The following is a 57,671-nucleotide window of genomic DNA, read 5'->3' on the forward strand; positions in this document are numbered from 1 at the left end:
CCCAGGTGACGTTTTCCCCGCATGGCAGCAAGAATGCTGCGCTGGATGACGTAACCAAAGACATCGCCCTGACTGAATCGTCACTACTGTTTTCACTGGCATTCCTGTACCAGACACCTGGGTCGATACAGGACATGATCAAAACAGTGGCAACCGACCCAGCCAAGTTTGTCTATGGTATCTCGGACAAGGAAGTGACAGGTCTGTCGCTGACCACCCCGAATGGCAAATCAACGGAAGTCTATCCATCTGCACTGGGCAAGACTGCACCACCACCTTTCCATGAAGAACCGACCGGTGGCGGTGGTACCCGCATGCACCACAAATTTGTGGTGATCGACTTCGACAAGCCGACTGCACGCGTGTACATGGGTTCCTATAATTTTTCACAATCAGCGGACCACAACAATGGTGAAAACCTGCTGCTGATCCGCGACCGGCGCGTTGCCGTGTCATATACCGTCGAAGCCTTGCGCATGTTTGATCACTACCAGTTCAGGATCAAGGAGAAAAATTCCAAAGATGCCAATAGCCCCCTGGTACTGACCAAACCACCGCAAAAAGCGGGGGAACACGCATGGTGGGAAAGCAGTTACCGCGATCCACTCAAGATACGTGACCGCGTGCTGTTTTCCTGATACGAAGATACGGGGCAGAATACCTCTGCACCACTACAAAGCCTGACGTAGCGACGTTGGCAGCATTTGCCGCATTTGCCACATTTGCTGCCAAAGGCAATAACATTGAGGAGATGAATATGGCATTAAGCACTTACGGCATATTGAAAGGCACCGTTGTCGGCCACCTGCGCGACGCTGACGATGATCACTACCAGATTCTGGTACGTTGCGGCACTACCTTGCACAGGATTGCATCCAACGTCAAATCATCAGCACCGAAATCGCCGTCCACTGTCCTGTTTCTTTCGGCAACATCGCTGCCTGAAGCTTATACCAAAAGTTTGCAGGCACTGGCTCCGGGTTATAAAAAACTGCCATCCAAACCCGCCGGTCTGGCGCTGGATTATGTACGTAGCGGCATCTTCAAAACTGGCAACATGAAACCCCTGCCGCCTGATGCACCTGGTGCCGACAATGACCTCAAAGACTTGCTGGAAACAGCCGTCATCAAAGCCATGCAACAAAGCGGCGCTGTCATCTATGCACTGGGCGCGAAATGGGGGCCGGAACAGGGCAAGGCTGACAAGTATTTCAAATTCAGCCCCGGCAATGGCATCCATGACATACACATGAACCAGGGTAACGATGGCTCCTACAAGAAAGACAATGGTGTCTATCAGGATGGTGCCCTGATCATCGAATATCCGGGCAATAAATGGCGCGCCTTTTTCTTTGCTTTCCAGTCCCAGACTTTTGATACTGACGATGCGGGCAATCCCAGGACATCCACCGCTACACCGGCAGCCAAACCGAAAAAAGCGACCGTAAGCGCGCAAGCGGCTGCATCAAAGAAAAGTGCAAAAAAACCAGTCAAACCAGCGACGAAAAAGACCAGTACAAAACGCAAAACCAAACCCGCGTAGTAGCCGTAGTAGCAAACAGCAGCACTTTTCGGTCTTCAAGGTTTGCTGTTTTCAGTTCCCCCTGAAAGCAGCAAACAGCAGCAAACCCTGTTCCTGTCACATCGCCCGGCAAATTCGGGATCATCACACCCAGGCCTGCCATCCTTGAGCAAGCCAATCAATGCTATATTTGCGGCAACTGCTTATTTAGTGCATGCCAGCATCTTCCAAAAAAATGATCCGTTATGAGTGACACCAAAATCCATATCGTGCTGATCGAAGATGACAGGCAGATCCGGCGTTTCCTGAACACCGTACTGGAAGCGGAAGACATGAGCGTCTTTGAAGCGGAAAATGGCAAACAGGGCCTGATTGCCTGCGCCACCCGCAAGCCGGATTTGCTCATCGTTGATCTGGGCTTGCCAGACATGAGCGGGCTGGATGTCATTCGCGATGTGCGCAGTTGGACTGAAATCCCCATCATCGTCCTGTCAGCACGTACCCAGGAACAGGAAAAAGTCGCAGCCCTGAATGCCGGTGCCGACGATTACCTGAGCAAACCCTTTGGTGCGGCTGAACTGATCGCCCGCATCCATGCCCATTTGCGCCGTCGCCAGCCACAGACAACGCAAGCCGATGCAGTATTTAATTTTGGGGATGTCAGCCTGAATTTAGCTCTGCGCACAGTCAGCCGCGCTGGGCAATCCGTGCATCTGAGCCCGATAGAATACCGGCTGCTGTCGGTACTGGCACGTAACGCCGGTAAGGTCATGACCCATCAGCAATTGCTGAAAGAAGTATGGGGGCCAAATCAGTCAGAGAACAGCCATTACCTGAGAATCTATATGGCAAACCTGCGGCAAAAACTGGAACAGGAACCAGCCCAGCCACGCCATTTTTTAACCGAAACCGGTGTCGGTTATCGCTTGCTCGCTTAGAACTACCGACAAATACACTTTGCTAGCCAGGAAATGCTTTTGTTTCGCAATGACCTGCACAGCCGTCCATTTGGAAAATAAGGGTTTGTCGGACTGTATGGGATTCATTTTTACCTATTCTGTATATCTTCCGGTTTTTCAAGCACAGCCAGCATCGCCCTCAATCCCTCATTCAAACGCTTCAGCTCGCCCGCATTCAGGCCGGACATGATACGTCTTTCATTCTCCACATGGGCGACCACGGCGCGGTCTATGAGTTCTTTGCCGCTTGCACTTAACTGCACCAGCATGCTGCGGGCATCTTCGCTGTTTTGCAGGCGCAGTATCCAGCCATTGGCTTCCAGCTTTTGCAGGCGATGAGTCATGGTGCCGGATGTCACCATGAGCCTGGAAAAAAGATCAGTCGGTGTCATGCAGTAGGTCGCGCTGGAACGCCTGAGGGTTGCCAGCACATCAAATTCCCAGGCTGTCATGCCAAAGGTGCTGAAGGTGGCTTCGAGCTCGCGTTGCAGCAGATCACTGCAACGCCTGAGGCGACCTATGTTTTCCATGGGGCTGCAATCAACATCCGGCCTGGCATTGCGCCATTGCTCCATGATCTGATCGACAGCATCCATTGACTTTTCCACCATCTTGATAACTCCCTGTTGTTCACCGACTGCAAGAGCTTGCCATTATAGGCGCTACCCCTGGCTGGTCGGGCATTTGCCTGCCGTTGAAGCCTGTAAAGACCGTGAAAAACCACATGGAAAATCCGGCATTTATCTTGATTTCAAGATTTATGCTAAGATTATTTATCTTGAACTCAAGACATAATCATGAAAACCATACCTCCATTCTCCCGCTTCAATTTTTGGTTAGACACCCTGCTGACCGCATTGGCCCCTGCAATCTGGGGCTCGACCTATATCGTCACAACGCAGTTTTTACCTCCTGACCGGCCTTTTACTGCCGCATTGCTGCGCTGCCTGCCTAGCGGGGTCTTGCTGGTGCTGTTTTGCAAGCGCCTGCCTTTGTCACGAGAATGGGGGCGTTTGCTGATACTGGCTGCCTTGAACATCGGTTTCTTCCAGGCCTTGCTATTCATTGCCGCTTACCGCCTGCCTGGCGGCATGGCGGCCGTCATTGGTTCTATCCAGCCCTTGCTGATCATGGCAATGGCGTGGTTACTGGATCAACGCAGGCCTGCTGCCATCGCAATCACAGCCAGTGCCTGCGCGGTGCTGGGTATGGCAGCCTTGCTGCTGTCGACCAGTGCGGTCATGGATACGTGGGGCCTGGCTGCCGCTGCTGCGGGAGCCATCTGCATGGCTGGCGGCACCTACCTGTCACGGCGCTGGCAAAGCAGCCTGCCGGTCCTGGCTTTTACGGGCTGGCAGTTATTGTTGGGCGGGTTAATCCTGCTACCTTTCAGCCTCATGGCTGATGCGCCACTACCGGCGCTTAATCTGACGCAGATACTCGGTTATGCCTATTTGTCCATAGTGGGTGCCTTGCTGGCGTACAGCTTGTGGTTCCGTGGCATAGCACGTTTGTCGCCTGTCTCGGTTTCTTCACTTGGCTTGTTAAGTCCGATTACCGCTGTCATTCTGGGCTGGGCCGTACTGGATCAAAGCATGCGGGGAATGTCACTGGTGGGCTTATTGATCGTTCTTGCCAGCGTGATTGTGGTTCAAAAAAGTATGAGAAGCCAGGCCTGACACCGTCATCATTACCATCTTCACTAAGGAATAAAAATGCATGCATACATACGAGAAATTATGGGATACCGCGCCTCTGCCAATAACTAGGAACCTGCCCGCAAGCTCGGCAATGCCAGGATCAGTGAGTTAGTGCATCTCCAGATACAGAGAGTCTTGCCTTGATGTGAGCGCCTATCCGCCATAAGCCAAACATCACCAAGGCAAAGCTTCTCCGGCATAGGTATAAAATTCTCCCGATTGTGCTGGCTGTATGCTATTGATCACAGCCAGCATTTCGCTGGCTGCCTGCGATACCGGACGGCCTATACTCGCACCTCGAAAGGGTTGTGACAATGCGGTATTCACCGTGCCGGGATGCATGGCAAATAAAACCGCATTCGGCTGGTTACGTTTGAGTTCTATAGCTGCAGTCTTGACCAGCATGTTCAATGCTGCTTTGGAAGCGCGATAACTATACCAGCCGCCCAGGCGGTTATCTTCTATGCTGCCGACCTTGGCGGACAACATGGCCATGACCCCACGTTGCCGGTCGAGCAGCGGCGTGAAGTAACGCAAGAGCATGGCTGGGCCAAAGGTATTGACCAGGAAGGTCGCCTGCATTTGCACATACTGCAAATCGGCCAGCTTTTTCTCTGGCATGAAATCGCCAGTGTGCAACAAGCCCGTAGCATTGATGATGAGATGAAAAGGGCCACGCTCTCTCATCACGGTAGCAGCTTCGGCGATGCCGTCTTCGTCGGCAAAATCCAGTGCAGGCTGGCTTTGGCGATGCAGGCATTCAACCATGGCGCAATTATTTTGCTCGCGCAATAATTCGACAAATGCTGCGCCTATACCGCCAGATGCGCCAATAACGAGCGCCTTAAAATCCTGTGGAAAAGAACTCAGTATGGTGTCATGCATTACCATTACACCCACCCTTGCTTCCACAATGTCGTGTCAGTCAGCTCGCGCCAGGCGATCTTGCGTTTGGCCTTGGTGTAGACAGCTTCAAGTTCGACAAATTCAACTTGCGCATTGTTTACCGGCTGGCCTTCTTGCGGCTCTGGCAAATACAATTTACTCACCAGAAAATGCTTTTGTTTGGCGACGACCTGCACTGCGGTCCATTTGGATAACATGAGCTTGTTAGCTTGTATTGGATTCATTGTATAGCTTTCAAATGCACGGACAACCTATATTCGCTTACAAATCATCCAGACTGGCGCGTATCTGGGTTGCCCTGTCACGCAAAGCCAGCACGGCATCTTTATCCATTTTTCTGAGTTGCGGATACACCATGCCTATGCGTGGGTTACTGGATAACTTGTCTTCGTTGCGCGCAAAAAAATCCCAGTACAGGGCATTATAGGGACAGGCATTGTCGCCAGTGCGTTGCTTTTTATCGTAGTGGCAGCCCTTGCAATAATCACTCATCTTGTCGATATAGGCTGCGGCGGATACATAGGGCTTGGTTGCCAGCATGCCGCCATCGGCGAACTGGCTCATGCCCAGGGTGTTGGGTAATTCTACCCATTCGAATGCATCAATATAAATGCCCAGGTACCAGCGATGAACTTGCTGTGGCTGCAAGCCGGCCAGCAAGGAAAAATTACCGATGACCATCAGGCGTTGTATGTGATGGGCATGCGCATGTTCCAGCGACTGACTGATGGCGCTGGAGAGGCAGCGCATTTTTGTTTTGCCGGTCCAGAACCATGCTGGCAATTCTGTTTCATGCGCAAAAAAATTATGCTCGTCATAGCCTGGCATTTGCGCCCAGTAAATACCGCGCACATATTCGCGCCAACCCAGTATCTGGCGTATATAGCCTTCCACCGCAGGCAATGCGGCATGACCAGCCCACAGCGCCGCTTCAACCTTGCTGACCACTTCTTGTGGATGCAGCATTTTCACATTAAGGGCGAAAGAAATCAGTGAATGGAACAGGCGCCATGACTTGCTGCTCATCGCATCCTGGAATTCGCCAAAATGTGGCAGGGCATGTTGGATAAAGGCGTCGAGTTGCACCAGTGCTTCAGCACGGTTCAGCGGCCAGGCAAAGTTTTCTGCGTTTGCCTCACCAAAACTGTTGGCGCCGGCACGCTGTATGGTTTTCCACAAAACGGAATGATCATGCCGTGGCCGGAAATCTGACGGTTCCCAGGGGATGCCGGGCCAGGCTTTGCGGTTGTCGTGATCATAATTCCATTGCCCGCCAACTGGTTTATTGGCCTCTTCCAGCAAGACTTGATGCTTGACACGCATATGGCGATAGAAGTGCTCCATCAGCCATTTCTTGCGCCCTTCAAACAGGATGGCGGCTTCATCGCGACGGGTAAAAAAATGTTCACTGCTGCACATGCGGCAGTTGATCTTGCTGGCATCGCTGTAGGCTGCCAATTGCGCATCCAGCCTGAATTCGTCAGGTTCCTGATATTCAAACTGGCTGGACTGATAGTGTGTTAGCAACCAGTCGAGATTGGCGGGCAAGGATTGCGTATTGTCTGCATCATCTATCGCCATATAGTGCAAGCGATGGCCAGCGGCCTGCAATTGCGCCGCCATATCTCGCATGGCGGCAAAGATGGCGATAATTTTTTGCGCATGATGGAGTACGTAGTCAGTCTCCTGGCGGATTTCCATCATGACATAGACCACATCGTCCGATACCTGGCTGAACCAGCTATGTGCAGGATTGAGCTGATCACCCAGGATCAGTCGCAAAGTGGTGGCGGGTGCAACAGATTGCATGGTGTAATCCGAATTAATCCAAATTGATGGTGGCTGTCACCCCTGGGACTTGCTATTGTTGCGGCAACGCTGGGAACAGTACTTCACCTCATCCCAAACTTTTTCCCATTTTTTGCGCCAGTTAAAAGGCAGACCGCAAGTCTGGCAAAGTTTGCTGGGTAAATCCGCTTTTTTTCGCATTTTCACTTGAACAACTCCAGCAACTCCAGACATGGATTACAGAATCACCAAAATTTCATTTCAAAGAACAGATGACCGCAGCATGCATTCATTTGTTATTGCGACTATTTAGCTGATGTGAATTTAAAATTCATAGGACTTACGCAAAACCGCCCCAGCTGCGTTGCAGCTCCTTGCCGTACTATTCGTACTGTATTCGTCGCTACGCCTTGCTGGAACAATTTTGCGTAAGTCCTAATTCACTTGCCTGGTCGCTTATTTCACGACTTCATCGTAACGCGCCAGGCTGGCTTCCAGATGCGGGGCCAGTTCGTCGGCAGAACTGACGGTCATGCCCAGCTCACTGAGCAAACCATCACGCAAGCCATACACCCAGCCATGCACGGTCACTGGCTGGCCGCGATCCCATGCATCTTGCACGATGGTGGTCTGGCACAGGTTGACCACCTGTTCGATGACATTCAATTCGCACAGGCGTTCACTTCTTTGCTGCAAAGACAGTGCTTCGCCCAGGTATTTTTCATGCTTCTGATGTACATCCTGCACATGACGCAGCCAGTTGTCGGCCAGACCGACACGACGCCTGGTCATGGCGGCATGCACACCTGAACAGCCATAATGGCCGCAGATAATGATGTGTTTGACACCAAGTACATCAATCGCAAATTGCAGTACCGACAGGCAATTCAGATCGGAATGCACGACCACATTGGCGATATTGCGATGGACAAATAATTCGCCCGGCAACAGCCCCAATAATTCATTCGCTGGAACACGGCTGTCAGAGCAGCCTATCCACAAGTATTCAGGGCTTTGCTGTGCTGCCAGTGTTTTGAAAAAGTCAGCATCTTTTGCCGTGATGGCAGCCGCCCACTTGCGGTTGTTTTCAAATAATTGCTCTGGAGTCAATCCGATATTGCTTGTTGCGCTCATACTCTGGCCCATTTATTCTAGACAGGCGAGATTCTACCTTATTGGCGAATGACTGCATGGCGCGGGCTTGATATATCCCGCATGCGGAATCAGTCACACGATAAAAATACAATCTGTGCACCAGTTCTGCTTGCGGAATACTTGCGCCCAATACAAGTAATTTCCAACTTACCTGGCAAATATTGGATTTGAGACTACAACATCAACGCCCCGGTATCAACAAACCCCTTTGCACTGCGGGACGACCGACGAACTCGGCCAGTGCGCGCTGCACATGCGGGTAATCATTGATGCCCACCAGATCAGCCGCTTCATAAAAGCCAACCAGATTACGCACCCAGGGGAAAGTGGCGATATCGGCAATGGTATAGGTATCGCCCATGAACCACTGGCGATCTGCAAGACGCTGGTTCAGCACACCCAGCAGGCGTTTGGATTCTGCCACGTAGCGGTCACGCGGGCGTTTGTCTTCATAGGCCTTGCCGGCAAATTTATGGAAGAAACCAAGTTGACCGAACATGGGCCCTATGCCGCCCATCTGAAACATCAGCCACTGTATGGTTTCATAACGCTCTGCCGCATCAACAGGTATGCACAAGCCGGTTTTATCAGCCAGGTACAGCAGGATGGCGCCGGATTCAAACAGGGCCAGTGGCTTGCCACCCGGACCTTGCGGATCAATAATCGCAGGGATTTTATTATTCGGGTTCAGTGACAGAAATTCTGGTGACATCTGGTCATTCGTCTCAAAACTGACCAGATGTGGTTCATACGGCAGACCGGTTTCTTCCAGCATGATGGATACCTTGACACCATTTGGTGTAGGCAGCGAATACAGTTGCAGACGCTCAGGATGTTGTGCAGGCCATTTTTTTTTGATAGGAAAATTGCTTAATACAGAGCTGGACATGGTGTTTCCTTCCTGGTTGATCTGATAGCGGCCTTTCGGCGTAGAAACCAGATGCTAATCCATTTATGAAATTTCTGCGCAAGACCAGAATATCCATGATGGCAAGTGCAGAGCATTTAAGCTAAGCTGCACGGCTTGTACCGTACATACTGTTATTTGCCTCATGCTCAGAACCATTCTCATACGCCTGCTGTTTGTTATCGCCTTGATCGCCATAGCCCTGGGGCTGGCACGCTATCTGGGCAAGGGTACGACCAACATTGCGTCTGATAATTTGATGGCTAAAGTTGGCATGATTAAAAAACCTGCTACCACCTCGTTTGACTGGCAAGCTGAACTGGACGTGTATGCTGGTGTGCCCGACGTGGATGCCAGTATTTTTTCTGACCCCTATGGGCTGGCTGTAGACAAACAGGGCAATCTCTTTGTCAGTGACGCCGGTGAGCACAACAAAATCTTGAAGATCAGTGCTGAGGGCACTGTCACCCAGTATGCTGGCTCAATCGAAGGTTTTGTCGATGGCAAGGCAGAACTGGCGGCCTTTCATACCCCGTCTGGTATTGCATTTGATGGCAAGGGCAATCTGCTGGTGGCGGATACCGGCAATCACGCCATACGCCGTATCAGCCCTGACGGCGTCGTGACAACTCTGGCAGGTAATGGCAAACCCGGATACCGCGATGGTGCCGGTGCAGAAGCACAATTCAATGGCCCGGTGGGTATTGCAGTTGATGCAGCGGGCAATGTGTATGTCGCTGACACGTACAATGACCGCATACGCAAAATCGGTCTGGATGGCCAGGTCAGCACGCTTGCAGGTGGCAACGGTTCTGGCTATCTGGATGGCTCGGCAATGACCGCCCTGTTTGATACACCTACAGGTCTGGCAGTCAATAGCAAGGGTGAAATCCTGATTGCGGACAGCAAGAATGACGCCATACGCAAGCTGGGCACAGACGGACAGGTCAGCACCATTACCCGTGCACTGGAAGATGAAGACAAGCCCGTGATGCGCCGGCCACTGAGCATCGTTGCCACCTATGATGATCACCTGTACGTTGGCGAAGCTGGTAAGGGGCGCATCATACAGATTGCCCCCACGGGTGAAATCCGTGGTGTGACGGGTGTGGGTATCAATTTTGAACCTGGTGATGAAACGACACCGCGCCTGCTCCAGCCCACCGGCATAGGCTTGAATGACAAGGGAACCCTGTTTGTCAGCGATTCGGCGCGCCTGCAGTTGCTGAGAATACGTCCCCACGGTGCGGCCAATGCCAGAGCAGACGAGAAACCAGCGACACCGGCAGCTTTGCAGACGATCAAAAATACCCGTCTTGACGATGACATCAAATCCTACCCCTGGCCTGTCAAACCACAAAATTCGCCACATGAAGTGGTAGGCACCATGGGTGAAGTACGTGGCAATTACGACGGCGAAAGCCGCGACCACTTCCATGGCGGCCTGGATGTACAGGCCAATATGGGTACTACCGTATATGCCATCGCCAGTGAAAAAGTACGTAGCACCAGTAGCAGCTGGGGTTTTAATGGGCTCAGTGAAGGGATCAAAATAGACAGCATGGCCTACATCCACATGAAGGTGGGGCGCACGGCAAAGAATGACATACTGGATGGCGATAAATTCCAGATACAGACACTGGCAGATGGTAAACCCTATGCAGTGCGTGTCAGGCGCGGCACCCGCTTCAGGACGGGTGAAGCACTGGGTAGTATCAACCGCATGTTCCACGTACATCTGGAACACAATCATGCAGGCTTGAAAATCAACCCTTTGCAACTGAACTTTCCTGGCCTGGTTGATACTGTCGCACCACAGATAGAAGAGATCATGATCGTCGATGGCAATGGCAGGGAAGTCAAAGGAAAGCAGAAAGGCCCCCTGATTCTATCCAGCCTGGTAAAAGACTATGGCATCGTCGTCGATGCCTTTGATCAGGTCGATGGCAATGCCCAGCGCCGCCGTCTGGGTTTGTATCAACTAGGTTATCAGTTGCTATACACCGATGGCAGCCCTGTGCCCGGCTATGAAAATCCGCGCATCACCATGGAATTCAACGCCCTGCCACCTGACCGTGAAATGGTGAAATTATTGTATGCAGAAGAAAGCGGTATCACGGTACATGGTGCCAAGAAAACCCGCTTCCTGTACATGGCCAGCAATACGGTCAAGGATGGTATTGCCAGAAAAGGCAACTGGGATGTCAGCAAGCTGGCTGCGGGTGACTATATATTGCGCATCCATGCCTTCGATTTTGCCGGCAATGAAGCCAGCAAAAATCGTGATCTGGCATTCAAGCTGGAATAAACTTCAGGCTAAAACTCATTTCATAAATAAGCTTTAGACTGAAATAAACTGGCATTGGACAGGCTGTGGCTTAACAAGCCACGCCAAGTATGACGCTGGATGCCTTGAACATGCCTGCTGCCGTATCACCTTCTTTCAGCGCCAGGTTCTTGCAGCTTTCATTGGTGATGATGGCTGCCAGGGTTGCACCGCCCGACATTTCCAGCACGATTTCACTATTCACCGCACCTGGCTGTATGCGTGAAATACTGCCTGTCAAAAGATTGCGTGCTGAAAACCTGGCACCACTGTCATCTGTCATCAGGATGATGGAAGAAGATTTAATCAGAGCAAACGCCTCGACGCCGACCTGCAAGCCCAGTTCCTGCGTGCTTTCATGGGTGATGATGGCAACGATCTTTTGGCCACCGGCAATTTCCAGCTCGATCTCGTCATTGATGGCACCCAGTTTGATTTGAGTGACCTTGCCAAGGAATTGATTGCGTGCACTGGTTTTCATATTCAATTTCCTGATCAGTAAAAAATCATCGGCAATCCCTTCAGCCTGCCGGTCGAGTTGGGCGATGAAGTCATGGTGTTCTTTTTCTATGATCTTGAAATTGTTCACCAGTTGTTCACCCCGCGCTGTCAGCCGTGTGCCACCGCCACCTTTGCCACCGGTCAGGCGTTCCACCAGGGGTTCGCCGGCAAGATTGTTCATGGTGTCGATGGCATCCCAGGCAGCCTTATAACTCATCTTCACCGCCTTCGCGGCCTGGGTGATGGAACCGCTTTCAGCAAGTTGTGCCAGCAGGGCAATACGGCTCTGCCCCCCAAGATTCTCACCGTCCACAGTCATCCATACGGAGCCTTGCAAACTGATCGCTTTGGTCTTATCTGTCATGTTGTATTCCGGATTTCAGTTTGGACTTGGGTCTGCACCTTCTCATGGCCAATGATGCATCCGTCCTTTACATGAATGATCTCTTCACCAAAAATAGTGGCATCTTCGGCATCGTGGGTGATCAGTATCATGGGGACTTGCAGTTGTCGTTGCAGGCTGTCAAGTTCCTGGCGCATGCTTACACGCAGGGATTGATCCAGTGCGGCGAAAGGTTCATCCAGCAACAGGGCACGTGGTTCAGATATCAGGGCACGCGCCAGGGCTGTCCTCTGCTTTTGTCCACCTGATAGTTCATGCGGCAACTGACGGGCCAGCGACTGTAATTGAAAGGCATGCAGCCAGTAGTCAATTTTCTCGTTCTGCACGGTCGCAAGGGGATTACGCCAGCCCCTGTTCAAGCCAAACGCAATATTTTGCGCTACATTCAAATGTGGGAACAAGGCATAGTCCTGGAACAAATAGGCCAGTTGGCGCAATTGCGGCGCCTGATTTATTCTGGTTGCCGAGTCAAACAGGGAGGTGCTACCGAGCCGTATATGGCCACTGTCCGGCGTCATCAAACCGGCAATCGCTTTCAGCAGCAGGCTTTTGCCAGCCCCGGATGCGCCCAGTATAACCAGGCGCTGGCTGTCTGAGCTGAAGGCGATATCTAGCTCAAAACGGCGTTTGCCGGATTCGAGTATTTTTTTTACGTGCAGGTCTACTTGCATCTGTCCTACCCCTGCATCTGATTGGTAATACGGCCTGGTGCCAGGCGGCCCGCCAGCAGCAAGACGAAAATACATACTGCCGAGGTCAGCAAGACCAGGGTATTGGCGACATCATCCTGCCCTGCCTGCACAGCTTCATACACCGCAATCGAAAGGGTCTGGGTCTTGCCAGGTATGCTGCCAGCCACCATCAGGGTAGCACCAAATTCACCCAGGGCGCGGGCAAAGGCCAGTAAGACGCCAGCCAGGATACCGCGCCAGGCCAGTGGCAAGGTAACCCGGAAAAAGATCGCCATTTCAGAAATGCCCAAGACCCGGGCTGCCTGTTCCAGTTGCCCATCCACGGCTTCAAATGCAGCCCGTGCTGGCTTGAATACCAGCGGGAAAGCGACAATGGCTGCGGCAATGACTGCCCCTTGCCAGGTAAAGATCAGGCTGATCCCGAAATTGTCTTGCAACCATGCACCGAACCAGCTGCGCCGCCCCATCAAAACCAGCAGGTAATAACCCAACACGGTGGGTGGCATGACCATGGGCAGGGTCAGCAAGGTATCCAGCAGGTCACGGCCAGGAAAACGCTTGCGAGCCAGCAAGTAGCCGACAGCAATGCCGCCGACCAGGTTCAGCAACGTGGCCCAGCCTGCCACCTTCAGTGACAAAAACAATGCAGTCCATGCCGGATTCATTCAGCTACCTTAAGGCTTTTGAAAGCCGTATTTATTCAATATGGCCTGGCTTTGTGGCAAAAATACATAGGCGATAAAGCGTTTGGCTTCATCTGCATTGGTGCTGGCCTTGAGTTTGGCAATCGGGTAGCTGATGACCACGTTCAACGGTACTTCCATCGCGATCCTGACCTTGTCTTTCATGATGGCAGCATCGGTCGCATACACAAAGCCGCTATCGACTTCGCCGCGGGCTACATAGTCAAGTGACTGGCGTACGTTCTGGGTATGGATGGTTTTACTTTCCAGCGCAGGCCAGAGTTTGGCAGCTTCCAGCGCATGCTGGGTATAACGCCCCACAGGCACGCTGGCCGGATTGCCGATGGCGATGCGCTTTACCGTGGGCTGATTCAGGTCATCCAGGCGTTTGATGTTCAAAGTACTGTCGACGGGCACGATCAGCACCAGTACATTTTTCACAAAATCACGCCGGTCAGCATTGGCTACCAGACCCTGTTTTTCTGCGGCATCCATAGTTTCCTGGTCGGCCGAAGCAAATACGTCTACTGGTGCACCTTTGGCTATTTGCTGCAACAGCGCGCCAGAAGCGCCAAAGTTAAGCGCGACCTTGGCCTCGGGATACTGCGTCTGATAATTCTGTGCGATTTCCTTGAAGGCATTGGTCAGGCTGGCGGCAGCAGACACCGTCACTTCACCTGCATGGGCTCCCAAAGCAAGAGTACTTATGGCAATGGCCAAGCCTATCTGGCGGCAAATTCTGGTGGTCATATTCAACTCCTGCATAGTTAGACTAAAAAGCACATGAAGAAGCGTAATATACACTTATATATAGCGCTTTTCCAAGGAAGATTCTTGCTGCACCAATACCTCTGTCTGACAGAAGCAAAAAAAACGCAAGGGTTTGGAACCCTTGCGTTTTTATACGGAGAACTGCTTGGTGTATCAGCGTCCGCGTGTATCTTCTTCTGCCAGCATGGCTTTCTTGAGGCTCTTGTCTACCGGGTATTCACCCAGCCATATTCTCAGCAAAGCGTTAAAGAATGCCAGGTCGGGATAAGGCTCACCCATTTTTTTGCCATTAAGCAATACCACAGTACCTACACTGGGTATCCATTCGATGGCCATGATGTCGCCTTTTTTTAATTCAGGCACGGAAGCAAACAGTTCACCAAAGCGGATGAACTGAGAGGTCATTTTGGATTTTTCTGCCTTGTCATTATTTTGCTGAATGCCGGACATGAAACTGCGGCCAAACTCTTCATTTGTCAGATCACGCATCATGACCAGAGTCACGCGACGTGGCCCTGGTGATGCCAGGACTTCAGGCACAGTGGTCTTTTTTTCTTTCAGATATAAGGCAGCAACATACACCTTGAAAATCGCCTTATAGCGTATGCCAGCACCGTTCAGTTTCAATTCAGTGCCGCCCACCTGCATGGTCTCTTCCAGCTTGACACCTGCAACATCCAGGGCCCAGACCGGTGCGGTCAATCCTGCGGCGAGTACCAGCCCCGCCAATTTTTTTGCGTAGGTATTCAACTTCATTTGTCTCCCCTTTTTATGTTTTCAAATCATTCTTAGCCGTCTGGCGTGCCGTGGGTTGCGTTCGCCTTTCTTCTAGCTTACATGAGATTTGAAATTCGGGCTGTCGGCTTTTTGTAGCTGTATCCGTGCAGCAAGTAATAACTCAAACTGCTCTATGGGGACTGGTTTGCAAAACAGGTAGCCCTGATAGGCCTGGCAACCTGATTGCAATAAGAATTCACGCTGCTGTTCGGTTTCCACGCCTTCTGCAATGACGTTCAGGTCCAGGCTTGCACCCAGACTGATGATGGTGCGAACGATATTCGCGTTGTTGACATCATCCGGTAAATTATGGATGAAGGTACGGTCGATTTTGAGTTGCGTCAGAGGCAGACGTTGCAGATAAGAAAGAGAAGAGTAACCTGTTCCAAAATCATCCATGGAAAACCCAACGCCCAGTGCCTTGATCGCATGCATTTTTTCAATCACAACAGACACATCTTCCAGCACCACACTCTCGGTCAGTTCCAGTTTCAACAGCACCGGATTGATGCCTGTCTCTTGCAGTATACGTTTCACATCCTCGACAAAACCATGATGGCGGAACTGTCTGGCACTGACGTTCACGGCCAATTGCAAGGCACAGGTATTGCTGTCGCCTGCCCATTTGGCTATTTGCACGCATGCAGTTTCCAATACCCACAAACCGATGGGCAGAATCAGGCCGGACTCTTCTGCCAAAGGAATAAATTCTAAGGGCGATACCAGTCCACGCACCGGATGCTGCCAGCGCAGCAATACCTCAGCACCGATAGGGTCCCCCAGGGCGCTGACCTGCAACTGATAATGCAGCAGCAATTGCTGATTGCTAAGCGCATACCTGAGATCGTTTTCCATGGCAGTGCGCGATTCCAGGGCAGCCTGCATGCTGGGATCAAAAAAGCGCAGGCTATTTTTACCCAGCGCCTTGGCCTGGTACATGGCCATATCGGCACGCCGCAACAATTCGTCGATACCGATGGCATCGGCACCGAACATGGCAATGCCGATACTGCCGGAACTGTCATAATCGATGCGGCCAAGATTGATGGTCTGGCTCAGGGTCAGGCGGATTTTTTCTGCGACATTTTCTGCCAGGCCGGCAGCGTGTTGAATATCTTCATGCAGGCCTTCGAGCAAGACCACAAATTCATCACCACCCGTACGCGAAACGGTATCGTCAGCGCGCACGCAACCATGAATGCGCTTGCCTATCTGGGTCAGCAACATGTCGCCCATGTTATGGCCCTGGGTATCATTAAGTGTTTTGAAATTGTCGAGGTCTATCATCAGGATGGCGCCATAGCGCTTGTGTCTGCGCCCCGCAGCCAGGGCACGGCTCAGCCTGTCGAGCAAAAGACGGCGGTTCGGCAAACCCGTCAACGGATCAAAAAACGCCAGTTGATGTATCTTCTCTTCCGACGCCTTGTGCTCGGTAATATCACTGAATGACCCAACGTAATTGCTGACTTTGCCATCCGCACCGAGTACCGCAGAAATCACCAGCCGTTCCGAATAGACTTCACCATTTTTACGGCGGCTCCAGATCTCGCCTTGCCAGCGATGCGAGTGCAAAATATCTTCCCACATCTGCTGGTAAAAACACTCGTCATGCCGGCCAGATTGCGTAAGACGCAGGGATTGACCGACTGCCTCGCCCGACTGATAACCAGTAATACGGGTAAAGGCACGGTTGACGCGCAGAATATTCAGAGCCGGATCGGTGATGAAGATGCCTTCTTCGGTTTCAAATGCCATGGCGGCAATTTCCAGCTCTTTGTCCGCCAGTTTCTTTTCCGTGATATCCCTGAGCAAGACCACATATTGCTGGATCTTGCCATCCTGGTCATGTACCGGTGTCAGCAATAATTCCAGCCACAACTGTTTGCCGGTATCACCTTCGCGCAGAATTTCGCGCATGACAGAACCGCTGCCGGCAGCGTCCAGACTAAATAAAGGACCGTCGGTATCAATGAATAATTCATCCAGCTTTTTTGCATACAGCGCATCCTGAGCATAAGCACTTAACTGGCAGGCTGCCTGGTTCACGTAATTGACCTGCCCATCCGGACCGGTGATCATGACGCCTTGTGATGTGGCGCTCAAGGCTTCGTTACGCAGGCGCAGCAAGGCCTCGCTTTCACGCACTTCATGCGCATTGAGATCGCGCTGGCGACGTCGCAAAATCGACTGGTAACTGATGAGCCAGGCCATGGCACACAACACAAATCCAAAAAATTCAAAGAATTTTGATAGCCTGCTGGTTCCCTGCCAGCCACCGTGGGGCGCGGCCGCCAGCTCCCAACTGCCGCCAGGCAAAATAATGGTCTGGGTTACGGCATCGCCAGCAAACAAGTTGCCATCCCCCAGGAAAACCTCACCCTTGCTGCCCAGGGCATCACGCCCGCGTATGGCCAGGTTGATTTCCTTTTGCATCTTGCTGAGACCGGCCAGTTCCATCAAAGGCTCGTAGTTGACGACCATGGCAATCGAGCCCAGGAAGGCATCGCGGTTTTCATGCTGGTATACGGGAATACGCACCACCAGGCCAATACCACCCTGCACCAGCGCCAGGGGTCCGGCAATCTGTATGCTGCGGTCTTCCATCATGCGCTGATACACTGGCCATTGCTTGGGCAGATTGCGATAATCCACGCCCAATACTTTTTCATTGCCAATATAGGGGTAGACATAGCTGGCGACGGTACCCTTTACCAGCACCAGGTTGCGTATACTGGAATTGCCGTTGGCGACTTCGGTTGCGAGTACCTTGAATTCCTGTTCGCTTAAGCTGGGTTTGGTGGCAAAGGTGATGGCCAGTACGCGTGCGGCAGAAATGTTGGATGTCATGCCCGCACTCAGTTTGGCGCGCAATACTGCAAGTTTTTCTATGACTTCGACTCTTTGCTTTTGTATTCCCAGTTCACGCTCGTTGTGATCAATCACCCACAAGGCGAGAAATACAATCAGTGCCGCAACCAAGGCAAAGAGCTTGGGATATTTATATGGCAATCCAGAATGAGGTATGTCCATCGGGGTGGTAAAAATCCTGGAAGCAGATGTCAGTTCGTAGGCGCATATCGTATTCTCATATTAGCAGAACGCAACCTTGTACGTTTGTACAAATACCTGCTTTAACAGCAACAGAATGTGAACTAGCCGACAGCCAGCAACAAAAAAGCCTGCCGAAACAAGTTTGGGCAGGCTTTCAGGAGTTAAAGAAATAATTTATTCAAAAAATTTCTTTACCTTGTCCATCCATGTTTTGCTTTGCGGGTTGTGTTTTGAGCCACCTTCTACTGTCAGCTTTTCAAAATCACGTAACAATTCTTTTTGTCTTTCCGTCAATTTAACCGGTGTTTCTATCACCACATGGCAGAACAGGTCGCCAGCATAGCCAGAACGTACGCCCTTGACGCCTTTGCTGCGCAGGCGGAAGGTTTTTCCTGACTGTGTGCCTTCGGGTACGGTAAATGACGCCTTGCCGCTCAGGGTTGGTACTTCGATGTCACCACCCAGTGCTGCCTTGACAAAGGAAATCGGGATTTCGCAATGCAGGTCATCCCCTTCGCGCTGGAATACCGGATGCTGCTTGATATGGATTTCCACATACAAGTCACCCGGAGGACCGCCGTTAACGCCAGGTTCACCATTACCGGAAGAGCGTATGCGCATGCCGTCATCGATACCGGCAGGTATCTTGACTTCGAGGGTCTTGTTGCGTTTGATGCGGCCAACACCCGAGCAGGTCGTGCATGGGTCGGGGATCATCTTGCCGGTACCATGGCATTTCGGGCAAGTTTGCTGGATACTGAACAAACCCTGTTGCATACGCACCTGGCCATGACCGCCGCAGGTGGTACAGGTCACAGGGGAAGTACCAGGCTTGGCACCGGAACCATGGCAGGTATCGCATTCATCCCAGCTTGGTACACGGATAGTGGTATCGAAGCCGTTGGCAGCCTGTTCCAGCGAGATTTCCAGGTTATAGCGCAAATCAGCGCCGCGATACACTTGCGGGCCGGCATTGCGGCGACCACCGCCAAAAATATCACCGAAAATATCACCAAAGGCATCTGCAAAGCCGCCTGCACCACCGCCACCGCCGCCACCCATATTCGGGTCAACGCCAGCGTGACCATAACGGTCATAGGCATCACGCTTCTGGCTGTCGGAAAGCATCTCGTAGGCTTCTTTGCCTTCCTTGAATTTTTCTTCCGCGACCTTGTTATCCGGATTGCGGTCCGGATGGTATTTCATCGCCAGTTTGCGATAAGCCTTTTTGATTTCTTCTTCAGAGGCGTTTTTGCCGACTCCAAGAATTTCATAAAAATCACGCTTCGCCATTTCTTGTTAACCTCAGATTTAATCTCAAACTCAAGCGCAAACGCCGGGCGGCACCGCAAAACGCGAGCCACCCGGCGCGTCATGACGGGCAAGCCCGTCAAACTAGGTATTACTTGCTGTCTTTCACTTCTTTGAAATCAGCATCCACGACATCATCGTCCTTAGGTTTGGCATCTGCACCGGCAGCGCCTGCACCACCAGCAGCGCCCGCCGCTGCCTGTTGTGCCTGCATGTCAGCATAGACTTTTTCGCCCAATTTTTGCGATGCTGTGGACAATGCGCCCAGCTTGGTATCAATCTCAGCCTTGTCACCGGATTTCAATACATCTTCCAGTTCCTTGATGGCAGCTTCGATTTTCTCTTTTTCGCCAGCTTCCAGTTTGTCGCCGTGCTCAGCCAATGCTTTCTTGGTGGAATGCACAAGCGCATCACCCTGATTGCGGGATTCGGCCAATTCCTTGACCTTTTTGTCTTCTTCCGCGTTCAGTTCAGCGTCTTTCACCATTTTCTGGATTTCATCTTCGGTCAAACCAGAGTTGGCCTTGATGGTGATCTTGTTTTCCTTACCTGTGGCCTTGTCTTTCGCTCCTACGTGCAAGATGCCGTTGGCGTCGATGTCAAAAGTCACTTCAATTTGTGGCGTGCCACGTGCTGATGGTGGAATACCTTCCAGATTGAATTCGCCCAGGCCTTTATTGCCGGCAGCGATTTCACGTTCACCCTGGTATACCTTGATAGTCACCGCAGGCTGGTTGTCGTCTGCAGTCGAGAACACCTGGCTGAACTTGGTCGGAATAGTCGTATTCTTCTGAATCATCTTGGTCATGACGCCGCCCAGGGTTTCGATACCCAGGGACAAAGGTGTCACGTCCAGCAACAACAGATCTTTACGGTCGCCCGACAAGACAGAGCCCTGAATCGCTGCACCAACGGCAACGGCTTCATCAGGGTTCACGTCTTTACGTGGTTCCTTGCCGAAGAATTCCTTGACGATGTCCTGGACTTTAGGCATGCGTGTCATACCGCCAACCAGGATGATGTCGTCGATATCAGTCGTTTTTACGCCAGCATCCTTGATCGCCATGCGGCAAGGATCAATCGTCTTCTGGATCAGTTCTTCTACCAGGGCTTCCAGCTTGGCACGTGTGATTTTCAAATTCAAATGCACAGGTGCGCCATTTGCCATGGCGATGTAAGGCTCGTTGATTTCAGTTTGTTGCGAGCTCGACAATTCGATTTTTGCACGTTCGGCAGATGCCTTGATACGTTGCAAGGCGATCGGGTCTTTGGACAGGTCCAGACCATTGATTTTCTTGAATTCGTCAATGATGTAGTCGATCACGCGTTGATCGAAATCTTCACCACCGAGGAAAGTATCGCCGTTTGTGGACAATACTTCGAATTGCATTTCGCCATCAACGTCAGCGATTTCAATGATGGATACGTCGAACGTACCGCCACCCAGGTCATATACAGCAATCTTGCGATCGCCTTTTTCTTTTTTGTCCAGACCAAAAGCCAGCGCCGCAGCCGTTGGTTCATTGATGATGCGCTTGACATCCAGACCAGCGATACGGCCTGCATCTTTGGTTGCCTGACGTTGTGCATCATTGAAGTAAGCTGGAACAGTAATAACTGCTTCTGTCACTTCTTCGCCGAGGTAGTCCTCAGCGGTTTTTTTCATTTTGCGCAGAACTTCAGCGGAAATTTGTGGTGGTGCCAAACGCTTGTCGCGCACGGATACCCAGGCGTCGCCATTGTCAGCCTTGGAAATGGTATAAGGCATCAGGCCGATGTCTTTTTGCACTTCTTTTTCTTCAAACTTGCGACCGATCAGACGCTTTACCGCAAACAGCGTGTTTTTCGGATTGGTGACAGCCTGACGTTTGGCGGATGCGCCAACCAGAATTTCGCCGTCTTCCTGATACGCAATAATGGAAGGCGTAGTACGCGCGCCCTCAGCATTTTCGATCACTTTTGGCTGACCGCCTTCCATGATAGCAACGCAAGAATTGGTTGTACCCAAATCAATACCAATCATTTTTCCCATGATAGTTCCCTCAGAATGTCGATTTTTTTGTCAATGTTGGTGAGTCAGTCTGCTTTTTTGCTCAATCTGACTCGTCTGTTTCGGATATAAGGTAAAAAACGCGCTTTTCAAGGCTTTTCTAGCTATTTCCGCTTGTTTTTTACGTTTTTCTTACTTTCCTTGCGCTACAGTCACTAAAGCCGGACGCAGCAAACGGTCGGCAATGGTATAGCCTTTTTGCAATACAGTCACAACTGTATTGGCATCCTGCTCTGCCGGTACCATGGAAATAGCCTGGTGCTTCATAGGGTCCAACTTATCACCCTGAACCGGATTGATCTCGGTCAGACGATTCTTCTCAAACGCTGCACTTAATTGCTTCAATGTCATTTCCACGCCTTCTTTCAGCGCCTCAATCGACGGGGTATCAATCTTCAGTGCCATTTCAAGGCTATCCTTGACGGGCACCATGGCTTCAGCAAAGCCTTCTATCGCAAACTTGTGCGCTTTGGAAATATCTTCCTGAGCGCGGCGGCGGATATTTTCGCCTTCAGCCTTGGCGCGCATGAACGAATCCTGCAATTCCTGCACTTTTGCCTCCAAACCAGCGATAAGCTGCGCAGAGGTATCCTGTACAGCAATTGTTTCTGTTTCTGGCTGAACAATAGTTTCCTGAGGTGCTTCCGGCGCGGTTGCATCGGTCACTTCAACTTTTTCGGTTTGCTGGTTTTCTTGCTCTTGCATTCTTACTCTCCCAATCAAAAACTTACATTACCCCCGCAAATGAGGGTATACACACACCATTTCAAGGGTTAATCACGAACTATTTTTGTTTCCGGCAGTCCAGAGGCCGTCAACATGTAAAACCATGTACAAAAAAACACATTTGGTAACAAAATCAGAACAATTCAATACTGAATTTTGCGGCGGTGCATCCTAAGATAGATAGCAGGAAATCACCGGAAAATGAGGTTACAGCCATGAAACTCTCACTCATATCACTGCTTTTGCTTGCCTACACTGTAGCGACCGTGACCTGGATCTGCCTGTCACAGGGCAATGCACTGTCTTAATACTATTGAAACATCAACAGCATCCAGCGGCGGCTGCCGCTGCTTATTGTAATAACAGTTGCAGTAACAATTGCAGTAACATCTTCTGTATATCTCTTATAAAAACCTGATTGACCAAGGAAATCAGCCTCTTTCTCAAGTAAAATCGCCTGTTCAAAGCAATTCAGCGATTAACACGGGAGCGAGACATGATATTTGTCACAGGTGGCGCGGGTTTTATAGGTGCCAATTTTGTTCTGGATTGGCTGGCTCAGTCGGATGAGCCTGTCCTGAATTACGACAAACTTACTTATGCTGGCAACCTGAATAATCTTGCCAGTCTCAAAAATGATCAGCGCCATGTGTTTGTACAGGGCGACATCAACGACAGTGCCCAGTTGTGCGCCCTGTTTTTCGAGTATCAGCCACGTGCCATCCTGCATTTTGCGGCGGAAAGCCATGTTGACCGCTCCATCACAGGTCCGGCAGCATTTGTCACCACCAATATCAATGGCACGTTCGAGCTGCTGGAAGCCGCCCGCACTTATTGGCTGAGCCTGGAAGATGATGCCAGGGCAGAATTCCGTTTCCTACACGTGTCTACCGATGAAGTGTATGGCACGCTGGGGCCAGACGATGCCGCTTTCAGCGAAACCACACCGTATGCGCCCAATAGCCCATATTCCGCCAGCAAGGCGGCGTCTGATCATCTGGTACGTGCCTATCACCATACCTATGGCTTGCCGGTACTGACGACCAATTGCTCAAACAATTACGGCCCTTACCATTTCCCGGAAAAACTGATCCCGCTGATGATCACCAATGCCCGTGCCGGCAAGGATTTGCCAGTGTATGGCGATGGCCTGCAAGTGCGTGACTGGCTGTATGTCACAGACCATTGCGCGGCGATACGCAGAGTACTGGAAGCTGGCAAGCCGGGTGAAACCTACAACATCGGGGGCTGGAATGAGCAAACCAATCTCAGCGTCGTGCATACCCTGTGTGAATTGCTGGATGAATTACAACCCAAGGCCGAAGGCAGCTACAAGGACCAGATCAAACATATCACGGACAGGCCCGGCCATGATCGCCGCTATGCGATTGATGCCAGTAAGCTTGAGCGGGAGCTGGGCTGGAAACCACAGGAAAACTTTACCAGCGGCCTGAAAAAGACCGTCACATGGTATCTGGCAAATGATGTCTGGACCAAGCAGGTACAGTCAGGTGAATATCTGCAATGGGTGGCGCAGCAATACAATGAAGACGAGGTAGAGGAATGAGCGGTCCGACAACACGCAAGGGCATCATTCTGGCGGGAGGCTCAGGTACCCGTCTGTATCCCGTCACGCAAGCTATTTCCAAGCAATTGCTGCCGGTGTATGACAAACCCATGATTTACTACCCGCTGACCTCCCTGATGCTAGGTGGCATGCGCGATATCCTGATTATTTCCACACCACAGGACACGCCACGCTTTTCAGAATTGCTGGGCGATGGTTCGCAATGGGGCATCAACATCTCTTACGCCGTACAACCGGCACCCGACGGGCTGGCACAGGCGTTTGTCATAGGTCGCTCTTTTGTAGGCAATGCCACATCCGCCCTGATCCTGGGTGACAATATTTATTACGGTAATGATTTCGAAGCGCAATTGCGCCAGGCTGACGAGCAGCAACATGGCGCGACCGTGTTTGCCTATCATGTGCACGACCCTGAACGCTATGGCGTGGTCGAGTTCGACAGCAAGCGTCAGGCCATCAGCATAGAAGAAAAACCCAAGCAGCCAAAATCAAATTACGCGGTGACTGGTCTGTATTTTTATGACCAGCAAGTCTGTGATATCGCCGCCAGCATCAAGCCTTCCGCACGCGGAGAACTGGAAATTACCGACGTTAATAATGAATATCTGAAACAGGGCAAGCTGAACGTGGAACTGATGGGCAGGGGCATGGCCTGGCTGGATACCGGCACCCATGAATCCCTGCTGGAAGCAGGTCAGTTCATTGCAACGATAGAAAAACGCCAGGGTCTGAAGGTTGCCTGTCCGGAAGAAATTGCCTACTACCGCAATTACATCAGCGATGCCGACCTGGAAAAACTGGCCCAGCCTTTGAAAAAAAATGAGTATGGCCAATACTTATTGCAACTTTTAAACAAGAAAGCGTATTGACAGATGAAAGTGTTAGCTACCGGGCTTCCTGATGTATTGATACTGGAACCTGCTGTATTTGGTGATGATCGCGGCTTCTTTTATGAAAGCTTCAATGCCAGGAAATTTGCAGAACTGACCGGCGTAACCGCCAATTTCGTGCAGGACAATCATTCCAGGTCCGCCAACAATGTCTTGCGCGGCCTGCATTATCAGATACGCCAAAGCCAGGGCAAACTGGTGCGTGTGACTGCCGGTGAAGTATTCGATGTGGTGGTGGATTTGCGCAAATCATCCAGCACCTTTGGCCAGTCAACCAGCGTCGTGCTGTCGGCCGTCAACAAGCGTCAACTATGGGTACCTGAAGGTTTCGCCCATGGCTTTCTAGTTATGAGTGAAAGTGCCGAATTCCTGTACAAGACCACTGATTACTGGGCACCAGAGCATGAACGCTGCCTGCGCTGGGATGACCCTGCCCTGGGAATAGACTGGCCATTGAACGGCACGCCGCTACAGTCTGGCAAAGACCAGTTGGGCAAGCTATTGTCCGAGGCCGAGGTCTTTGAATGAGGATTTTACTGACAGGCAGTAACGGTCAGCTAGGTAATGCGCTGCAAGCACCGTTGAGCCAACTGGGAAGCGTCTATGCCCCGCTGCGCAATGAACTGGACTTGAGCAATCCTGACCAGTTGCGCCAGCGCATACGTGAATACCGGCCTGATCTGATCATCAACCCTGCCGCCTACACCGCCGTTGACCTGGCTGAAACAGAAGAAAAACTGGCCCATGCCATCAACGCCGAAGCACCGGCCATCATGGCGGAAGAAGCACGCAAGCTGGGTGCCGGACTGATCCATTATTCAACCGATTATGTGTTCGATGGCGAAAAACTTGACCAGCATGGCCAGGTATTAGCCTATCTGGAAACTGACGCCACCAATCCGCAGAATGTGTATGGCAAGACCAAGCTGGCTGGCGAACAGGCCATACAATCCAGCGGCTGCCAGCATCTGATCTTGCGTACCAGCTGGGTGTATTCACTGCATGGCAAGAACTTTCTGCTAACCATATTGAGGCTGGCCAAAGAAAGAGATCAGTTGCGCATTGTAAATGACCAATGGGGCATCCCGAATTCTGCGGCATGGCTGGCAGACACCACTTGCCGTCTGCTCGCTGGTTTGCAGCAAGCAAACACGACGACTGACTGGTGGGCCAAACATGGTGGCCTGTACCACCTCAGCGCTGCGGGTAAAGCCAACTGGTTTGAATTTGCGTCCGCCATCGTGGCCCACGCTGAGCAAAAAAACATATTGAACAAAACGGCGCCAACGCTGACAGGTATCAGCAGCAGCGACTATCCGACACCGGCACGCAGGCCACATAATTCATTGCTGGGCACGCAAAAACTGCAAGACAAGTTCGCTCTGGACCTGCCCTCCTGGCAAGACTGCCTACAGATATGCATGCAGGGTCTCCGGGCAACATAGCCAACCGGAGCGCGTTTGGCCCAACACGCTGCATGGCAACAGGCAACGCAGACTCACATTACAGACACATGTCACTTAAAAAAAACACCATTTGGAATTTGCTGGGTAATGGCCTGCCGCTCATCGCAGCGGCGGCTTTTACTCCGTATACCTTGCGACAATTAGGTAATGAAGCATTTGGTGTGCTGACACTGATCTGGGCACTGATCGGCTACTTCAGTCTGTTTGATTTTGGCACTGGCCGCGCGCTCACCTATGAAATCAGCAAGCTGCGTTCTGCCCAACAATTCGGGGCGATTCCCTCAGTCCTGAAGGCTGGCTTGTTACTGACTGCTGCCACCGGTACGCTGGGCACGCTGATCATGATCGTGCTGGCACCACATCTGGCACAAAGCTGGCTAAAAATCAGTCTGCCGCTGCAACATGATGCACAAATCGCCTTTGAAATTGCCGCGCTCGGCGTCATACCCAGCGCCGTGACCAGCGGCCTGCGTGGTGCGATGGAAGGCCTGGAGCGATTTCGTGCCTCCAACCTGAACAAGATATTCCTGGGGTTTTGCATGTTTACCCTGCCGGCACTGGCGATCGTCTTGCATGGCCCCCGCCTGTGGCCGATTGCATTGTACCTGGCCATGGCACGCCTGCTGGTTGTTATCGGCGGCGCACTGCAATTGCATACCTACCTGTTCACCAAAACCACGAATGAACCCACGCGTGAAAACGGAAGTCAGGCAAGTGAAACAAATGCGCTGTCCCAGCGCCTGCGCAGCCTGCTGTCATTCGGTTTCTGGGTAACAGTGTCGAGCATCATCAGTCCACTAATGGTATTTGGGGACAGATTTTTTGTCAGTGCCATGGTGGGTGCCGACAAACTGTCTGTGTATGCGATTCCACAAGAAGCGCTGATGCGCATGCTGCTGGTACCGATCGCCATCTGCGGTGCCCTGCTGCCGCTGTTTGCCACACTGGCAGATCAGCAAGCGCTGAAAAATAGTTACCGCCAAAATTATCGGCGCATGACATTCATCATGTTGACGCTGTGTATTGCCGTAGCCCTGTTTGCTTATCCTGGCTTCAGCCTGTGGCTGTCACCAGAATTTGCCAGCAAGGCATTACCGATTACCCTGATCCTGGCAGCAGGTACTTTTTTCAATGGTATTGCGCTGGTGCCACATACCCTGCTGCATGCGCAGGGGAAAACAAAAATAACCGCGCAATTTCACTTTATTGAATTGCTCTTGTATATTGCTGTCTTGTATTTCCTCGCAACATGGTTTGGCCTGGCCGGTGCCGCATTTGCATGGACTTTCCGGGTGATACTGGATTGGATACTGTTGCATGTGACTGCACAGCGCCACCTGAAAAACCAAACGGCTCACTGAACCCATTCGTCTTGTTTGCATGAAATGACACACACATCATCTGACACATCCAGACCAGCCGTTGCGGCTGTGGTGGTTGGCTACTTTCCAGAGCATCCTGTTCTCCTGGCCTTGCTAGCCAAACTACAGGGGCAGGTGGACCGGCTTTACCTGGTGGACAATGGTGGTTGCGACAAAATAGATTTGCAGGCGACACCCAAGTGCCAATACATCCGCCTCGACAAAAATTATGGCCTGGGTTATGCACTGAATAGGGGCTTTGAAGCGGCGATACAAGATGGTGCACACTACGTAGCAACTTTTGACCAGGACAGCGCACCGCCTGATCATCTGATTGCCAGCCTCTTGACGCAACATGAACTGCTGCACGCACAAGGCGTGAAATGCGCAGCCATCGGTCCCACTTTCTTTGACCGGCGCGAAGCCGATAAAGTCTATTTCCCGTTTTATAAAGAAGGCAGCGGCAATATCCAGGCAATTATTCCCGCTGATTTCGACGATGCGACTGCCAGGTATGTTGAAGTCGATGTCCTGATCACATCCGGCATGTTGATACGCACGACAGCCTGGCTTGATACATTGCGGTACGACGACGGTATGTTTGTTGACTATACCGATACCGAGTGGTGCTTCCGGGCAAGAAGCAAAGGTTATCAATTGTTTGGCAGCATGGCGGTGCAAATGGGCCATGCTCTGTCGGATGCACCACCTGTGCGCCTGTTCAATTTGAATTTCTTTCATTATTCTCCGCTGCGACGCTACTACTATTTCAGAAACACGCTACTGTTCTGCAAAAAGCCGTATGTCTCTTCTGCATGGAAAAAAAGATTGCTGGTGGGACTGAGCATTCGCTTTTTTGCCAGCCTGGTGTATGAGAACAGACGTCTGTCCCAGTTCAAAATGATGTGCAAGGGAATCTGGTCTGGTCTGCACAATAAAAGTGGAGCATATCCGACATAAGCCCGTGAGCCATCTCGCCGGTTTTAGCGTTTTGTTTCCAGGCAGCCTGTCAGCTATACAGGCACGGCCATACTGAGCCCGGCCATTTTGATATACTCCTCAGCAAATAAACGGCGAGCCTGGGTATTCCGCTGACAATAGGCAATGGGCAGTAGGCAATAGGCCCGCCATTGATCATGTCAGGTACAGGCAAACAGGTCGGCCAGGGATGCGTTTGAAATGCTGGCACCCGGGACAGGCAGGCCAGAAAACGCAGATCAATAAGAAAAACAGGCGGATGGACCAATCCGCCGCCTATAAATGATGATTTCTATGAGAAAATCTGAACCACAAACTGATTCATGATATGCCCCGCTACCAGCAGGGCTGTAAAAACCAGCTTGTTGTTGCGCGACCAGCAGCTGCAAGACCCGCAAGACCAGAACAGGTAAAGCCAGATCATCTGAATAATTTATGATACATGTCGCTATTGTCAGTCACGGCCATGAAGACCTGCTTATTGCTAGCGGGATGGGTGGCTTGCGCGATGCTGGTGCAAGCATGCATGTGTGGATCAAGGATAACCGCCCATCGGCACAATTAAAGGCGTATTGCCTGCAACATGGCGTGTCTTACATTGATGATCATCCTGGTCTGGGTTTTGGTGAAAATAATAATTTCCTGTTTGACCTCATCAGCAATAGCGTCGGCTTTGGTGAAGGTGACAGTTTTATCGTCATGAACCCGGACATCACCATTACGCCAGAAACCATCATGACGCTGGTGGCGAATATGCAGCGGGATGCCTTCCCCATTGCCACCATCAATCTTTTCCGTGATGAACAGCATCTGTACATCGATGCCAATATCCGTCGCTTTCCGAATATCATTTCCCTGCTGCGTATGGTGGCAGTGCGCTCGCTGTCAGAGCCATACGACAAGAAAACCATGTCGGAAACCTGTCATGTAGACTGGGCATCCGGGGCTTTTCTGGCGTTTGATGCACGCCACTATCAGGCCCTGCAAGGTTTCGATACCCGTTATTTCATGTATTTCGAAGATGTGGATATCTGCTACCGCTCACAGCAATTGCTGGGGCTGGGAATACGCTTTTATCCACAACTGGATGCAACCCATACTGCCGCCCATAAAAACCGCAATCTGGTATCCCGTCATGCCAGCTGGTTTTTCCGCAGTTTTCTGAAGTTTCTATCGCGTCGTTATTTTGTTTATGACCGACGGGCCAACATATCGGCATCCAAATAAAGCATGAAGCAAATTATTTTGTTGACCGGTGCCAGCGGCTTTGTCGGCCAGGCAATTGCGCAAGCCTGCCTGCAGCAGGACGTCAAGCTGATCTGCCCGACCCGCCAGGCCTTACAATGGCAGGCCGCACAGCTGTCCAATCCCATCATCACTGACCTGACCGCCGATACCGACTGGTCAGCCAGCCTGAAGGGCGTTGATATCGTCATCCATTGTGCCGCCCGCGTGCACGTCATGCAGGAAAAGGCTGCCGATCCCCTGCTCTTGTTTCGCCAGTTGAACGTAGATGCCAGCCTGAACCTGGCACGACAGGCCGCAGCGGCAGGTGCCAGGCAATTTATTTACCTGAGTTCAGTCAAAGTGAATGGCGAAGCGACCGTGCCTGGCCATCCCTACACCGCTGACGACCAGGCCGCGCCACAAGATGCCTATGGCATATCCAAGCATGAAGCCGAACAGGCTTTGCTGGATCTGGGCAGGCAAACCGGCATGGCTATCACCATCATCCGCCCGCCACTGGTGTATGGGCCGGGCGTGAAAGCCAATTTTTTAAGCATGTTGCGCATGGTCAGACGTGGCTTGCCGCTGCCGCTGGGCAGCATACGCAACCAGCGCAGCTTTGTGTACCTGGGCAATCTGGTCAGCCTGGTGCTGCATTGCCGCCTGCATGACCAGGCGCGTAATCAGATATTTTTAGCCAGCGATGGCAGGGATTTATCGACAACAGAGTTGCTGAACCTGTGCGCGCAAGCCTTGCAGGTGAAATCGCGGCTGTTTCCTTTCCCGGCCAGCCTGCTGACGCTGGCGGCAAGCATACTGGGCAAGAAAAATGTGGCTGACCGTCTGTGCCAGTCCTTGCAGGTGGACATAAGCAAGACCAGAAACCTGCTGGGCTGGTCGCCCCCCTATACTGTAGAACAAGGCTTGCAGGCGACCGCTGCTGCCATTCGTACTTAATCGCCATCCACTATGTTAAAGCGCCTTTTCGATCTTTTCCTGGCTTTGATGGCCAGTCTGTTTCTGATCCTGCCCCTGGTGGTGGTAGCAGTCTGTGTCAAACTGACTTCACGCGGCCCCATCGTCTACTGGTCGGACCGGGTCGGACGCAATAATGCTATCTTCAAAATGCCCAAGTTTCGCAGCATGCGCATAGATACGCCTGCGGTTGCCACCCATTTGCTGAGCAACCCGGACCAGTATCTGACCCCCATTGGTTCTTTCCTGCGCAAATCCAGCCTGGATGAATTGCCACAATTGTGGAGCATACTGTGTGGTGACATGAGCTTTGTCGGCCCCCGCCCTGCCCTGTACAATCAGCATGACCTGATCGCCCTGCGTACCGAAAAGCAGGTGCATACTATCCCACCGGGCCTGACAGGCTGGGCGCAGATCAATGGCAGGGATGAATTGCCAATACCGGTTAAAGTTGACCTGGATGCTTATTACCTGCAACATCAGTCCTTCATGTTGGACCTGCGCATCCTGTTTCTGACGTTTTATAAGGTGGTGCGCCGTGATGGCGTCACTCATTAAATTGTCTATTTCAGTGTCCATGCTGCTATTCTTTCATTCAACCATCAGGCGGGCAAAGCGATCATGATGCAGTCTTTATTGAACTTGCCGCGCATACACAAGCAATTGCTGGCTGCCGTCGCAGATGCCCTCTGCCTGCCACTAACCTTTGTGCTGGCTGTCTGGCTGCGCTATGACAGCTTCAGTGCTGCACTGTTCAGTCATTACTTCTGGCTTATCGTTTCCGTACCTTTCATCACCATACCGGTATTCATACGCATAGGTCTTTACCGCGCCGTGATTCGTTTTATTGACCAGAAAATCATCAGCGTGGTGGTATTTGGTGTCACCCTTTCTGTACTGCTGCTGGTCTTTGTCAGCCTCATGCTGCACATCATGCCGCTGTCACGTGCTGTATTTGGCTTCTTCTGGGCCGGTTCCATCCTGTATGTGGGAGCCAGCCGCTTTCTGGCCAGAGCCTGGTTATTGCAGGCAGACATGACAGAAAACGCCACCCGCATTGCCATCTACGGTGCCGGCAAGGCCGGTGCGCAACTGGCAACTGCCCTGCGCGCAGGCGGTGAATATGTCTGCGTGGCTTTTATCGATGACAGCAAACCTGTGCAAGGCTCAACCATCGGTGGAATAAAAGTATTTGCACCAGACCAGTTGCCAGCCCTGGCTGAGCGCCATGAAATACGCGAGATTTTGCTGGCCATGCCCAGCATCAGCAAAACCCGGCAAAAGCAGGTACTGGATCAGTTGGAGCCCCTGAAACTCAAGATCAAGGTCACGCCATCTATCCAAAGCCTGGTCAATGGCGAATTGCGCGTGCAAGACATACGCGAAGTCGAGATTGAAGATTTGCTGGGCCGCGATCAGGTAGAGCCCGACGCCCGCCTGCTGAGCATTTGCATCACAGGCAAGCGCGTCATGGTGACTGGAGCAGGTGGCTCCATCGGTTCTGAACTATGCCGTCAGATATTACGCCAGCGCCCGGCCAAACTGGTCTTGCTGGAAATGTCGGAATACGCTCTGTATGCTATAGAACAGGAATTGACTGGTCTGCGCCAGCAACTGAAACTGGATGTAGAGATACTGCCCTTCCTCGGTTCCATACTTGACAGCGCCAAGCTCGACCGCATCTTCACCACCTGCGAAGTCGAAACCCTGTACCACGCAGCAGCCTACAAGCATGTACCGCTGGTTGAGCATAATCCGGCTGAAGGCATACGCAACAATGTATTTGGTACACTGTCCGTCGCACAGGCTGCGATGGCCGCCAGGGTCAAGAATTTTGTGTTGATATCGACGGACAAGGCGGTGCGTCCGACCAATGTCATGGGTGCCACCAAACGCCTGGCAGAACTGATCTTGCAAGCCTGTTCGCGTCGCCAGCAACATACCCGTTTTTGCATGGTGCGCTTTGGCAATGTGCTGGGTTCTTCCGGTTCTGTCGTACCACTGTTCCGCAAGCAGATCATGGCAGGTGGCCCCATTACCCTGACGCATCCGGAAATCACTCGTTATTTCATGACCATACCCGAAGCCGCACAACTGGTCTTGCAGGCCGGTGCCATGGGCGAAGGCGGTGATGTCTTTGTGCTGGACATGGGTGAACCCGTACGCATCATCGACCTTGCACGCCGCATGGTGCATTTGAGCGGCCTGGAAGTAAAAAGCGAAGCCACGCCTGACGGCACCATAGAAATCCAGCACGTGGGCCTGCGCCCTGGCGAAAAATTGTACGAAGAATTGCTGATCGGCGACAATGTAGAGGGCACGTCCCACCCGCTGATCATGCGTGCGCAAGAAAATGAGTTGCCGTGGGATCAACTGAATGCGCTATTGCAGGATTTGCATGCCGCCTGCGCCGCCTTTGATTATGCGCAAATCCGCGCTTTGTTGTTGCAAATAGTGGCAGAATACGAACCACAATGCGGTATTGAAGACCTGATCTGGCAAGCCCAGCAAACTGGTTCTGAAAACCAGACAGCCACTGTGCTGCTCCACTGAATCTTTTTAATATAGAAAATAATCATGTCCCTACTATCCCCCAGCATATTCAAAGCTTACGACATCCGCGGCATCATCGATAAAACTCTGGATGCCGAAGTTGCCCACCTGATCGGCCAGGCCTTCGGCAGCGCCGCCATCGCCAAAGGTGAAAAAGCCGTGGTCATAGGCCGCGATGGCCGCTTGTCAGGCCCAGACCTGATCACTGCCCTGGCCAAAGGTTTGCAATCGACTGGCGTGGATGTGATTGATCTGGGCATCGTGGTCACCCCCATGGTTTATTTTGGCACCAATGTGCTGGGTGCAACATCCGGCATCATGGTCACCGGCAGCCACAACCCGCCTGACTATAACGGTTTCAAAATGGTACTGGCAGGCGAAGCGATTTATGGCGATGCCATCCAGGCACTGTACCAAACCATCCTGAACAAGGATTTCAAACAAGGCAGCGGCGGCTACCGCACGCATGACATCAAGGCGACTTACCTTGAGCGCATCATCGGCGACGTCAAAGTTGCCCGCCCCTTGAAAATTGCCGTCGATTGTGGCAATGGCGTGGCTGGTGCATTTGCTGGCGAACTGTATCGCGGCATGGGTTGTGAAGTCATCGAACTGTTCTGCGAAGTCGATGGCACCTTCCCCAACCACCATCCTGACCCAGCGCACCCGGAAAACCTGCAAGACCTGATACGCTGCCTGCAAACCACCGACGCAGAAATCGGTCTGGCTTTTGACGGCGATGGCGACCGTCTTGGTGTCGTCACCAAAGATGGCCAGATCATCTACCCTGACCGTCAGCTCATGCTGTTTGCTGAAGACGTATTGACACGCAACCCTGGCGCGCAGATTTTGTATGACGTCAAATGCACCCGCCATATCGCACCATGGGTCAAGGCACGCGGTGGTGTACCACTGATGTGGAAAACCGGCCATTCCCTGGTCAAGGCCAAGCTGCGCGAAACCGGTTCCCCGTTAGGCGGTGAAATGAGCGGTCATATCTTCTTCAAAGACCGCTGGTATGGTTTTGACGATGGCCTATACGCTGGCGCACGCTTGCTGGAACTGGTCAGCCGTGTAGCGGACATGACAGCCACGCTGAACAATCTGCCGCAATCCACCTCGACACCAGAGCTGCAATTGCAACTGGCTGAAGGTGAAAATTTCAAGATCATCGCCGCCATGCAGGCAAATGCCCACTTCCCTGGTTCAGACGAAATCATCACCATCGATGGCTTGCGTGTTGAATACCCGGACGGCTTCGGTCTGGCCCGCTCATCCAATACCACCCCCGTCATCGTCATGCGCTTCGAAGCTGAAAACCCGGAAGCCCTGGCACGTATACAGGGTGCAATGAAGCAGGCTGTACTGGCAGTGAAGCCAGATGCAAAATTGCCGTATTAATTCTATTTAAACCTGCAAACTCACCACAGAGGCACGGAGACACAGAGGGAGCACAGAGAAAAACTAAAGGCGTGAAGAGTAATTACCAAACACTTTCACGTCAAAAGATTTTCTCTTGCTTTTCTCTGTGTCTCGGTGTCTCTGTGGTGAGATTTTTGGTCTTACTACTATTGTGAAAATCCTGCTTGTACGTGTTTCGTCCTTAGGCGATGTGCTGCACAATATGCCCATCGTGGATGACTTGCGTCGTCAGTTTCCGCAGGCACGCATAGACTGGGTGGTGGAAGAAGCCTATGTGCAACTGGTACGGCTCAATCCAGGAGTTGATCAAGTTTTCCCTTTTGCCCTGCGTCGCTGGCGCAAGAGTCTAGGTCAGGCAGCGACACGGCAAGAGATCAGGCATTTCTTTCGCCAGCTACGACAAGAAAATTATGACCTGATACTCGATACCCAGGGTTTGCTGAAAACCGGCATCATCATGGGTCTGGCCAAGACTGTCAAAGGCGGCAAAAAAGTGGGCCTGGCAAATGGCACCGAAGGTTCGGGTTATGAAGGTATTTCCAGAATTTTCCATGACATCAGTGTGCCGGTAGACAAACGCACTCACGCCGTCTTGCGCGGCCGCCTGGTCGCTGCCGCCGCTGGCGGCTACACTGTCACCACGCCCGCCAGCTTTGGCTTGCAGGCACCTGATGTCCCCGCTGACCAGTCCACATGGTTGCCATCTACGCCGTATGCCGTATTCTTTCACGGTACTGCCGGTGCAGCCAAGAAATGGCCGCGAGAGAACTGGCAAGCAATCGCCCGTACTTTGCAGGAATATGATTTACCGATACTGCTGCCCTGGGGTAGCCCGGCAGAAAAAGCCGAAGCCGAGGCCATGGCCGCCATCATGCCGAATGCCACCGTCCTGCCCGCGCTCTCGATGCAGGCCGCTACCTTGCTGGCACAAAAAGCACGCCTTGCCATTGGTGTCGATACTGGCTTGACGCATATCGCTGCTGCCTATGAAACACCGACCATAGAAATCTATTGCGCTTCACCGCGCTGGAAGACTGAGGGGAATTGGTCGGACAGGATTATTAACCTTGGGGATAACGGGGAACCTGCGACTGTTGAAGAGGTTCGAGGGGCGATTGAAATATTGCTAGGGTCAAAGAGCAAACAGTAATTTGCTTACCATCAAACATTACAGCAATCTACTTAACGTCATTCCTGCGCGAGTTTGGCAGGAATCCAGCGGGCTGGCGCTCCAGCGACGTTCGCAGTATGCCATGAAGCTTATTAACTTCAGACTTGTGAATTTCACGAACTGAATTTTCAAATATCTTCGTAAGTCATTTAACATCGCAGGCCGGAGGTAGCCCGGTAGTTAAACCCGTTTATCGCATTCGCCAAGAAAAATAAGCAAAAAGAAGGCGACCGGGGCATCACTGCCATTTCTTCGATCTATTTTAACCATTGTCGTCAAATGCAAATTAAATTATCCGTCAGTGAATAACTCAAATTAATAAGCAAATACAAATGAATGCCATCAATGTAATAGCACCCTATAAATATCTCGACATGTGGGTATTTGATGATGAGCGCGTAGGCCTGCTGCAAGAACCTTTCGTCAGCGGTGCTGACACTATGATAGACAAGGTCGTTGCCACATTTCCTGATCCGGATTCAGGTTTCATCATGCTGTTCTCTGCAAACGCATTTCCTGGACACCAGATTAAACTCTCATGGCGCAGATCTGACAGTAACGGCAACTGGTATTTCTCGGAAGAGCTGGATATGGAAGGTTGGCTGTGCCCTGCCTTGCTCAAATATTTTGAACAGCCGCCAAAAGAAATTTACGTGCAGGTCAAGGCTAAAAAAGCAGTCGCCTAAATTGACCAACTTCGCCATTAATTCGATCGCAGCGGCAAGAGTCTCAGTGAAATGACCGCTTCCAGATTCCCTAGAGCATCGGATGATGGCTTGAATTTGCAAGAACTGACAAGCTTGACACTTTCCTGATTCAATTTTGGTTCGACCGACCATTCAAGGGTCGTTTTTTCAATGCCTCCCTCTTTGTTCAACCAGACACCAACAACAATGCCACGACCTGGCTCATTATCTTTTGCCAGACTTACAAAGTCTGACTTATTACAAGTACCTGTCAATACTTCAGCAGGCTTTCTTGGAACGCCTTCCGCAGAAAGTTTCCAAACATATGCTGATTTGACGTAAATTTTTTCTATTTTTGGATCGTCGAAAATTTGGCACCCCATCATTGAAGCCAAAACAGCTTCATCCAATATGCGCCAGCCACTACTACGTGCCACCTCTGCCATTGTCACTCGCCCAACTGAATCTGCAACTAAGTCGAGTTCAGTCCTGCCCATCATTTCATGGCGCAATGCAAGTCTGGGATATTCCGGTTTTTTGCAACGATCATATGAGGGTTTTAATTCGAGAACCGGCTTTATATTTGGTCCTACTGAGTTGCTTAGACTACCTTTGGAGTCAACTTGAGCCAATACATCGGCCACTCCCCAATTTAAATTCAGTAGAGTAAATAAAAGAATAGGGAAAAAGGAAATTTTATTTTTAAACATTTTTTTGTCTGGAAGAGCAAAGCAACGTGAGGCAATAGAAAAAAGTCTCATGACAATAAGTTCGATATTAAATCTCCAACGCCCCAAACGACTTCACCAAATCATCCAGCGCCTTCAACTGCGTCAAAAATGGTTCCAGCTTATCCAGCGGCAAGGCGCTGGGCCCGTCGCACTTGGCTTGCGCCGGATCAGGATGCGCTTCCAGGAACAACCCTGCCAGGCCCGTTGCCATGCCTGCGCGGGCCAGTTCAACGATTTGTTCGCGACGGCCACCGGAAGCTGCTGCGCCAGCTTCACGCTGTTGCAGGGCATGGGTGACGTCGAAGATGACAGGCAGGTTGTTGGTTACTTTTTTCATGACAGCAAAACCCAGCATGTCGACTACCAGATTGTCATAACCAAAGCAGGTGCCACGGTCGCAGAGTATCAGTTGATCATTGCCTGCTTCTCTGAACTTTTCGACGATGTTCTGTACCTGCGAAGGGCTGAGGAATTGCGGTTTCTTGATATTGATGACACGGCCGGTTTTGGCCAGGGCGACAACGAGGTCAGTCTGGCGTGCCAGAAAGGCGGGCAACTGCAAGACATCGACCACTTCTGCCACTTGCGCGGCTTGCCATGTCTCGTGCACGTCGGTGATCAGGGGTACGCCGAATTCTGCCTTGATGGCTTCGAATATCTTCAAACCTTCTTCAAGGCCAGGGCCGCGGTAAGAATGAATGGATGAACGATTGGCCTTGTCGAAGCTGGCCTTGAAAACATAGGGGATGCCCAGCTTGCTGGTGACGCGCACGTATTCTTCGGCGACGCGCAAGGCCATGTCTTTGGATTCGAGAACATTCATGCCGCCGAACAGGACGAAGGGGCTTTGGTTGCTGGCTTGAATTTTTGGGGTAATGGCTACGGTAGTCAAGATGATTCCAGTTCTGTAAAATTCAGTCGGGTGTTGTGTATTTTTTTGTATCAGCGACGCAGCAGCGCTATGATACCCAGCGCAAATAGTCTTGCCACTGCGGATCAAATTCGCTGCTGATATCAAACTGCAGCGGTGCAAATGTGTGTGCCAGTTTATGTGCCTTGGCCAATGCGGCTTCTACGTCACTGACATGCCAGTTCATGCTGCGCACATTGCCATGCAAGGTGATCTGGCTGGTGATGCCTTCCTGGGTTTGTGCGAGCAGGGTTTCAAGCTGGTCTTCAAACTCGCGCGCAATTTCCAGGTCGTCTTTATTGTCGAGCGCAACGTCAACTTGCACACGCCACAGCATGTCTGCCCTGCCGACCAGGGTCATGGCGGATTCATTGCGCTGCACCAGCAGTTTGTCATCAGGATCGGTATTACTGACAAGCTCAAAGCCTGTCCATTCATTTTCACCGGTGGGGAACAGGGCGGTATGCCTGAGGTCATCCCGCCAGAAGCTGTCCAGCACTGCCGGGAAGGCGGCCAGGCTGACGGTGTTCTGTTCTGGCGCACCGTCCATAAATTCGACCGGACCTATCTTGATGGCGAAATCATATTCACCAATGGCATGGTCAAGCAGGATGAAGGACATGTGTCTGGCATGATCGAGCATGTCTTGCGGTATGGGCTTGCCAAACCACAGTTGCAAACCCACCCTGCCGGCATCGGCATAATGCCCGACCAGAATATCAGCAGGGCTGAGGTTGAAATTATCCATGGACATACCGAAATCGTTCATTTCTGTACGCGCCCGGAAAGCAATCACGTTTTGAAACATGGTTAATCGGGGTGCCGATTGCACAAGCGACATGACATCCTGGAAATGCTCAGTTGAACCGTGGGCAGTCATGATCAGATCATAGATGCCGCCTTTCGGCCCGCCTTGCAATTCTGCTGCCAGGTGGGGAAAGTGGGGTTGCAGCAATGCATTGATGGCTTCCATGGCATCGCGGGCTTCCAGTTGCTGCAATTCTGGCTGGGCATTTGCCAATGCCTGCCAAAAGATGTCTGTGCTCATCTATTTTTTCCAGATGGATGGGTGGTTCAACATGTCCCTACATGTTGCCTGAGAACCTGCTTACGATCTTACTGCGCGAGCGTGATCGGGGCTCATGTGCTGCTCAAAATGCTCATGTACTGCAAGTACATTCCGCTTTTTGCGCTGCGCTTGGTTACCTTGACTCCGCTGACGCTCGCTCGCTACAGATCGTAAACAGGTTCTAGGAGGCATAGGATATCATTTTATGAGGGTGGTTTTGCAGAACAGTGAGGTGCCTCATTTAGCTTTACTTATTTTTCAAGCAATACTGTTATCGCCGAACGCCACTAGGCTCCTGCCTGCGCAGGAGCGACGGTATTAGCGTTTGCCCTGTATCAGAATAAGTAGTCAACAATTTCATAAAATTACATTTACGGTAATTAATTATGAAATTTATTGAGCTTGTATGCCTGGTTAAATTACAAAAATACCCCCAATGCTCCGTATTAACCCCAAGCAATACATACACTCTTGCCCTCCGTTTTCAGGTATATTCCCTCCTCTTCGCCAATACTCCCCAAGCTTGATGTCTGCTCATCGTAAAAATCTTGATGGTTTTGCCATTTCGCTCATGCTTTTGCTTTGCCTGTGCTGGGGCTTGCAGCAGGTAGCTGTGAAACTGGCGGCGCCTGTAATCAGTGCCGCCATGCAACTGGGCTTGCGGTCTGGACTGGCTGCCGTGCTGGTTCTGTTGCTGATCCTGGTTAAAAAGATTCCTTTTTCCCTGCGTGACCAGCATGTATGGCCCGGCATTGCTGCCGGGGTCTTGTTTGCGCTTGAGTTTTTATGTATTTCGCTGGGGCTAAAATATACGACGGCCTCGCATATGTCGGTATTTTTATACACCGCGCCTATCTTTACGGTGCTTGGCTTGCACTGGCTGATCCCTGCCGAGCGTTTGCAGCCTGCGCAATGGCTGGGTATATTGTCGGCATTTGGCGGGGTGGCGATTGCGTTTTCTGGTGCCTTATTTGATACATCCGGCAGCAGTCAGCGTGATATGACCGATATGCTGATCGGTGACAGCTTTGGTGTGGTGGCAGCAATATTGTGGTCAGCCACTACCATCACCATACGCAAATCCAGTTTGTCGGAAGCGGAACCAACCACAACGCTGTTTTATCAACTGGCAGTCGGTGCGGTGATCTTGCTGGCTTTTGTGTTCTTGCGCGGTGAAAGTCTGCCTGCGCAATGGGACATGACCAGCATTGTGAGCCTGTTTTTCCAGACGGTGATTATTGCTTTTGCCAGTTACCTGACTTGGTTCTGGCTCATGCGGCGTTATCTGGCGTCGCGTCTTTCTGTATTTTCTTTCCTGACACCCTTGTTTGGCGTAGCCGCCGGTGTCATCCTTATGCACGATCCCATTAGCCCGCGCTTTGCGCTGGGTGCAATACTGGTTTGTGGTGGTATTGTGTTGGTGAATTTCCGTCGGACATAACGCATGCGTCTTCTTTATTCTATGGTCTGGGGTTTGTCTTTGCCCTTTGCCCTGTTTCGCCTCTGGTGGCGTGGTCGCCAGGAGCCTGGCTATCGTCAGCATATTGCCGAACGACTGGGCTTTTATCCGGCCATTGCCAGCATGCCCACGATCTGGGTGCATGCCGTTTCTGCCGGTGAAACCCGTGCAGCCGAACCATTGATCCGTGCCTTGCTGGCGCGTCGGCCAGATCATCGTATTTTATTGACGCATATGACGGCCACCGGGCGTGAAACCGGCGGCAAGTTGTTCGCTGATGTCGGCCCGCGCCTGCATCAGGCATTTTTACCGTATGACATCAACTGGATGATACGGCGCTTTCTGCGGCATTTTTCACCGCAATTATGTGTGTTGATAGAAACCGAAGTCTGGCCTAACCTTGTAGCCCAGTGCGAGTTGCAATCCATACCGGTGACGCTGGTGAATGCCCGCCTGTCAGAAAAATCACTGAAGAAGGCGCAGCGTCTGGCCTCGCTGATATTGCCCGCAGCCCGTGCCATCAGTTGCGTGGCGGCACAATCGAACCCCGATGCCCAGCGCCTGCAAGAACTGGGTATTGCGCGCCCTGATGTCACCGGCAACATGAAGTTTGATGTGACACCACCGCCCTTGATGGGTGAGCGTGGTGCGGCCCTGCGCCGCAGCTTTGGCGAACGCCAGGTGATCCTGTGCGCCAGTACCCGTGATGGGGAAGAAGAACTGATACTACAGGCCTTTGTTGAACAGATACCACTGTTGCAGACCAATCCCCTGCTGATCATTACCCCACGTCATCCGCAGCGCTTTGATCATGTGGCAAGCATGCTGGAAGCACTTGGCATCAGCTATGTGCGCCGCTCTACCCTGAACCACGAAGAAATTGCGCCTATCACTAAGGATGTGCAGGTCTTGCTGGGTGACAGCATGGGTGAAATGTATATGTATTACGCCGCCTGCGATATCGCTTTTGTTGGTGGCAGCCTAGTGGCGCTGGGCGGCCACAATCTGATTGAGGCCTGTGCCATGGGCAAACCCGTTTTGACTGGCACATATACTTTCAATTTTTCTGAAATCACTGATCAGGCGATTGCCTGTGGTGCTGCTTTCAGGGTGGATGGTGCGCTGAGTTTATTCCGGCAGGCCCATGCATTGCTGGCTAACCAGCAACTGCGACATCGCATGGGGGAAGCTGCATATGCATTCTTCCTGCAACATCAGGGTGCCACGGCACGTACCATGCACATGCTGGAACCGTATTTATAGCACCCTGAGTCTTCACTTTACCCTGATTTTATTCTGGCGTATGCGCTGTGATTGAAGTCAGAATCTGCAAGGCGGCCTCAAACTCAAATGCCTTTAGCGCACGTTCCAGTGCGTCTGCGTGTGCACCTGCCAGCTTGCGCAGGCTGTTGCGATGGCTCTGGAAGTAATCCAGGGCTTCACTGTCAGAATCTTGCAAATAATTGCTCAACGCCGCCAGCAGTTCTTGCGTATTGACATCAATTTCCTCATTGGCAACGGGCAGATCATCTGCTGCCGCAGGCCCGGACAAGGCCAGTTGCAGGTCGCTGATCAATTTTGCACTGGCATCAGTAAATCTTTGCAGCAGGCTGCTGTCTTCGCTGGATTTTTCTATGGCCAGTTCCAGTTCGGTGGCCACTGCGGCCAGCTCCACGGCACCGATATTGCCAGCGGCACCGCGCATGGTATGGGCTTCGCGTTCGGCAGAAATGCGGTCACCTTTTTCCAGATGGATACGGATTTTTTCTGGTGTCGCAGCGGCTGTGTCGATGAACAATTGCAGCAGGCGCTGGTATAAATCCATATTCTGGCCACAGCGACGCAAGGCTGATTTGACGTCCACCCCCGGGATTTCAAGCTCAAGCGTATTCTCTACCGGCCGTACTGGTATCTCGTTGATGACTACCGGGACCGAACTAGTTCTTGGCATGCGTTGCCCACTCCAGCGGGCCAGGGTATCAAAGAAGCTGTCTGGGTTAATCGGTTTGGCAATGTGGTCATTCATGCCTGTATCCAGGCAACGCTGTTTTTCTTCATTCATGGCATGGGCCGTCATGGCAATAATTGGCAGATCCAGCCATTCAGGGTAAGAGCGTATCACGGTCGTGGCAGCATAACCATCCATTTCAGGCATTTGCAAATCCATCAATACAATATCAAATTCGGCCTTGTTCAGTTTATCAATGGCGATACGCCCATTGTCTGCCACTTCCACGATGATACCGGCTTCATGCATGAGTTCAGCGGCAATTTGCTGGTTGATCTGATTATCTTCCACCAGTAATACACGCAGGCCGTCAAACCTGTTTTCCAGCATGGGTATTGCAGCAAGCTGGGTCGGGTCATCCGTATACCGGCGACTCAGGCATTGCAGGCTTTCTATCAGGCCAGGCATGCTGATAGGCTTGGACAGATAGGCAACCGGGGCATGTACCGTATTGAGCATGCCTGCTTCATCAAAACCCATATTGGTCAGCATGATGATATCGGGTGCCTGCCCGACATTCTCTGCATGGATGGCTTCGGCAGTTTCTGCGCCATTCATGTCTGGCATCTGGGCATCGAGCAACACCAGCTGATAAGCTTGCCCCGCAACCCTTGCTGCTTCCAGCATTTGCAAGGCTTGCCTGCCACCGCTGGCCGCGTCTGGTTTCAAGCCGAGCTGCTGGCAGAGTTTAAGCAGATGCTGACGCGCTTCGTTATGGTCATCCACGACCAGTACATGCAGGCCAGCCAGGGCCAGCACCACGGCTGTACGTACATCATGCGGGGGCGATTTGGCATGATCAAACCAGCAGGTGAAATGGAAGCTGCTGCCGACACCGACCTGACTTTCCACCCAGATATTACCGCCCATCAATTCCACCAGATGCCGTGAAATGGTCAGGCCGAGGCCAGTCCCCCCATATTTGCGGGTGGTGGAACTGTCAGCCTGGGTAAATGCCTTGAACAGGTTTTGCTGCTGTTCATCGGTCATGCCGACACCCGTATCGCGCACGGTAAATTGTAACTGTACCTGGTCGGCAGACGACTTGATCTGCCTGACCATGATCACCACTACGCCATGGTCAGTAAATTTGATGGCATTGTTGACCAGATTGGTCACCACCTGACCAAGACGCAAAGGATCACCCTGCAAATTTGCAGGCACCGATACATCGATATCAAATACCAGTTCTATGTCTTTTTCTGCCACTTTATGGCTGACGATGGTGGCAACGTCGTTGATCACATCGGTTAGGGCAAATTCTGCCGATTCGATATCGAGTTTGCCTGCCTCGATCTTGGAAAAATCCAGAATGTCATTCACCACACCAAGCAGAGATGTACCGGCATTGTGAATTTTATCGATATAGTCACGCTGCTTGACGCTGAGTGCGGTTTTCTTGGCCAGATGAGAAAGGCCGATGATGGCATTCATGGGCGTGCGTATTTCATGGCTCATGTTCGCCAGGAAATAGGATTTGGCAATGGTTGCCTGTTCGGCCTGTTCCTTGGCTTCACGCAATTCATTTTTTTGCAGATAGGTTTCGGTTTCATCGATCCAGAAACCATTCCATATCCATTCACCATTCATGTATTTGGGATCTACCGTTTGCGCACGCAGCCAGCGGACTTGGCCATTCACTACAATACGCTGGTGAAAATTGCCTGCGGTACGGGTATCGACGGCAATTTTGGCCAGTTCTTCTGAGGTTTCGCGGTCTTCTTCTACCGTGGTTTGCCAGCGCGCGGCTTTATCAGCGATGATGGCTTTGGCGGTGACGCCCAGGACATTTTCGACATTCTCACTGACATAGGCATATTCCCTTTTACCGTCAGGGAGCTCGCGGAACTGGAATACCGACAAAGGCAAGGCAAAGGTGAGGTCATTCAGACGCTTGCGTTCGCCATCGGCTTCCGCAGTCCTTTGCCTGACCAGGTCTTCCAGCAATGCCTGCTGGCGCGAGAAACGCCGGACACGCATGCGATACACCAGATAAATCAGTGCCAGCAACAAGACGGTAACTGCCAGACGGAAACGCCATTCCATCCAGAACGGTGGTGTAATGGTAATGACCAGGCTGGCTCCACCTTCATTCCAGTCGCCATCCTTGGTGGCCGCTCTGGTCCTGAAAATATATTCCCCAGGTTCCAGGTTGGTGTAGTTGGCCGAGCGGTGGCTGGCTTCGGCCGTCACCCAGTCTTCATCAAAGCCATCCAGTTTATAGGCATAGCGATAATGCATGGGGTCGGCAAAATTCAGGGCAGCAAATTCTATAGAAATGACGTTTTGCCGGTAACTGAGGGTGATTGCCCTGGCATCTGAAATATTGCCTTTCAGGGTGACGCCTTCCGGCAATTTGCCCCCGCGTACAGATTGATTAAAAATCAGGAAATCTGTGATGGTGGTGGTCGGCGAAACGGTCTTGTCGCGGATGAATTCAGGATAAAACCAGGCCAACCCCTGAAAGCCGCCAAAATACAGGGCATCATCGGCATCACGAAAACTGGCACCGACGGTATAGGTGCCATCAATCAGGCCATCATCTGCTGAATATTTTTTGAGCGCCCGTCGATCTTGCCCTAGCTTGTATAAGCCGCCATCTGTACTAATCCACAAATTTCCAGCTTTGTCTTCAGCAAACCCGGCCGTGGCATCATTGCCCAGCATGCCACTGTAGCGAAAGAAACTCACCGTTCCATCGCCGGCGACGACCATGCGGTTAAGGCCACTCGCTGTTCCCACCCAGACACTGCCGCTGTTGTCTTCAAATACTGCATACACACGACTATGGCTAAGGCTGTTGCCATCGCCCGGATTATGTCTGTAGTGCGTGAAATGCCCGGTCTGCATGTCAAGTTTGTCCAGCCCACCAAAGGTACCAGCCCATAACTGCCCATGACGATCAAACAGCAGCGATACTACCCGCCCATGGCTCAGACTGTCCGGGTCATTTGGATCATGCATGTAGCGCTGAAACTTGCCAGACTTCACATCCAGCCGGTTCAAGCCATCATCGCTGGCCACCCACAAATTACCTGCGCGGTCATACGCAAAGGAATGCACGATGTTCGAACTGAGGCTGTCAGGACTGCGCGGATCATTCTGAAAATGCATGGCACGTTCGCTGACCGGGTCAAACAGGTTCAGGCCATCTTGCGTGCCCACCCACAATTTCCCGTCCGGTGCCACTTGCAGCGCTCTGATCTTGCTATTGGTGATGCTGTAGGGCTGTGCCGCCTGGTGCTGATAGACCTTGATCTGACCACTGGCCTTGTCCAGCCGGTTCAGGCCATCGCCAGTGCCTATCCAGATGTGCCCATTGCTGCCAGTGATGGCTGATACGGTATTGTTGCTGAGGGTTTTGGGTTCACCAGGCAAATGCAACAGGCGTTCAAAACCGCCGCTGAACAGATTGGTGCGACTGACGCCACCCAGCCAGGTCCCCACCCACAAGGTGCCGGACCTGTCTTGCAGCAGACGGGTGACACGGTTGTCTGCCAGGCTATGGCGGTCACTGGCGTGATGACGGTAAGACGAAAACCTGCCGGACGCCTGATCCCAGCGTTTCAGACCGTCATCGGTACCGACCCAGACCACGCCATCCTTGTCTTCCAGTACCGAGCTCACCGGCCCGGGATCAAGACCCTCACTTTCGCTGAACCGGTGTTTTTCTGCCCGGTCCCGGCCCCAGACTTCCAGTCCGGCCAGCGATGCGATCCAGAGCCTGTCTTTACGATCCACCATAATATGCTGGACGGCATTGCGACGCGGATCAGCCTGTTTGTCGCTATCGAAACGGAAGTTCTGGAAACCGGACTTGTCCTTTGTCATCAGGCTGAGACCGGCATTGCTGCCTATCCACAAATTGCCGTCCCCGTCATAAGCGAGCGTATTGACCTGATCACTGACAATACTGGTATCGTCCTTGTCATCATGACGCATACTCAGGAAACGCCCGGTATCAGGATCAAAATGTGCCAGCCCGTCGCCGGTTGCCAGCCATAAGCCCGCCGCACCATCACCGACAATGGCCTGGATCTGATTGGCTGCCGAGCTGCGGATATCAACCGAGTCACGCCTGTACCTGACCATGCTTTCCGTCGCGGGATCATAACGATGCAGACCACCGCTGCGTGTACCTACCCACATCCGGCCCTTGCGATCTTCATAAAGCGCCCAGACCCAGTTATCTGCCAGGCTATTGGGCTTGCCCGGTTCATGTCTGAAATAAATGACCTTGGTACCATCGTAGCGATGCAAGCCCCCCTGGGTACCAAACCACATATAACCCTGCCTGTCTTGCAACATGGATTGTATGGATTCATGCTGAAACCCCTGCTCGCGCCCCACCTGATCAAAGCGCAGACTTTGTATGTTTGCCGCACGGGTTTCAGAAAAGCAACAGGTCGCGATCATCGCGAGAAAGAAAATGCAGTAGGACAATAATTGACGGTAGGGAAACGGGGTAGCCGATTGCGGTAGCCTCATTGTGCGCTCTCTAGTACTTAGACCATCTGTCACTGGTTGCTGTCTATATAAACACCAAGTATATGTTATTCAGGTATCGGGAACGTATCTGATTGTCACATAAATAATGCCCCGAGAAACTCAATCATAAAAGGAAATCCGCCTGCCAATTCCCGATATCGTGCATTGCACAAAAGAAATTTTCTCGCGCATTATTTCACCACAGAAGACCCCCCCTGCTACCCAGGCGAGCAAAAAGCGGGCCCGCGCAGGATAAATCAACGCTTCGGCTTCATGTCAAAATTCCTGGAAATGGGAATGAGCTTATGCCACATCAAGGATATATAAACTCGCCGGGGTTTATAATGGACGCTTCAGACAGGGGACGTGTGTTGTTTGTTGCAACAAAAATTCCGTACCTCCCAAAGTCAACGAATACATTCCTTCAAATGAATGACATTGGACGCGTAGTCGTCTTGCTCTTTTTGATGGCCCACATATTGGCCAACGGCAAACGAATAGTCCACCAATGCTCTTTCAACATGATTTCAGCAACAGGTAACAAAGAAAGCCCTCATTTCATATGAACGCAAACGAAAAAATTTTAGGATTGACTGACATGTCTCCCCAGGAAATCTCTCTTGATGTCTTGCTAGAAAAATATGCCAAAGGCGATGAAGCCACCATCCACGATGTACAGGCACGGGTCGCCAGAGCGCTTGCCGGCGTAGAACAGCCAGACTTCCAGGCCTATTACGAAGAAAAATTTTTGTGGGCGCAAAAGAACGGTTTTGTGCCTGCTGGCCGTATCAATTCTGCCGCCGGCATGGACTTGCACGCCACCCTCATCAACTGCTTTGTACAACCAGTAGGTGATTCGGTATCCAGTGCCACTGATGGCAAACCTGGTATCTATACCGCACTGGCGGACGCTGCCGAAACCATGCGTCGTGGTGGTGGTGTCGGTTACGATTTTTCTACCATACGCCCGAAAGATGCTCTCGTCCGTGGCACGCGTTCACGTGCATCCGGCCCGGTATCTTTTATGCAGGTATTTAATGCATCCTGCTCTACCGTCGAATCTGCCGGTGCCCGTCGTGGTGCACAGATGGGTGTCTTGCGCGGTGACCATCCGGACATCCTGGAATTCATCCGCTCCAAAGACAAGGGCGATCTGACCAACTTCAATATCTCCATCGGCGTGACCGATGAATTTATGGAAGCTGTCGCCAAAGATACCGACTTCTGCCTGGTGCACAAAGCCGAACCCGGCGAAGATAAAAAAGAAGCCGGTGCCTATCTGCGTGAAGATGGCCTGTGGGTATACCAAACCGTCCGTGCGCGTGATCTGTGGGATGCGGTCATGAAATCCACCTACGATCATGCAGAGCCCGGCATCCTATTTTTGTCGCGCATGAATACAGAAAACAATCTGTACTATTGCGAAAAAATCGAAGCCACCAACCCGTGCGCAGAACAACCTTTGCCAGACTATGGCTGCTGCTGCCTGGGTTCCATCAACCTGACGCGTTTCATCAAGGGCGCATTCACTGATGCAGCCGAATTTGATTTTGCAGCCTTCGAAGCTGTCGTCACGGTAGCCACCCGCATGCTGGACAATGTGCTGGATGCTACGGCCTGGCCCTTGCCACAGCAAAAAGCCGAAGCCATGTCCAAGCGCCGTGTGGGCCTGGGTTTCCTTGGTCTGGGTAGCAGCCTGGTCATGCTGGGCCAGCGTTATGATTCTGACGCTGGTCGTGCCTTTGCACAAAAGGTATCTGAGGTAATGCGTGATGCAGCCTATCTGGCATCGGCTGAACTGGCCAAGGAAAAAGGCCAGTTCCCTTTGTTCGACAGTACAAAATACCTGTCCGGCGTGTTCGCCAAACGCCTGCCTAAAAATGTGCGCAGTGCGATTTCCAAGCATGGCTTGCGCAATTCGCATCTGCTGTCGATTGCGCCTACCGGCACCATTACCCTGGCCTTTGCTGACAATGCATCCAATGGCATAGAACCGGCTTTTTCATGGGTTTATAACCGCAAGAAACGCATGGCCGTTGGTGATGCCAAAATCTATGAAGTGGCTGACCACGCCTGGCGCCTGTACCGTCATCTGGGTAACGATGTATCCGACGACAGCAAGCTACCAGGCCAGTTTGTGACCGCACTGAATATGTCCGCCAGCGACCATATGAAGATGTTGCAGGTGGTACAGCCGTATATCGACTCTGCCATTTCCAAGACCGTCAATGTACCGGCAGATTACCCTTACGAAGACTTCCAGAATCTATACATGGATGCCTGGCGCGCTGGTCTCAAAGGCCTGGCAACATACCGCCCGAATAGCATCCTGGGTAGCGTTTTGTCTGTATCAACAGAGACAGCACCGGAAGTCAAACAGACACCGGATGACGACCTGCTGCGCAAGCAATTCGATGGCCGCCCATTTGGCGACCTGGAATCGGTCACATCCAAAGTGCAGTACATGACCTATGAAGGCAAGAAAACGGTCTATCTGACCGTCAGCTTCATCCACATCCAGGGCATGGTTGGTGGCGAACGCGTGACGATAGAACGCCCGTTTGAATTCTTCATGCCTGCCGGTCAAAAGAACGATGGCCAGCAATGGATATCAGCCAGCATGCGTTTGCTGTCGATGGCAGCCCGCTCTGGCGGCTCCATCGCCAAGGCACTGGCAGATATGCGAGAAGTGGTGTGGGACAAGGGCACGGTACGCTGTGGCATGATCACCAAAGACGACGGTTCACAGGCACCACTGTTCCATGAATCCGAAGTCGCCGCCATCGGCTATTCGCTGCAACGCATCCTGATGAAACGCGGTTTCCTAGACGCTGCCGGCAACCAGATCCCCATCACCGTGCTGGCAGAAAAGTTCAAGCAAAGAACCCACCATTACGGCATGGACGACCTGGCCTACGAAGGCGAAACCGCCCCCATCAGCTACATCCCCACCGGCAAGAAATGTCCGGATTGCGGTGCCCATGCCCTGCAAAAAATAGACGGTTGCAGCCGCTGTGTTTCTTGTGGGTATGTGGGGGCTTGTGGATGATGAAGTAGTTACGAAATGGTAATGCTTGCCCATTAACGAGCTTACTCGAAGAACAGATCGCCCTCTTTGCAAAAATGAGGGCAATTTTTTTATAGCTGAGTACTACATACTGCAAACAACGCGTCTGATTTTCAAATAGCGGACTTTATAGATATGACTGAGCGAGTACTGCTTAAATCATTTATTGGCAATTCAAATTTTAATAATTTTTCATGCTAAAGTAGCATTTTCCAAATTTCCCAGAACGGCTATGCATACTCCAGCTCTGGCTCGTACAAAGTGGTGGACAGGCTTCGTTCTGTCAATAACGTTACCGTTTTGGTTGTATGCAATTACTATTTATTTAGGTGGCTACCTTATCGAAGAAATAGACTACAGTAATTTTAAGTTATTAATCTCTCTGAGTTTTATCGCGGCATTTATCTTACTCGTTCACTTTCTTCGTCAACCAGACCCTTATCTTGCCGTACGTTTTGCAACTGGTAGCCTGCTTGGTATTTTCTTCTTGCTCGGGGCGTTTCTGATGAGCCTGAACTCGTCATGTAGCCCGGAGAAAATAACTCTCGGCAAGATATCATTCGATGAGCGAAAGTATGCCGCTACCAAGGGCGGTTGTGACGATGTCGCATACAGGCGATTTCCAATGGTAGTCGCAAAATACTAGAACTCATTTCATAAATACAGATGAGTGTTATGCAGATCACTATTAATAGTGTGCGAGTCACCCTCTCCCTCTCCTTCATGTGACGCGTTCAGCTATATCTAAATTGATATAGCAAAACGGCTAAACGTGATTGGTTCGTCAAACTATTTCCATATAAACTTCCCCGATGCCTTTGCTGGGTAGAGCTTTGTGCGCTCCCTTCATTGGGAAAATAAGCAAAACGACCCGCATAAGGATGTTCATGAGTTCTTCCAGCACCTCCAGCACCATCAGCCGCCGTTCTTTCATTGCATTGGCGATCGCCACCATAGGTAGCTCACGCTTATATGCAAAGGCGCTTCCTGCCAGCCCTACACGTGTGGGGGCGATATCCATCGCAGGACAATGGCGTATCGCGCTGGACAGGGATGATGCCGGAATAGCTGGCAAGTGGTTTGCCAAAAACCTGGTGTCAGGCTCGCCCATACAATTGCCGGGCATACTGCAAACCCAGGGCTATGGTGATGAAATCACGGCGAAAACGCCCTTCGTTGCAGCATTGCCCCGTGACATGCGCTGGTATTTGCTGCCGCAGTACAAGGCTTACACTAAACCTGGCAATGTACAGGTACCTTATCTGTCTCAACCTGTGCGCCATTACCTAGGCGTCGCCTGGTATCAGCGTAGCATAGAAATCCCGCCTGAATGGCAGGGTAAACGTGTCACACTGACACTGGAAAGAGCACGCTGGCAGACGGATGTGTATATCAATGACAGGCTGATAGGCAGTAACCGTTCACTGGTGGTGGCGCACGAATTTGATCTCGGCATGTTAAGTACCGGTACCCATCGGTTATCGGTACGTATCGACAACCGCATGTTGCAACCGGCCTACCGCGCCGATGGACATGCGGTATCGGATGCAGAGGGGTCAACCTGGAACGGCATGGTAGGTCGGATCGAGCTGTCCGCCACCTCGCCGGTGTGGATAGCAGATGCCCAGGTGTTTCCCAATGTTGCGGGCAAGTCGGCGCAGATTCGCGTCGAGATAGGCAATCTGACTGGTAAAGACGGCAGCGGTAGCTTGTCTGCTGGTGGCGTCACACAGTCGGTACGCTGGGCTGCCAATGGCGGTAAAACATCGTTCGAGGTAGCGCTGCCTGATTCCACGCCCTGGTCTGAGTTCACGCCGGTGCTGCAACGCCTGCGCCTGACACTCACGGGGCAAGATGCCGATGATAGCCGCGAGCTGACTTTTGGCATGCGCGAGATCAAGACCGACGGCAACCAGATACTGCTGAATGGCGAACAGTTTCATCTGCGGTCTACGCATGATGGCGGTGGTTTCCCGCTGACTGGTTATCCCGCCATGGATGTGGACACCTGGAAGAATATCATTGGCATCTGCAAGGAATGGGGCTTGAATGGTATGCGCTTTCATTCCTGGTGCCCGCCTGAGGCGGCCTTTGTTGCTGCGGATGAACTGGGGTTTTATTTTCAGGCGGAATGCGGCATGTGGAATGCTTTCGATGCCGGACACAAGATGCTTGATCTGCTCAACGACGAAACGGCACGCTTGCTGAAAGCCTATGGCAATCATCCTTCGCTGCTGATGCTGGGGGCAAGCAATGAACCAGCCGGGGCATATCACACTGAATTGCCAGTCTGGGATAAAAAGTGGCGCGAAGCCGACCCAAGACGGCTGTATTGCGATGGTACTGGTCGCTGGTCAGCACCACCGGCCGGGCCGGGCACACCTTTCGCTGCTGATTTCCTGACCCCTGGTGGTGGCGCACGCGGGCCTATGGGCTGGTTTGGTGGTGACTATGAAGAAGCACTCAACAAGTTGAGGCTGGGCGTGAAGGTGCCTTGCATAGCACATGAAACCGGTCAGTTTTGCGCTTACCCTGATTTTAGTGTGATCGCCAAATTCTCTGGCAAGCAGGCCAGTTATGCCGCTTTCCCCAAAGGGGTGAGCAAGGGTAGCCAGGCGTATATGCACCCCGGCAATTACATCATCATGCGTGACTCTGCCGAAGCGCATGGGCTGCTGCCGAGAAACAAGGAATTCGCCCAGGCATCTGGCCGTTTCCAGGTTGCCTGCTACAAGGAAGAAATCGAAGCCAATTTGCGCACGCCATCGTATTCTGGCTATCAACTGCTGGATCTGCACGATTATCTTGGGCAAGGTGGCGCACTGATAGGCTTGCTGGACGCTTTTTGGGAAGAGAAAGGCTATGTCACGGCGGCTGAATTCCGTCAGTATAGCGGTGCCACCGTACCACTGGTCAGGCTAAAGAAACGCCTGTTCACGACAGACAATACATTGAGCACAACTGCCGAGCTGGCGCACTTTGGGCCGCAGGCACTGGCTGCGGTGAAACCCGTGTGGCGCATTGTCGATAACGCGGGCAAGACGGTACTGTCAGGGGCGCTGCCGGTGCGCGATGTCCCACGCGGCAAGAATATTGCGCTTGGTAGCATCAATGCCGAACTGTCTGGCTTGCCTGCGCCTGCATCATACCGGCTGGAAGTTGAACTGTCCGGGACGTCATTCCGCAATCAATGGTCCTTCTGGCTGTATCCTGTAGCGGTTCCTACAATGGTTCCTGCTAGCGCCAATGGCGTGCTGGTGACCGCATCATGGGATGAAGCCAGAGCAGTCTTATCTGCCGGTGGCAAGGTGTTGTTCTTATCCGGAAGCCCGGAAAAACCTTCGCCCGAACTGGCACTGAGCCGGACACCGATTTTCTGGAACCGGCTGATGAACCCCAAACGCACCTGGATGCTGGGGCTGTGGTGTGATGACCATCATGCAGCATTGAAAAAATATCCAACCGAAGCGCACTGTGATTGGCAGTGGGTAGAATTGCTGACCAACACCACAGCGATGAATATCGAGGATCTGCCGCATACCTTGTCACCTGTTGTACTTCCTATCGATGACTGGAACCGCAACTTGCGACTGGCCATGCTGTTTGAATGTGCGGTGGGTAACGGAAAACTAATGGTCACCTCTTTCGATTTGTCAGACAAGGGTCTGGCGCGGCAGGCGGGTGCGGCATCATTGCGCAGGTCTTTACTTGACCACATGGAGTCAACGGCTTTCAAGCCAGCGACACAGATCAGCCTGGAAAAACTGGATGCCTGGATGCCGCTACGCTATGTCGCGCCACCGATGATGATCAGTCCACCCGCCACTGGTGATGTGGCGGATCCCGGTTAAAATCTGGCTAAAACCTGGCTAAAATAGTGTCACCATATGTCTGAGCTACTGTAGTAACCAGTACAGAAATTTAATTAACTGATCACCATCCCCATGAAAAATATTCGCCTTGCTATTGCCACTGCATGCGTTCTTGCCGCCAGTATCTGTCACGCCAATGTACCGGGCGGCGGTAACGGTAGCGGCCCGGATGTGTCGCTAAAGGACAATGGCGAGAGCTTTGTTCTCGACAATGGCATCGTCGCCATCAATATCAACAAGACTGATGCCACCATCAGCAGCTTTACCTATCAGGGCATGAATCTGTTTGGTGGCGGTGACAAGGGTGGCAGGTTTTACTGGAGCTGGAACGCCCCAGCTTTTGAAGGGCCGCATGGCACGGCAAGCCTGGTCGTTGATCCCCGTTCCAATCATGGTGACTATGCAGAAGTGAAGATACACAGCCCCTGGTCAGGCAAGTCCTCCAATGCGGCGATGGATGTTGATGTGTATTACAGCCTGAAGCGCGGTGCGCAAGGCTATTACGTGACCGCCATGCTAGATCACCCCGCATCCTACCCGCGCACCGATGTTGGTGAATGGCGTTCAAACGCCTATGTCAGCCCGGTGTTTGACTGGCTAAGCGTGGACAGCCTGCGTCAAAAGAAAATGCCAACCATGGCCGACATGGCAGCCGCTGAACGCGTGCCCGGTGCACCGAAAGAAGTGACACGGCTGACAACAGGCATCTACGCCGGTGAATTTGAATGCAAATATTCGTATAGCGCCGACCTGGGCAATCTTGATGTATGGGGCTGGAGCAGTACCAGCAAGCGCATAGGCATCTGGATGACCGTGCCCAGCCATGAGTATTACAACGGTGGTCCCATGAAACGGGAACTGACCGTACACATGAACCACACCCTGCTGAACATGCTTAATGGTTCTCATTATGGCATGGGTAGCCAGTTGATCATGGCTGCCGGCAGCGCCTTCAAAAAAACCTACGGCCCTTATTTTATTTACGCCAACAGTTATCAGGGCAACCCTGCTGATCCGCTGCCCAAGGTTGTCGACGCGTTGTGGCAAGACGCAAAAGCACAGGCCGTAGCTGAACAGTCCGCCTGGCCGTATAGCTGGTTCAAAAATCCTGACTACGCACAGGAATCCGGACGCGGCACAGTCAAAGGTAGCTTGAAGGTAAGCGATAGCGGCAACCCGGCGGCATCTTCCGCAGGCGCATGGATAGGCCTGGCACCGGACGACCAGGGTACTGACTTCCAGCAACAGGGCCGCACTTATCAATTCTGGGTAAAGACCGATGCCAATGGCCAATTCAGCATTCCTCACGTTTTGCCTGGCACCTATAATTTATGGGCCTTTGGTGCCGGCAATATCAGCACCTACAAGCAAGTCAATATCGAAGTCCGCGCAGGCGGCACACAAGACCTTGGTGCAATAGTATGGAAGCCATCGCGCGTTGCACCGACAGTATGGGAGATAGGCGTGCCAGACCGCGACTCTCAGGAATTCCGCAACGGTGCCTTCAATTATTCTTTGTGGGCGACGTATATCAAACCCGATTTCATCACTGGCCTGACCTATACCGTCGGCAAAAGTGACTGGCACAAGGACTGGAATTATGCCCAGTTTGGCAATGCCCCATGGACCATCAATTTTTCACTGACCGAAGCTCCCTCCAAAGACACACCTGCATCGCTGTACATAGGGTTGGCATCGTCAGAAACCACGCTGGTGGTCAGGGTCAATGGAACACAGGTCGGCAGCTACCAGGCCCCCGTACCTAGCCACCCGGCTGTCCGCCTGGGCAGCCATGGCGCATTCTCGGAAACCCGCATGGCCATTCCCCCGGAACTGTTAAAGCCCGGCGCAAATTCAATCGTGATATCGCAAAAAACGGGAAGAGCCAATACTGGCACCACGCAATATGATTATTTGCGGCTGGAAGCTGCGGGGACAAAACTGATTCCGCAGTGATTCATTTATTAGCAGTGCCGATGCATTGAAAATAGTGAAATGGGGCAACCATGAGGTTGCCCCATTTTTTTCCAGCTAAAAGCTGTCCAGGCGCTGTTTTGCAATGTCAGCAACTTCTTCAAAAGACGACTGCAACAAATGGTAAAGGCACTGCCTTATAAGATCGGGACGATCACAGGCAACGCTTTCCAGGGCGTCAATCAAACCGTAGGTGCGTTCTGCGTCATCTACAGGCATTTCATCACTGCATAAATAACTCGCAATTGCTTGCTGAGCCTGTTCTGCCTTGGCATTGAGCATGCAAAGGGCAATGCATGCGTCATAGGCACTAATTTTTCGTTTTTCGATTATCTGGCATAAGCTATTTATGACTTCCGGAGAATCATCACCTACCGCTGCCAGGCAGTTCGCAATCGACGCCCCGACATCCGTCCATCCACCAAATTCATCTTGATGGATATAAGCGGAAGCGCGGTGCAAGATTTGTGGGATTTCTTGTTGCACAGGTTCACCAATAATTTCCAAAGCCGAAAGTGCTGCTTCGGAAACATGCCAATCAAAACCTTCATGATCAAACAAGAGTTCGCCTATGCGGCTAATTGTGGCCACATCTTGAACCCCAAGCAAGGCAAGAGAAACAGCTGCGTTTCCGCGTATGAACCAGTATTCGCTTTGCAGGCAAGGTGTGAGTATGGCGATCGCTTTGTCGCTCAAGTCATGGCACTTGGCCAAGCCAATGATAGCCTGGTTCCATACAGCAACACTTTTCTCATCGCTACCAGTTGAAGTACCGGACAATGCCACCTTGTATATTAATTCCTGCAAGGCCAAGGGTAAGTCAGGCTGAAAGTCACTTAACAGTTTCAACCAACCGGCTTTTTGTTCAAGGTCGCAGCCATCAAATTGATGAAGAAGGTCCGTCATCCATTGGTAAGTTTGACTCATGCTATGTACACGACGTAATCTCTTCTTTAGACCTGATCATCCCGCCGCCGTTCGCTGGCTGGTAAGGTGACCCAGAAAACAGTACGGACACCAGGTTCGGATTCGAAACCGATTTCGCCGCCCATTTTCTCGACCAGATTCTTGGTGATGTTCAACCCCAGACCTGCGCCACCCAGGTTTTTTTCGCCATGCTCTTCGGCCTGAGCAAATTTACCGAAAATACGGGAGCGAAACATTTCCGGAATGCCCGCGCCGTGATCTTCGACTTCTATGCGGTAATACTCGTCCACTCTGGTAATACGGATGCTGATTTTTTCGTCGACAGGTGAATACTTGGCAGCATTCGACAAGAGGTTGGCAAATACCTGCATGATGCGGTCGGGGTCACCCATGGCCCAGGCAAATTTGGGATGCTCTTCCAGCACAAAATAAGAATGATGCGATTGGGCATAGCTGGCATTTGCTTCGATGGCCTGCATGGCCAGGGCGGCCAGGTCTACGCGCTGGATTTCAAACTTCATATACCCTGAGGCCATTTTTTCGATATCCAGAATATCATTGACCAGGCTGACCAGGCGTTTGCTGTTGTTGTGGGCGATGCGTACCAGTTGCAGGGCCTTG

At 51.9% G+C, this 57,671-nt stretch carries 46 protein-coding genes (2 of these 46 running past the window's edge); 24 read left to right on the forward strand and 22 right to left on the reverse strand.

Annotated elements, in window-relative coordinates; genetic code table 11:
• The 3 genes from ACO0LK_RS06775 to kdpE all read left to right on the forward strand — a co-directional run.
• Positions 1–638 carry the 3' portion of a phospholipase D-like domain-containing protein gene (locus ACO0LK_RS06775; RefSeq protein WP_422973405.1) on the forward strand. It extends 1,066 nt beyond the left edge of the window, so the window shows 638 of its 1,704 coding nt (coding positions 1,067–1,704); its start codon lies off the left edge, out of view; it ends in the stop codon at positions 636–638.
• A gap of 119 nt (positions 639–757) precedes the next feature.
• Entirely contained in the window at positions 758–1,543 is a 786-nt protein-coding gene (locus ACO0LK_RS06780) for a DUF2278 family protein (RefSeq protein ID WP_422973407.1), read from the forward strand.
• A gap of 224 nt (positions 1,544–1,767) precedes the next feature.
• The gene (gene kdpE / locus ACO0LK_RS06785) at positions 1,768–2,460 is read left to right on the forward strand and encodes a two-component system response regulator KdpE (protein ID WP_422973409.1); all 693 of its coding nucleotides are present in this window, start codon (positions 1,768–1,770) and stop codon (positions 2,458–2,460) included.
• A gap of 110 nt (positions 2,461–2,570) precedes the next feature.
• Here kdpE and ACO0LK_RS06790 read toward each other — a convergent pair whose 3' ends face one another.
• Positions 2,571–3,092 carry a MarR family winged helix-turn-helix transcriptional regulator gene (locus tag ACO0LK_RS06790; protein WP_422973411.1) on the reverse strand — a complete coding sequence of 174 codons (522 nt, stop codon included), beginning with the start codon at positions 3,090–3,092 and terminating at the stop codon, positions 2,571–2,573.
• Between the two features lie 186 nt (positions 3,093–3,278).
• Between ACO0LK_RS06790 and ACO0LK_RS06795 the strand changes: the two genes are divergently transcribed.
• A complete protein-coding gene (locus tag ACO0LK_RS06795; RefSeq protein ID WP_422973413.1) occupies positions 3,279–4,160 on the forward strand; it encodes an EamA family transporter in 882 nt (293 codons plus the stop codon).
• 195 nt (positions 4,161–4,355) lie between these two features.
• Here the strand turns inward: ACO0LK_RS06795 and ACO0LK_RS06800 are convergent, their stop codons facing one another.
• From ACO0LK_RS06800 to ACO0LK_RS06825, 6 genes are all read right to left on the reverse strand, one after another.
• Complete coding sequence (locus ACO0LK_RS06800) at positions 4,356–5,066, reverse strand: SDR family NAD(P)-dependent oxidoreductase (RefSeq protein WP_422973415.1); 711 nt, start codon at positions 5,064–5,066, stop codon at positions 4,356–4,358.
• 5 nt (positions 5,067–5,071) lie between these two features.
• Positions 5,072–5,311, reverse strand: coding sequence for a TIGR02450 family Trp-rich protein (locus ACO0LK_RS06805; protein WP_422973417.1), 240 nt, complete (start codon positions 5,309–5,311; stop codon positions 5,072–5,074).
• Positions 5,312–5,348: 37 nt separating this feature from the next.
• Complete coding sequence (locus tag ACO0LK_RS06810) at positions 5,349–6,896, reverse strand: cryptochrome/photolyase family protein (RefSeq protein ID WP_422973419.1); 1,548 nt, start codon at positions 6,894–6,896, stop codon at positions 5,349–5,351.
• A gap of 36 nt (positions 6,897–6,932) precedes the next feature.
• Positions 6,933–7,076 (reverse strand): DUF2256 domain-containing protein, encoded by a 144-nt coding sequence (locus tag ACO0LK_RS06815; protein WP_422973604.1) that lies wholly within the window; start codon positions 7,074–7,076, stop codon positions 6,933–6,935.
• Between the two features lie 255 nt (positions 7,077–7,331).
• A complete protein-coding gene (gene can / locus ACO0LK_RS06820; protein WP_422973421.1) occupies positions 7,332–8,009 on the reverse strand; it encodes a carbonate dehydratase in 678 nt (225 codons plus the stop codon).
• Between the two features lie 202 nt (positions 8,010–8,211).
• Positions 8,212–8,919 (reverse strand): glutathione S-transferase N-terminal domain-containing protein, encoded by a 708-nt coding sequence (locus ACO0LK_RS06825; RefSeq protein WP_422973423.1) that lies wholly within the window; start codon positions 8,917–8,919, stop codon positions 8,212–8,214.
• 163 nt (positions 8,920–9,082) lie between these two features.
• Here ACO0LK_RS06825 and ACO0LK_RS06830 point away from each other — a divergent pair, with 163 nt between their 5' ends.
• Positions 9,083–11,245, forward strand: coding sequence for a gluconolaconase (locus ACO0LK_RS06830; protein WP_422973425.1), 2,163 nt, complete (start codon positions 9,083–9,085; stop codon positions 11,243–11,245).
• Between the two features lie 70 nt (positions 11,246–11,315).
• Here ACO0LK_RS06830 and ACO0LK_RS06835 read toward each other — a convergent pair whose 3' ends face one another.
• The 9 genes from ACO0LK_RS06835 to grpE all read right to left on the reverse strand — a co-directional run bounded on the left by ACO0LK_RS06835 (position 11,316) and on the right by grpE (position 22,207).
• Positions 11,316–12,128: a TOBE domain-containing protein gene (locus tag ACO0LK_RS06835; RefSeq protein WP_422973427.1), complete on the reverse strand. Its 813-nt coding sequence runs from the start codon at positions 12,126–12,128 to the stop codon at positions 11,316–11,318.
• Positions 12,125–12,838 (reverse strand): sulfate/molybdate ABC transporter ATP-binding protein, encoded by a 714-nt coding sequence (locus ACO0LK_RS06840; RefSeq protein WP_422973429.1) that lies wholly within the window; start codon positions 12,836–12,838, stop codon positions 12,125–12,127. Before ACO0LK_RS06840 ends, ACO0LK_RS06835 begins: the two co-directional genes overlap by 4 nt.
• Before the next feature lie 5 nt (positions 12,839–12,843).
• On the reverse strand, positions 12,844–13,524 hold the full coding sequence (modB, locus tag ACO0LK_RS06845; protein WP_422973432.1) for a molybdate ABC transporter permease subunit: 681 nt from the start codon (positions 13,522–13,524) through the stop codon (positions 12,844–12,846).
• A gap of 9 nt (positions 13,525–13,533) precedes the next feature.
• The gene (gene modA, locus ACO0LK_RS06850; protein ID WP_422973434.1) at positions 13,534–14,292 is read right to left on the reverse strand and encodes a molybdate ABC transporter substrate-binding protein; all 759 of its coding nucleotides are present in this window, start codon (positions 14,290–14,292) and stop codon (positions 13,534–13,536) included.
• Between the two features lie 174 nt (positions 14,293–14,466).
• Positions 14,467–15,069 carry a chalcone isomerase family protein gene (locus tag ACO0LK_RS06855; RefSeq protein WP_422973436.1) on the reverse strand — a complete coding sequence of 201 codons (603 nt, stop codon included), beginning with the start codon at positions 15,067–15,069 and terminating at the stop codon, positions 14,467–14,469.
• A 72-nt stretch (positions 15,070–15,141) separates the two neighbouring features.
• Positions 15,142–18,120: an EAL domain-containing protein gene (locus ACO0LK_RS06860; RefSeq protein WP_422973438.1), complete on the reverse strand. Its 2,979-nt coding sequence runs from the start codon at positions 18,118–18,120 to the stop codon at positions 15,142–15,144.
• Positions 18,121–18,315: 195 nt separating this feature from the next.
• The gene (dnaJ, locus tag ACO0LK_RS06865; protein WP_422973440.1) at positions 18,316–19,434 is read right to left on the reverse strand and encodes a molecular chaperone DnaJ; all 1,119 of its coding nucleotides are present in this window, start codon (positions 19,432–19,434) and stop codon (positions 18,316–18,318) included.
• A gap of 109 nt (positions 19,435–19,543) precedes the next feature.
• Positions 19,544–21,484, reverse strand: coding sequence for a molecular chaperone DnaK (dnaK, locus tag ACO0LK_RS06870; protein WP_422973442.1), 1,941 nt, complete (start codon positions 21,482–21,484; stop codon positions 19,544–19,546).
• Between the two features lie 150 nt (positions 21,485–21,634).
• The gene (gene grpE, locus ACO0LK_RS06875) at positions 21,635–22,207 is read right to left on the reverse strand and encodes a nucleotide exchange factor GrpE (protein WP_422973444.1); all 573 of its coding nucleotides are present in this window, start codon (positions 22,205–22,207) and stop codon (positions 21,635–21,637) included.
• A 517-nt stretch (positions 22,208–22,724) separates the two neighbouring features.
• Between grpE and rfbB the strand changes: the two genes are divergently transcribed.
• From rfbB to ACO0LK_RS06940, 13 genes are all read left to right on the forward strand, one after another.
• On the forward strand, positions 22,725–23,795 hold the full coding sequence (gene rfbB, locus ACO0LK_RS06880; protein WP_422973446.1) for a dTDP-glucose 4,6-dehydratase: 1,071 nt from the start codon (positions 22,725–22,727) through the stop codon (positions 23,793–23,795).
• Positions 23,792–24,685 (forward strand): glucose-1-phosphate thymidylyltransferase RfbA, encoded by an 894-nt coding sequence (rfbA, locus tag ACO0LK_RS06885; RefSeq protein WP_422973448.1) that lies wholly within the window; start codon positions 23,792–23,794, stop codon positions 24,683–24,685. Before rfbB ends, rfbA begins: the two co-directional genes overlap by 4 nt.
• Positions 24,686–24,688: 3 nt before the next feature.
• Positions 24,689–25,234: a dTDP-4-dehydrorhamnose 3,5-epimerase gene (gene rfbC / locus ACO0LK_RS06890; RefSeq protein ID WP_422973450.1), complete on the forward strand. Its 546-nt coding sequence runs from the start codon at positions 24,689–24,691 to the stop codon at positions 25,232–25,234.
• Positions 25,231–26,151: a dTDP-4-dehydrorhamnose reductase gene (gene rfbD, locus ACO0LK_RS06895; protein WP_422973452.1), complete on the forward strand. Its 921-nt coding sequence runs from the start codon at positions 25,231–25,233 to the stop codon at positions 26,149–26,151. The genes rfbC and rfbD overlap by 4 nt, the downstream gene beginning before the upstream one ends.
• Before the next feature lie 68 nt (positions 26,152–26,219).
• Positions 26,220–27,533, forward strand: a complete 1,314-nt coding sequence (locus ACO0LK_RS06900) for a flippase (RefSeq protein ID WP_422973454.1) — start codon at positions 26,220–26,222, stop codon at positions 27,531–27,533.
• Positions 27,534–27,557: 24 nt separating this feature from the next.
• Positions 27,558–28,493 (forward strand): glycosyltransferase family 2 protein, encoded by a 936-nt coding sequence (locus ACO0LK_RS06905; RefSeq protein ID WP_422973456.1) that lies wholly within the window; start codon positions 27,558–27,560, stop codon positions 28,491–28,493.
• Between the two features lie 453 nt (positions 28,494–28,946).
• Positions 28,947–29,738, forward strand: a complete 792-nt coding sequence (locus ACO0LK_RS06910) for a hypothetical protein (protein WP_422973458.1) — start codon at positions 28,947–28,949, stop codon at positions 29,736–29,738.
• Between the two features lie 3 nt (positions 29,739–29,741).
• Entirely contained in the window at positions 29,742–30,695 is a 954-nt protein-coding gene (locus tag ACO0LK_RS06915) for a UDP-glucose 4-epimerase family protein (protein ID WP_422973460.1), read from the forward strand.
• Between the two features lie 12 nt (positions 30,696–30,707).
• On the forward strand, positions 30,708–31,271 hold the full coding sequence (locus ACO0LK_RS06920) for a sugar transferase (protein ID WP_422973462.1): 564 nt from the start codon (positions 30,708–30,710) through the stop codon (positions 31,269–31,271).
• A gap of 66 nt (positions 31,272–31,337) precedes the next feature.
• A complete protein-coding gene (locus ACO0LK_RS06925) occupies positions 31,338–33,266 on the forward strand; it encodes a polysaccharide biosynthesis protein (RefSeq protein WP_422973606.1) in 1,929 nt (642 codons plus the stop codon).
• Between the two features lie 24 nt (positions 33,267–33,290).
• Positions 33,291–34,667 (forward strand): phosphomannomutase/phosphoglucomutase, encoded by a 1,377-nt coding sequence (locus ACO0LK_RS06930; RefSeq protein ID WP_422973464.1) that lies wholly within the window; start codon positions 33,291–33,293, stop codon positions 34,665–34,667.
• A gap of 172 nt (positions 34,668–34,839) precedes the next feature.
• Positions 34,840–35,838 carry a lipopolysaccharide heptosyltransferase I gene (gene waaC, locus ACO0LK_RS06935; RefSeq protein ID WP_422973466.1) on the forward strand — a complete coding sequence of 333 codons (999 nt, stop codon included), beginning with the start codon at positions 34,840–34,842 and terminating at the stop codon, positions 35,836–35,838.
• A 353-nt stretch (positions 35,839–36,191) separates the two neighbouring features.
• Positions 36,192–36,545 carry a DUF6717 family protein gene (locus tag ACO0LK_RS06940; protein WP_422973468.1) on the forward strand — a complete coding sequence of 118 codons (354 nt, stop codon included), beginning with the start codon at positions 36,192–36,194 and terminating at the stop codon, positions 36,543–36,545.
• A 17-nt stretch (positions 36,546–36,562) separates the two neighbouring features.
• Here ACO0LK_RS06940 and ACO0LK_RS06945 read toward each other — a convergent pair whose 3' ends face one another.
• The 3 genes from ACO0LK_RS06945 to ACO0LK_RS06955 all read right to left on the reverse strand — a co-directional run bounded on the left by ACO0LK_RS06945 (position 36,563) and on the right by ACO0LK_RS06955 (position 39,234).
• Positions 36,563–37,306, reverse strand: a complete 744-nt coding sequence (locus ACO0LK_RS06945) for an energy transducer TonB (RefSeq protein ID WP_422973470.1) — start codon at positions 37,304–37,306, stop codon at positions 36,563–36,565.
• A gap of 16 nt (positions 37,307–37,322) precedes the next feature.
• A complete protein-coding gene (gene kdsA, locus ACO0LK_RS06950) occupies positions 37,323–38,168 on the reverse strand; it encodes a 3-deoxy-8-phosphooctulonate synthase (protein WP_422973472.1) in 846 nt (281 codons plus the stop codon).
• A 67-nt stretch (positions 38,169–38,235) separates the two neighbouring features.
• On the reverse strand, positions 38,236–39,234 hold the full coding sequence (locus tag ACO0LK_RS06955) for a hypothetical protein (protein WP_422973474.1): 999 nt from the start codon (positions 39,232–39,234) through the stop codon (positions 38,236–38,238).
• Between the two features lie 547 nt (positions 39,235–39,781).
• On the opposite strand from ACO0LK_RS06955, the gene ACO0LK_RS06960 reads away from it, so the two are divergent.
• Positions 39,782–40,696: a DMT family transporter gene (locus ACO0LK_RS06960; RefSeq protein WP_422973476.1), complete on the forward strand. Its 915-nt coding sequence runs from the start codon at positions 39,782–39,784 to the stop codon at positions 40,694–40,696.
• 3 nt (positions 40,697–40,699) lie between these two features.
• Complete coding sequence (gene waaA, locus ACO0LK_RS06965) at positions 40,700–41,977, forward strand: lipid IV(A) 3-deoxy-D-manno-octulosonic acid transferase (RefSeq protein ID WP_422973478.1); 1,278 nt, start codon at positions 40,700–40,702, stop codon at positions 41,975–41,977.
• Positions 41,978–42,005: 28 nt separating this feature from the next.
• Here the strand turns inward: waaA and ACO0LK_RS06970 are convergent, their stop codons facing one another.
• Positions 42,006–47,210, reverse strand: a complete 5,205-nt coding sequence (locus tag ACO0LK_RS06970) for a two-component regulator propeller domain-containing protein (RefSeq protein ID WP_422973480.1) — start codon at positions 47,208–47,210, stop codon at positions 42,006–42,008.
• Between the two features lie 562 nt (positions 47,211–47,772).
• On the opposite strand from ACO0LK_RS06970, the gene ACO0LK_RS06975 reads away from it, so the two are divergent.
• The 4 genes from ACO0LK_RS06975 (at position 47,773) to ACO0LK_RS06990 (ending at position 56,105) form a co-directional block, all read left to right on the forward strand.
• Positions 47,773–50,259, forward strand: a complete 2,487-nt coding sequence (locus tag ACO0LK_RS06975; protein ID WP_422973482.1) for an adenosylcobalamin-dependent ribonucleoside-diphosphate reductase — start codon at positions 47,773–47,775, stop codon at positions 50,257–50,259.
• Between the two features lie 250 nt (positions 50,260–50,509).
• Positions 50,510–50,923 carry a hypothetical protein gene (locus ACO0LK_RS06980; RefSeq protein ID WP_422973484.1) on the forward strand — a complete coding sequence of 138 codons (414 nt, stop codon included), beginning with the start codon at positions 50,510–50,512 and terminating at the stop codon, positions 50,921–50,923.
• 241 nt (positions 50,924–51,164) lie between these two features.
• On the forward strand, positions 51,165–54,128 hold the full coding sequence (locus ACO0LK_RS06985; protein WP_422973486.1) for a sugar-binding domain-containing protein: 2,964 nt from the start codon (positions 51,165–51,167) through the stop codon (positions 54,126–54,128).
• Between the two features lie 93 nt (positions 54,129–54,221).
• A complete protein-coding gene (locus ACO0LK_RS06990; RefSeq protein WP_422973488.1) occupies positions 54,222–56,105 on the forward strand; it encodes a polysaccharide lyase family protein in 1,884 nt (627 codons plus the stop codon).
• A 75-nt stretch (positions 56,106–56,180) separates the two neighbouring features.
• Here the strand turns inward: ACO0LK_RS06990 and ACO0LK_RS06995 are convergent, their stop codons facing one another.
• Positions 56,181–57,050 (reverse strand): hypothetical protein, encoded by an 870-nt coding sequence (locus tag ACO0LK_RS06995; RefSeq protein WP_422973490.1) that lies wholly within the window; start codon positions 57,048–57,050, stop codon positions 56,181–56,183.
• A gap of 26 nt (positions 57,051–57,076) precedes the next feature.
• Positions 57,077–57,671, reverse strand: partial view of an ATP-binding protein gene (locus ACO0LK_RS07000; RefSeq protein WP_422973492.1) — the 3' portion only. It continues 1,442 nt past the right edge of the window; the window shows 595 of its 2,037 coding nt (coding positions 1,443–2,037); its start codon lies beyond the right edge, outside the window; it ends in the stop codon at positions 57,077–57,079.

The sequence above is a fragment of the Undibacterium sp. Ji49W genome (assembly GCF_049340205.1).
GTDB lineage: Bacteria > Pseudomonadota > Gammaproteobacteria > Burkholderiales > Burkholderiaceae_D > Undibacterium.

What these genes read in the sequence shown, in the direction of transcription:
- grpE (WP_422973444.1), bottom strand. Translation starts at nt 22,207, where the DNA reads ATGCAAGAGCAAGAAAACCAGCAAACCGAAAAAGTTGAAGTGACCGAT.
- waaA (WP_422973478.1), top strand. Translation starts at nt 40,700, where the DNA reads ATGCGTCTTCTTTATTCTATGGTCTGGGGTTTGTCTTTGCCCTTTGCC.
- ACO0LK_RS06855 (WP_422973436.1), bottom strand. Translation starts at nt 15,069, where the DNA reads ATGAAGTTGAATACCTACGCAAAAAAATTGGCGGGGCTGGTACTCGCC.
- ACO0LK_RS06930 (WP_422973464.1), top strand. Translation starts at nt 33,291, where the DNA reads ATGTCCCTACTATCCCCCAGCATATTCAAAGCTTACGACATCCGCGGC.
- can (WP_422973421.1), bottom strand. Translation starts at nt 8,009, where the DNA reads ATGAGCGCAACAAGCAATATCGGATTGACTCCAGAGCAATTATTTGAA.
- ACO0LK_RS06970 (WP_422973480.1), bottom strand. Translation starts at nt 47,210, where the DNA reads ATGAGGCTACCGCAATCGGCTACCCCGTTTCCCTACCGTCAATTATTG.
- ACO0LK_RS06915 (WP_422973460.1), top strand. Translation starts at nt 29,742, where the DNA reads ATGAAGCAAATTATTTTGTTGACCGGTGCCAGCGGCTTTGTCGGCCAG.
- ACO0LK_RS06955 (WP_422973474.1), bottom strand. Translation starts at nt 39,234, where the DNA reads ATGAGCACAGACATCTTTTGGCAGGCATTGGCAAATGCCCAGCCAGAA.
- ACO0LK_RS06835 (WP_422973427.1), bottom strand. Translation starts at nt 12,128, where the DNA reads ATGACAGATAAGACCAAAGCGATCAGTTTGCAAGGCTCCGTATGGATG.
- modA (WP_422973434.1), bottom strand. Translation starts at nt 14,292, where the DNA reads ATGACCACCAGAATTTGCCGCCAGATAGGCTTGGCCATTGCCATAAGT.
- ACO0LK_RS06825 (WP_422973423.1), bottom strand. Translation starts at nt 8,919, where the DNA reads ATGTCCAGCTCTGTATTAAGCAATTTTCCTATCAAAAAAAAATGGCCT.
- ACO0LK_RS06780 (WP_422973407.1), top strand. Translation starts at nt 758, where the DNA reads ATGGCATTAAGCACTTACGGCATATTGAAAGGCACCGTTGTCGGCCAC.
- ACO0LK_RS06790 (WP_422973411.1), bottom strand. Translation starts at nt 3,092, where the DNA reads ATGGTGGAAAAGTCAATGGATGCTGTCGATCAGATCATGGAGCAATGG.
- rfbC (WP_422973450.1), top strand. Translation starts at nt 24,689, where the DNA reads ATGAAAGTGTTAGCTACCGGGCTTCCTGATGTATTGATACTGGAACCT.
- ACO0LK_RS06800 (WP_422973415.1), bottom strand. Translation starts at nt 5,066, where the DNA reads ATGCATGACACCATACTGAGTTCTTTTCCACAGGATTTTAAGGCGCTC.
- ACO0LK_RS06990 (WP_422973488.1), top strand. Translation starts at nt 54,222, where the DNA reads ATGAAAAATATTCGCCTTGCTATTGCCACTGCATGCGTTCTTGCCGCC.
- ACO0LK_RS06975 (WP_422973482.1), top strand. Translation starts at nt 47,773, where the DNA reads ATGAACGCAAACGAAAAAATTTTAGGATTGACTGACATGTCTCCCCAG.
- ACO0LK_RS06900 (WP_422973454.1), top strand. Translation starts at nt 26,220, where the DNA reads ATGTCACTTAAAAAAAACACCATTTGGAATTTGCTGGGTAATGGCCTG.
- ACO0LK_RS06980 (WP_422973484.1), top strand. Translation starts at nt 50,510, where the DNA reads ATGCATACTCCAGCTCTGGCTCGTACAAAGTGGTGGACAGGCTTCGTT.
- ACO0LK_RS06805 (WP_422973417.1), bottom strand. Translation starts at nt 5,311, where the DNA reads ATGAATCCAATACAAGCTAACAAGCTCATGTTATCCAAATGGACCGCA.
- ACO0LK_RS06940 (WP_422973468.1), top strand. Translation starts at nt 36,192, where the DNA reads ATGAATGCCATCAATGTAATAGCACCCTATAAATATCTCGACATGTGG.
- ACO0LK_RS06985 (WP_422973486.1), top strand. Translation starts at nt 51,165, where the DNA reads ATGAGTTCTTCCAGCACCTCCAGCACCATCAGCCGCCGTTCTTTCATT.
- ACO0LK_RS06840 (WP_422973429.1), bottom strand. Translation starts at nt 12,838, where the DNA reads ATGCAAGTAGACCTGCACGTAAAAAAAATACTCGAATCCGGCAAACGC.
- modB (WP_422973432.1), bottom strand. Translation starts at nt 13,524, where the DNA reads ATGAATCCGGCATGGACTGCATTGTTTTTGTCACTGAAGGTGGCAGGC.
- rfbD (WP_422973452.1), top strand. Translation starts at nt 25,231, where the DNA reads ATGAGGATTTTACTGACAGGCAGTAACGGTCAGCTAGGTAATGCGCTG.
- dnaK (WP_422973442.1), bottom strand. Translation starts at nt 21,484, where the DNA reads ATGGGAAAAATGATTGGTATTGATTTGGGTACAACCAATTCTTGCGTT.
- ACO0LK_RS06910 (WP_422973458.1), top strand. Translation starts at nt 28,947, where the DNA reads ATGATACATGTCGCTATTGTCAGTCACGGCCATGAAGACCTGCTTATT.
- ACO0LK_RS06960 (WP_422973476.1), top strand. Translation starts at nt 39,782, where the DNA reads ATGTCTGCTCATCGTAAAAATCTTGATGGTTTTGCCATTTCGCTCATG.
- ACO0LK_RS06945 (WP_422973470.1), bottom strand. Translation starts at nt 37,306, where the DNA reads ATGAGACTTTTTTCTATTGCCTCACGTTGCTTTGCTCTTCCAGACAAA.
- ACO0LK_RS06920 (WP_422973462.1), top strand. Translation starts at nt 30,708, where the DNA reads ATGTTAAAGCGCCTTTTCGATCTTTTCCTGGCTTTGATGGCCAGTCTG.
- ACO0LK_RS06995 (WP_422973490.1), bottom strand. Translation starts at nt 57,050, where the DNA reads ATGAGTCAAACTTACCAATGGATGACGGACCTTCTTCATCAATTTGAT.
- dnaJ (WP_422973440.1), bottom strand. Translation starts at nt 19,434, where the DNA reads ATGGCGAAGCGTGATTTTTATGAAATTCTTGGAGTCGGCAAAAACGCC.
- ACO0LK_RS06925 (WP_422973606.1), top strand. Translation starts at nt 31,338, where the DNA reads ATGCAGTCTTTATTGAACTTGCCGCGCATACACAAGCAATTGCTGGCT.
- ACO0LK_RS06815 (WP_422973604.1), bottom strand. Translation starts at nt 7,076, where the DNA reads ATGCGAAAAAAAGCGGATTTACCCAGCAAACTTTGCCAGACTTGCGGT.
- kdpE (WP_422973409.1), top strand. Translation starts at nt 1,768, where the DNA reads ATGAGTGACACCAAAATCCATATCGTGCTGATCGAAGATGACAGGCAG.
- rfbB (WP_422973446.1), top strand. Translation starts at nt 22,725, where the DNA reads ATGATATTTGTCACAGGTGGCGCGGGTTTTATAGGTGCCAATTTTGTT.
- ACO0LK_RS06905 (WP_422973456.1), top strand. Translation starts at nt 27,558, where the DNA reads ATGACACACACATCATCTGACACATCCAGACCAGCCGTTGCGGCTGTG.
- ACO0LK_RS06795 (WP_422973413.1), top strand. Translation starts at nt 3,279, where the DNA reads ATGAAAACCATACCTCCATTCTCCCGCTTCAATTTTTGGTTAGACACC.
- ACO0LK_RS06830 (WP_422973425.1), top strand. Translation starts at nt 9,083, where the DNA reads ATGCTCAGAACCATTCTCATACGCCTGCTGTTTGTTATCGCCTTGATC.
- rfbA (WP_422973448.1), top strand. Translation starts at nt 23,792, where the DNA reads ATGAGCGGTCCGACAACACGCAAGGGCATCATTCTGGCGGGAGGCTCA.
- ACO0LK_RS06810 (WP_422973419.1), bottom strand. Translation starts at nt 6,896, where the DNA reads ATGCAATCTGTTGCACCCGCCACCACTTTGCGACTGATCCTGGGTGAT.
- ACO0LK_RS06860 (WP_422973438.1), bottom strand. Translation starts at nt 18,120, where the DNA reads ATGGACATACCTCATTCTGGATTGCCATATAAATATCCCAAGCTCTTT.